This window comes from Dehalococcoidia bacterium, from assembly GCA_030018455.1.
In the GTDB taxonomy this organism is placed as follows: domain Bacteria; phylum Chloroflexota; class Dehalococcoidia; order DSTF01; family JALHUB01; genus JASEFU01.
In genome coordinates, this window is sequence record JASEFU010000006.1 from 1 (window position 1) to 57,671 (window position 57,671).

Below are 57,671 nucleotides of genomic sequence, written 5' to 3' on the forward strand. Positions count from 1 at the left end.
GCTCAAGAAACAAGCGGAAAGGGGGTGAGTGTACGGAATGTACCGGACGAGTACAACCGCTTTGCCCCAACCGCCGCCGTCGATAGAATAGCCCCGTATCATCCGCCCTTAGCAGGAGAGACGATAAGATGAGACGAACGCGGGTCTGCGACCTCCTCGAGATCGAGTACCCCATCATTCAGGGGGCGATGAACTGGGTCGCGAACGGCGAGCTGGCCGCCGCCGTCTCGGAGGCGGGAGGCCTGGGCATCATAACGCCCGGCGCAGGCTGGGACCGCAAGGGGGAGCGCGCCGACAACCTCAGGCTGCAGATCCGTCGCGCCAAAGAGCGCACGGGCAGGCCCTTCGGCGTGAACCTGACGGTGCTCGACCCCGAGTCGCGTAACTTCGCGGAGATCGTGGCGTCGGAGGGCGTGCCCATCGTGACCACGTCCGCCGGCAACCCGGCCACGCTCACTCCGTTCCTCAAGGAGCGCGGTATCAAGGTCCTGCACGTCGTCGCTTCGTGCCGCCACGCGCGGGGCGCCGAGAGGGCAGGCGTCGACGCCGTTATCGCCGAGGGCTACGAGGCCGGCGGCCACAACGGAATGGACGAAATCCCCACCTTCGTCCTCGTTCCGCAGGTTGTGGACGCGGTCAGCGTGCCGGTGGTGGCCGCGGGCGGCATCGCCGACGGCCGCGGCCTCGTCGCGGCGCTCGCGCTCGGCGCCGAGGGCGTGCAGATGGGCACCCGTTTTATCGCCACCACCGAATGCTGCGCTCACCCCCGCTTCAAGCAAGCGGTGCTGAACGCCGACGACGTCGCGACGGTGATCACCGGACGGAAGATCGGGCCGACCCGCGGCATTCGCAACCCGTTCACCGACAAAATGCTGGAAATGGAAGCGGCGGGCGCCAGCGCCGAGGAGCTGCAACAGTTCATCGGCTGGGGGCGTTCCCCCGCCGGCCAGCTCGACGGCGACACGGAGGAGGGCGAGATGTATTGCGGCGCGGTCGCCGGGCTGGTGAAGACAATTGTCAGCGCCGGTGACGTGGTGCGCGAGGTGGTGCGCGAGGCCGAAGAGCTTCTCGACCGACTCGCCGATATGCGGTAGGGGTGCACGGTTTTGCGGAAGGAAGGGGCCACATGGATATCGAAGGCAAGATCGCTGTTGTGACGGGAGCGGGCAGCGGCATCGGCAAGGCTACGGCTGTCGCGCTGGCGAAGGCGGGGGCCGACCTGGTGCTCGCCGACGTCGACGAGGCCCGGCTCAAAGAGACGGAGGTTGATATACGGGACGCCGGCCGCAAAGCGCTCCCCGTCCGCACCGACGTTTCGAAACTGGACGACGTCCGCAACCTGTACGAGCAGTCGGTCCGCAACATGGGGCGCGTCGACATACTTATGAACAACGCCGGAGTGCACATGAGCGGCCCCGTCGAGCGCGTATCGATCGAGGACTGGGAGTGGATTGTCGGCATCAACTTCTGGGGCGTCGTCTACGGCATCCACGTCTTTCTGCCCCACATGCTCGAGCGCGGCAGCGGCCACATCATCAACACCGCCTCCATCGCCGGTCTCGGCGGCTGGGACGGCTCCATCCCTTACACGGCCACCAAGTTCGCCGTCCTGGGACTCTCCGAGAGTCTGGCGATCTACCTCAAAGGGAAGGGGATCGGCGTCACCGCTGTCTGCCCCGGGCTGGTGGCGACGAACATAAGCGGGGCGTCGCGCTTCATCCCCTCCGGCGACGAGGTACTCGACGGCATCCGGCGCGGCTTCATGGAAGCATTCCAGAAGAAAGAGTTGGGCGAAATCGCGCAGCAGGCGGAAATCCTCGAGCCGGAAGTGGTCGCGGAACAGATAGTGCAGGCGGTAAGGGGGGAGACATTTCTGGTGACGCCGCACGCCAACACACGTGAGATGATGGTGCAGCGGGCCCAGGACCCCGAAGGGACGATCAACCAGATTGCCTTCTTCCGCGCGTTACGGCAGCAGGAGATGAGGGCCCGGGCGGAGGCGCAAGAGAAGCCTTAGTCTCTCTTGGGCCCGCTCCCCGAATGTCAAAGCCGCCCCGTCTGCTGTAAGATGAAAAGAGACGGAACGTGCTCTTTCGTCGCAGGAAGGAAAGGAGGTCCTGATGCTCAGCGAAAGCATGCAGGAGAAGCTGAACGCTCAGCTCAACGCCGAGCTCTACTCCGCCTATCTCTACCTCTCGATGTCGGCCTACTTCGAGGCGTGCAGCATGGGAGGCTTCGCTAACTGGATGCGCGTGCAGGCCCAGGAAGAGCTCTCCCACGCAATGAAGTTCTTCGACTATCTGGCCGAACGCGGGGGCCGCGTGACGCTGACCGCCATCGACGCGCCGCGCACCGAATGGGCTTCCGCTGTCGACGCCTTCGATGAGGTGTACCGGCACGAGCAGAAGGTCACCGCCCTCATCAACAACCTGGTCAACGCCGCCGAACAGGAGTCCGACCACGCCACCAGATCGATGCTGCAGTGGTTTGTGACCGAGCAGGTGGAAGAAGAGGCGTCGGCGGAGCGCATCCTCGACAACCTCAAGATGGTGGGCGACGACGGCACGGGCCTGCTGATGCTTGACCGCGAGCTGGCGCAGCGCGTGTACACGCCTCCCGCCGCGGAAGGCGAAGGCGCCGGCGGCTAGCCCCCGCCGCGGGAGCCGGCGAACGTCCGGACCGCCGCCCGCGCGTCTTCCATCGCGGACGCCAGGTCATCGATAGGCTGCTCGCGCGCGGCCGTCGGCTGGACAAACACGAAGCGACAGGCGACGACCTTCCTCCCCAGCGCCCGCTCGACGGCGAGCGCGTAGGCCGCCCCCTGCAACCGGTACCGCGCCATCGCCCGCGCCATCTCTTCCTCGTCGGGGACGGCGTCCGTCTTGTAGTCGACGACGACGAGCCCGCCGTCCGTCTCGTACAGGAGGTCGATGAAGCCCTCGAGGACGATGCCGTCTACCGGCACGGCCACGTACACCTCGCGACGGTAGCGGCCGCGCACCGCCTCTCTCACCGACGGCGCGTCGAGCGCGGCGCGCACCCTGCGCGCGATCTCATCGGCGCGGTCCGGAATCCCTTCAGCGGCGGCCTGCGCCTGCGCCGCGCCCTCGAGCCCTTCGCCCGTCGCCAGATCGACGCTCTGGAGGACGGCGTGCACGGCGCGGCCAAGCGACGTACCGGCCCTGCCCTTTCGCCACGGCGGTACCTCCTCTGCCGGCGCGTCCTTTTCCAGATTCGGATCGGCGGACGGAGCTGCTTCGGCGGCAAGGCCGGTGGCGGAGACGACAAGCGCCCGCGAGCGCTCGACGAGGAGGCGCCGTCTCTTCTCCAACCACTGCGCCCGCTCCTCCGGCGAGTCTTCAAACCTTCGCGACGCCCTCTCTTCCGCGGGCGGCCCGCTTGCTTTCGCAAACTCCAGCGTCCGCCAGAGGCGCGGCATCTCCCGGCAGCGCTCGTGCAAGCGGGCGGCGTGGCACTCAACGCCTTTCTTGTGGTGCAGGCTCACTATCAGGTGGTCGCGCGCGCGGGTGGCCGCCACGTAAAGCAGGCGCACTTTCTCGAAAGCGTCCATCTCCTCTTCTGCCGCCGCCAGACGCTCGAAGCCCTCCGTTTCGAACCGTGCGTTCTGCGGGCCGATACGCACATGCGGCGTGCCGTCCCTGTCCCATAGCACGATGGCGTTCTGGGGCCGCGGCCGGTCTTCGACGTTCAGACCCACAAGGGCCGCAATGGGAAACTCCAGCCCTTTCGAAGCGTGGATGGTCATGATCCGCACCGCGTCGTCGTCCGCCTCGGGCACGACCGTCTCCACCACCCGCGTCCCTTCCTCGGCTTGCTGCTCCGCCCAGTCGACAAACTGGCGGAGCGTGCTTCCGCCCGCCTCGACGAAAGCGCGCGCCTGGTCGAGGACGAAACGCAGCCGCTGCCACCGCTCGCGCGGGCGCCGGTGCGCGAAGGCGATCTCGAATAGCCGCCGCTCTCGTATCACGGCCTCGACGACCCCGCTGATGCCCATCCAGGTGCGCTTCTCGTGAAAACCCCGCAGCGACGCCATCGCGGCTATGACGGGGTGATCGGGCGCAAGCGTGGAGGGAGGGTCCCGACGGCAGTCCCAGCGTCCGTTCGCCTGGCGGAAACCGAGCAGGTCGACATCGCTGCAGCCGAACGCAGGCGAGCGCAGCGCCGCCACCAGCGCCACCTCGTCCGTCGGGTCGTCTATCGCCCTCAGTATGGTCAGGAGGTCGCGCACCTCCTGCGAGCTGTACACGAGCGAGCGGCTCTCGACGCGGTAGGGGATGGCCGCCTCTTCCAGCGCCTGTTCGAGGGGCGGCAGGCCGGTGCGGGTAGGCATGAGGACAGCGATATCGGCGTAGCGCGCGGGCCGGAGCGAGAGGGCCCCGTCGCCGCCCTTCTCGGCGACGGGCCAGCCTTCCGCCTTTATGCGCCGGATGGCTGCGACCATCTCTTCCGCTTCCTTCGCGCGAATCGCGTCGATGTTCCCCTCCGACGGCCCCCCCAGCAGATGGACGGTCGTCGCGCCGTCGGGTGGTTCCCGGCGGGCGAACAGCTTCTCGTAGGCGGCCTGCCCGTCCCTCGCCTCGGCACCCATGAGTTCGGGGAACACGCCGTTCACCCAGTCGATGACGAAACGCAGGGAGCGGAAGTTTTGCGTGAGACGCACCGTGCTTGCCTCGAAGCGGCGCTGCACCGCCTGGTAGAGGGCGATGTCGGCCCGGCGAAAGCGGTAGATCGACTGCTTGGGGTCGCCGACGAAGAAGAGCCGCCCCTCTTCCACCTTCGCCGCCTGCCACGAGAACGGCCCGTCGCCGGCATCGTCGTCAGAGGCGAGGAGGACGGCGATCTCGATCTGGAGCGGGTCGGTGTCCTGGAACTCATCGATGAGGAGGTGCGAGAAGCGGCGCCGCAGCGAGCGCCGCACTTCGCGGTTGCGGCGCAGGAGGTCGCGCGCTTGCACGAGCAGGTCGTGGAACTCGAGCGTGCCCTGGCGCCGCCGCTCGTCGGCATAATCGAGGACGAAGCGGCGCAGGGCGGCGAGAAGCGGCGCGAGGGCCGCCCGGCGGGCCGCCGTCAGCATCTCGCCCCGCAGCAGCTCTGCTTCGGTCAACATGTCGCGCAGGTCCCCGGGGGTTACACCGCTCCAGTTTGACTTGTTGCCGTACCCGAACCCGATCCTCGTCTTCTCGGCCAGGACCCGCAGCACGTCCAGTTCGTCGGTTGCCCCCTCAAGGCGGTCGCAGTAGCGTTTCAGCGTCTCGAGGTGGCAGTAGAGCCGGTCTTCGGCGTTCACACAGCAGCGGGCATAGCCGCACGCCTCCGACAGGGCGGCGAGCAGCGGCGCGAGGTCCGGCGGCTCCCATTCGCTGCTGTCGGGGGCGGCGTCTTCCAGGCGGTCCCAGTTGCGGTGGAACGCCAGCGCCACCGCCCGCAGTTTCTCGGGCCTCAGCCCGAGCACGTACGCCCGCAGCAGAGTGAGCTCCATCGCCGGATCGTCAAGCAGGCGGTCGATGAACTCCTCCCACTTCTCACCGAAGGCGATGGACGCGCGGGTTTCGTCCTGCATGGCAATTACGGGCGGCAGGCGCGCTTCGAGGGGGTACGACGATAGTATGCGTCCCGCGAAGGCGTGCAGCGTTTCGACGGCGGCGGCATCGACCTCGCCCGCGGCGATGCGGCACCGCTCCCGCTCCTCCGCCGGCAGCGACTCGTCGCGCGCGGCCCGCTCCAGTGCTTCCCTTATGCGGTCGCGCAGCTCCGCCGCCGCCGCCTCCGTAAAGGTGATGGCGGCGATCGAGCGCATCTGCGCGCGCCCGGCGCAAACGAGGCGCACCACGCGCTCCACCAGTTCGTGCGTCTTGCCCGTGCCCGCGCCCGCTTCGACAAACAGCGTGCTGTCGAGGTCGTCGCGGATACGGCCGCGCGCATCCGCGTCCGATAAAGGCAACGAATCAAGGCCGCTCATCGGGCTCCGTCATTTCCAGGTAGCGCCGCAGTTCCGGCGACTGCCGCTTCCTCTCCCAGACCCGCCTCCGATTAACAGGACAGACGCGGTCGTAGGGGCAGATGCGGCAGTTGGCGTGGCCGCCGTCGCCGGCAGGCTTTCCGGGGTTGGCCGCGAAGACGCCGGAATCGATGCCGTCGATTATGACGGCGGCCACCTCCTGGAACCGCTCCAGCGCTTTGTCATCGAGAAGGTAGCCGATGCGCTGGTAGCCCGCCTCCTCTCCCACAAACCAGTAGTAAGCCGCCGCCTCGCCGAATCCCAGGCACTGCCCGGCCGCAAGTGCGTAGATAGGGAGCTGCAGGACTCTGCCTCGGTTCACCGGGTCCTTTTTCAGACCGGAATAGTAGTTCGCGGAGCCGCTCTTGTAGTCGAATACGGCCGCTCTCGCGCCGTCCGGCGTGGAATCGACGCGGTCGATCTTTCCGCGAACCGCCACCTCGCGCCCGCCGGGCATCGGAACTACGAGCGCCGGGTGGGCGGAGGCCGGCATCCCGAAGCCCATCTCCACCTCGCGCGGAACGACGCCCATCTCTCGCCGCATTTCCTCGTCGGCGTCGAGGAAGCCCGCCAGGTCGCGCAGGATGCGCTCCCGCTCCATGCGCCACAGGAGGGGCTTGCCGGTGATCCCCTGCTCTTCCGCCTCGTCGCACAGCCGCCGCCCGATTTCGAGAAGCAGCGCCCTTTCGTCGTCGCTCCACGGCTCGTCCGGAACCTTACGCGGCGCGGCGCTGCGAACAAACTGCTCCAGGGCGGCGTGGATGAGGCTGCCGCGGTCGCGAGCGCTGAGGGTGAGCACGTCTTCCGGCTTCTCGGTCTCGGCCACGCGGAGGACGTTGCCGAGGAAGTAGCGGAAGGGGCAGGCGGCCCACGTCTCGAGCGCCGTCGCCGAAGCGGGACGCTCGCGCGAGGGCCCGGGCGCCTCGATGCCCTCGATGAGGCCGTCCCACACCGTCAGCCGCGCCGTGCGGCGGGCGATTTCGGCGGCGAGACCGGAGCGCAGCGCTGCTTCCCCCAGAGCGAGATAGTGTCCCAGCACAGCCCTCCCCGATTCCGACCAGCGCAGGAGACTGCGCATGTCGTATTCTTGCGGGGACGCCGGCTCCGCGCCGTCGCGAAGGGCGCCGTGAAAGGAAGGGATGACCGTGATCCAGTCGCGCGACGGCGGGGGGTCCATATCGCTGGCGAAGAGCGTTTTGCCCTCCAGCTTCGACGCCTCGTCGAGCAGCCATTCCGACGGCAGCTTGCCCCGCTGTCCGCGCAAATCGGCGCGAGAGTAGACGAAGTAGCGCTCCGAGGCGGAGGCGAGGGCGGCGAGATAGGCGAAGCGCTCCTCCACCCGGCGCCGCGAGCGGAGAGGCACCTCCTCGCCGGCAGCGGCGCGCTCGTCGTCGGGGAGGAGCGGGTCGTCGCGGTCGCGGGGCGGCATCAGCCCCTCCGTCATGCCCAGCACGAAGACGACGTCGAAATCGACCCCGACGGCATCGCTGATGCGGCCGAGGAAAATGCCGTTTCCGAACTTGCCCTCGCGACCTGCCGTGGCCTCCAGCTCGCGGTCTACGGCCCGCAGGAATACCGACTCGTCGACCGTTGCTCGGATGGTGCGCAGGCCAACGAGCGATTCGAGCACGTTGAGGATGCGCCGGTACGACTCGATCTCGCGCTCCGGCCATTCGCCGAGGCGTCCTTCTCCGCCGAGGTAGCGATCCAGCAGGCGGCGCGCCCAGGCGGCGAAATCGGGCCAGCCCTGCGCTGCAGGCGCCTCGAGGAGACGGCCGAGCTCGCGCAGGAACGAGCGCAGCCGCTCCACGTGCTCGAGGTCGAGACGCAGCCCCTCGATGCGGCCCTCGCTCGCCTCTTCGAGGAGTTCGAGATCGGCGAGCTCCTTCTCCAGCGACCGCTTGTGCGCCTGCAGCCGCGACTCCCACTGCGATAGGCCCCGGACGACGCCCGCCGCCCGCGACAGGGCGTCCCAGCGCTGCGCCGGCGCCGCCTGTCCGCCTTCCTCCTCGAGGATGGGCGCGCTGCTCAGCCAGTCCATCACCACGTCGCGGCGGAACCCGCTTTCGCGCACGCGGAACAGTCCAAGCAGGGCGCGGCCGGCGACGGTCTGGGCAAGCGTCTGCGTGCCGGGGCCGTTGAACTCGACCCCGGCGGCCCTGAACTGCTCCTGCGCAACCAGCGCGTAGGGCTGGGCGGCCCGGTAGAGGACGGCCATGCGGTGCAGGGGCGCGCCTTCCTCCAGCCTGCGCATCGCCAGGCGCAGCACGGAGCGCACCTCTTCTTCCGCGTCGGCGGCGACAAGCACGTGCGCGCGGGCCGATTGGGGCGAAGCGGGCTCGACGGCGGCCGCCCCCAGGAAGGGCTCCAGGCGCGAGGCGATGGCGCGGGACAGGCCATCGGCCTCTTCTTCGCCGGTGAGACCGATGATGACCGTGAGAAGTCCGGCGTCGGCGAGGGCGCGAAGCATCTCCTGCTCGGCGGGCGAGAGGCGACGCGGAAGAAACACGATGACGTGGCCGATGTCGCGCAGGGCGGCGGAGCCGTCGCGGACGGCGGCGGCGGCGGAAAGGGCAAGGTCTTCTTCGTCGTAGTAGCCTTCGGTGCGGCGCCGGTATTCGCGGAACAGCCGCACGACGTGGGCCGCCCTCTCGCTCTGCCGTTCGAGGGCGGCAAGCGCTTCTTCCGGCGAGCGGCGCAGCTCGGCAAAGGTCAATTCGAGGCTGCGCTCGGTACCGGCGTGCTCGCGCACCTCCGCGAAAATGCCGGGGGCGGCGGCCAGTGTAGCGCGCACCACTTCTGCGCGGACGGCGCCGGAGAGCGGGAGCCTGCCGGCGGCGGCGAGCGCGGGCGAGCCGAGCAGTTCGGCGACGCGGGGGAGCACATCGAAACGCACGCCGATCACGCCCCCCTCCAAAGCTCCCAGGGTGCGGCTTAGCGAAAGCTTGGCATAGTTCGAGGGAACGGCAACAGTGACCGGCCGGAGGAGGTCGCCCTGCTTGGCGGCGGCTATCGCCTCCTGAAGCCGGTCGAGCGCCGGCTGCCCGAAGGGAACGAGGTGCAGCGAGGCCATCCGCTGTCCGACGTATGGGGTTTCGCGCCGGGACGCCTGAAGTCCCCACGTTCCGGCAGGGGCATTGTAGCAGATCGGGCTACGCAGGCGAGACGGGCCCGGAGAAATGAATGCGCGTCAGGGCGGATCTACACGCCTGCCTACTGCGCGACGAGGCCGCCGTCGATGACCATCGCGTGCCCGAGGACGAAGGACGCGGCGTCGGAGCAGAGCCAGATCACTGCCTCGGCGACCTCCTCCGGCACGCCCAGCCGGCCGATGGGCTCGGCTTCCATCAGTTGCGCCTCCCCCTGGGGCGAGCCGCCGGCGAAACGTTCGACCATCGGCGTGCGGATGACGCCGGGACAGACGACGTTGATGCGTATGCCCGTCGTGGCGTACTCGAGCGCCGCCGTCTTCGTCAGCCCAATCACGCCGTGCTTGCTTGCCACGTAAGCAGGGATGTTGCGGTAACCGATAAGGCCCGCTACGGAAGACATGTTAACGATGGCGCCCTTGCCCTGCTTCAGCATTTGAGGGATCTCGTTCTTCATGCAGAGCCACGCGCCCTTCAAGTTCACGCTGAGCACGCGGTCCCAGTTTGCTTCCGAGGAGTCGGCGGTGGCCGCCTGCTCCCCCTCGATGCCGGCGTTGTTGAACGCGAAGTCGAGCCGGCCATACTTGCGCACGGTCTCGCTGATCAGGTTCTCTACCTGGTCGGGCTGCGACACGTCGGCGCGGACGAAGTAGGCGTCGCCGCCAGCGTCCGTTATCATGTGGACGGTGTCTTCGCCGCCGCTCGCGTCGACGTCGGAGACTACTACCTTCGCCCCTTCGCGAGCGAAAGCGATCGCCGCCGCCCTGCCGATCCCCGAGCTGGCGCCGGTGACAAGGGCGACCTTGCCCTCGAACATTCCCGCCATTCCGTCACCTCCTGTCTTCGCTAGAAGCGGACCGAGAGAAACGCCCTCTGCACCACCTCAGGCAGCGCAGGGTGCACGTAGATCGACTGCGTGATCGCGGTCGTAGGGAGGCGGGCGCGCATGGCGATCGCCGCCTCCTGTATCAGGACGGACGCCTCTGTGCCGATGATGTGACACCCCAGAATGTCGCGCGTATCCCGGGCCGCGACCACTTTCACGAACCCCTCGTGGTCTTCGATCGACGACCCGTAAGCGGTGTCGTGGTAGTCATAGACGCCGACCGCGTAGTCGAGCCGCTGGCGCTGCGCCTGCCTCTCCGTGAGGCCCACGCCGGCGACCTGCGGCGAAGCGAAGACGGCGTGCGGCATGCCGCGGTAGCTGATGCGCGCGCGCTTTTCGGGGTTGAAAATGTTGTGGGCCACGTGCACCGCTTCCAGGTTAGCGTTGTGCTTCAGCATGTACCGGCCGACGATATCGCCGAGCGCCCAGATGCCGGGGATGTTCGTCTCCAGGTACTCATTGGTCTTGACGAAGCCCTTGTCATCGACCTCGACGCCCGTCTTCTCCACGTCGAGGAGGTCGCTGTTGGGCGCGCGGCCGACCGCAACCATGAGCACGTCCGTTGAAAGCGTGCGCTCGCTCCCATCGGAGCTTACACGCAGCAGCAGCTCGTGGCCGTCTCGACGCACCTGCGTGACGGTACTTCCGACGTGGAGATCGAATCGCCGTTCGTAGACCTCCGTGAAGCGCTCGCTTATGTCGTCGTCCTCGCCGGGGAGCAGCAGCGGCTCCTGCTCGATAATCGACACCCTGGTGCCCAGGGCGCCGAAGAAATGGGCAAACTCCGCTGATATGTAGCCGCCGCCCAGCATCGCCATGCGGCGGGGCTTCTCGTCCAGGCGCATCACGTCGTCCGAAGTGACGAACGGGACGTCCTCCAGCCCGTCGATCGGCGGTATGCGGGGACGGCTTCCGGCGGCAATAACGATAGTCTCCGCGGTGATCTGCTCGCCGCCCACATCAAGCACCTTCCGATCAACGAAGCGCCCGTGGCCCTTGAAGACGGAGATGCGCGGATGCCTCCTGTTCGCCTCTTCGATGGAACGCGCTTCCGCGTCGACGGACTCGAAGACGCGTCGCCTGATACGACGCCAGTCGGCCTCGGGCGGCGCGGTCTTCACCCCGAAGAGCGGGGCGCGGCGTATGGTCTCCATGACGTCGGCGGTGTAGATGAGCATCTTCGAGGGAATGCAGCCGCGGTTGAGGCAGGTGCCGCCGAAGGGGCCGTTCTCAACGACAGCGACGGAAAGACCCCTGCGGGCCGCCTGCGCCGACACCTCGAGGCCGGACCCCGAGCCGATCACTATCAAGTCAAACGACTGCACTTGTTCCTCGCGCCCGCTGCTTGGCTTTAGGCAGCGGAGGTCTCCCTCTCCATCTCAGGAGAATAGCGCCCGTGGCGGGCCGCGCTGTTGCACCGCGCGCGGTGATAGAAGAGGCGCTGCGCCTCCGGAACGCCAGCCGGATTGCCCGCCCATGCGCGCATCGGCGGCTCCTGGAGCGCCCTCGCAAACGAGAACGAGACCTCCCAGGGATGCGGCCCCATGCGGTTCATCGCGTTCAGGTTGGCGGTCGCCTGCTCCGGGCTCTGTCCGCCCGAGAGGAAGACGATGCCCGGGACGGCGGCGGGGACGCTCTGCCGCAAGGCGCGCAAGGTGGCTACGGCGACCTCGGCCGGCGTCAGCTTCTGTCCCGACTTCCGGCCGGGCAGGACCATGTTCGGCTTGAGGAGCAGGCCGTCCAGCGATACCCTGTGCTCCTGCAGCTCGAAGAAGAGGAGTCGCAGCGTGGCGATTGTCACTTCTTCGCAGCGCTCGATGCCGTGATCGCCCTCCATCAGCACCTCCGGCTCGACGATGGGCGTCAGGCCTGCTTCCTGCGAAAGGGCCGCGCAGTGGGCAAGAACACGGGCGTTCGCCTGGAGGGCGTAGCGGGTGGGAATCCCCTCGCCGATGCCGATGACGGCACGCCACTTGGTGAAGCGGGCACCCAGGTCGCGGTACTCGCTGAGGCGTCCGCGCAACCCGTCCAGCCCCTCAGTTATGCGCTCGCCCGGGTAGTTGGCCAATGGCACGGCGCCTTTGTCCACCTTTATCCCCGGCAGGATGCCTTTCTGGAGCAGAAGCGCCGGAAAGGGCGGCCCCTGATGCGAGGTCTGCCGTATCGTCTCGTCGAACAGGATGACGCCGCTCAGGAACTCCTCGACGCCCTTCGTGCTGAACAGGAGGTCGCGGTAGTCGCGACGCGATTCGGGGGTCGAGGGGACGTTGATGGCGGCGAAACGCTTTTCGATGGTGCCGAAGCTCTCGTCGGCGGCGAGTATCCCTTTGCCCGGCGCGACCAGTTCGCGCGCTACCGCTCGTATCTGTTCATGCGTCATGTCCGCTCACCCGGTTTTCACGCTGCCTGCGGCAGGAGATCGCTAACGTCCTCCCGCATCATGTCCGCGCGCGTCTCGCCTCCCTTCGACACGCACAGTATTGTCGGAGCGGTGTTCGCTGCCGCCTCTTACGCATTTCAGGATATGCGGTCGAAGTGAAGAAGTGGTGAAGATTGGGACGGACGGCGTGCAGCAAGGGTGAAAGTCGCGGCATTGACGGGTTGATCTTTGCCCTGTAACATCCTCTGCATCCGACGCTGCGCGCGAGGGAGGCACGGAAATGAAACTCCAGCGTCCGATTTCGCTCATCACGCTGGTTCTTGTCGCCGCCGCCCTGTCGACGGCGTGCGGCGAAGAAGAGGCGACGCCACAGCCAACCGGCCAGCCCACAAAAGCGACGCCAGAAGCGACCGGGGAGCCTGCGGAAGCGCAGACGCCGGTGCCGGGCGTAAGCGACGACCGTATACTGCTCGGCACGCACCTGCCCCTTAGCGGAAGCGCGGCCGCCGCATACGCGCCCGTGGGCGACGGCATGCGCGCATACTTCGATTACATCAACGATACGGAGGGCGGTGTCCACGGACGCAAGATCGAGCTCCTCATCGGCGACGACCACTACAATCCGCCGGACACGATGGAGGTAGTCCGCAAGCTGGTGGAGCAGGACAAGGTGTTCGCAATCGTCGCCGGACTGGGCGATGAGACGCACAACGCCGTCTGGAAGTACCTCGAGGAGCGCGGCGTGCCGGACATGTTCATCGCGTCAGGGCTGCGGAAGTGGACGGAGCCGGTGGTAAAGACTCGCTTCCTCGGCATACCCGACTACCAGATTGAAGGACAGATGCTGGGAGAATACGTGGCGAAGCATCACGACGGCAAGAAGTTGGGCGTGCTTCTGGAGAACAACGAGTACGGTGACGATGGGATGAAGGGCCTCCTCGCGGGGCTGGAAGGCAGCGCGGTGGAGATCGTTACCGAGGAGAGGTGCGAAGCGACCGTCGCCGACGTCAGCGCCCAGACGCAGCGGCTGAAGAACTCGGGCGCCGAAGTCATCGTCTCGCTGGCGGGGCCATTGATGTCGGCGAGCCTGGTGCAGACGGCGCGGCAGCTTCTGTCGTGGGACGTACCCATCCTCGTAAGCGGGGTCGATTGCAGCGACATCTTCATCGTGCTGGCAGGGGCGGAGAACGCGGAGGGGGTGGTCAGCGTTGTGTTCGGTCACCAGATCTACGAGACAGACCACCCGGGCATTAAGCAACATATTGAAATCATGGAGAAGTACGGCCACGGCGTCCCCTCGAGCAACTTCAGCCTTTTCGGAGCGACCATAGCCGAACTGACCGTCGAGGCGCTCAAGCGGGCGGGGCCCAACCTCACAAGGGAAAGTTTCGTCGAAGCCGCCGAAGGAATCCGCGATTTCACCTGTTCCGTATGCCTGACGCCCGTGAACATGAGCCCTACGGACCACAGGCCGATAGAGATAGAAGTGTACAACCGCGTCGAAAACGGGAAGTGGGTGGCGTTCGGGGAGCCGGTGGACTTTGAGACGACGCGCTAGCTGCTGCTAGGCGACGGCTTGCCGTTGCCCTTCGAGCAGGGCGATGAACGGCTCCACGAGGGCGGGGTCGAACTGGGTGCCGGCGTTGTCCCTGAGCTCCGCGATGGCTTCTTCATGCGTCAGGGCCGCCCGATACGGCCGGTCGAGGATCATCGCCGAATAGGCGTCGACGAGGGCCATTATGCGGCCCGAAAGCGGTATCTCCTCTCCTTTCAGGCCGCGCGGGTAGCCGGCGCCGTCCCAGCGTTCGTGGTGGCTGTAGACGGCATCGGACACGTCCTGAAGGTTGGGCACGCCGTGGACGATAAGGTTCCCGAGGACGACGTGCTCGCGCATGATGGTCCGCTCCTCGTCGGTCAGGGGGCCGGGCTTTCTCAGCACGTCATCGGGGATGCCGATCTTGCCCACGTCATGGAGGAGGCCGGCGATGCGCAGGGCGTTGACCGCTCCCTCCGATAGCCCGACGGACTTGCCGAGCGCCACCGCGAATTCTGCGTTCTGCTGCGAGTGACGCCGCGTGTAGCGGTCTTTCCTGTCGACGGCGCGGACGAGGGCGTCGAGCACGCCGAAGGGTGTTCTCCGTTTCGATAGCGAGTCGTCTGTCGGGTGGTGGGCGACGACGAGGTTCCCATCCGTGATCTGCTTGGCCTCCATGAGCGAGGCGTCGGCGTAGGCGATGAGCTCTTCTCTGTGCGTGCTGTCATCGGGGCACACCGCCAGGCCGATACTGATCGCCAGAGGAATGCTCTTCCCGCGTCGCGGCTTGAACCGCTCGCGCGAGACCGAAGCGATAAGGCCATCGGCCGTGGCGATGGCGGCGTCGCGGGCGGCGCCGGGCAAGATTGCCAAGAACTCGTCGCCTCCGTAACGTCCGATGACACCGTGGTCGCCGAACTGCTGCTGCAACACCTGCGCGACGCGCTTAAGCACGCGGTCTCCCTCCTGATGCCCGTAGGTGTCGTTGAACAGCTTGAAACCGTCGATATCCATCATCATAACCGCGAGGGGATGTCCTTCACGAAGACTCCTGTCGACTTCGCGGCGGAGCTTTTCTTGCAGCGAGCGATGATTGTACAGACCGGTCAGGCTATCTGTCTCCGCCAGGTGTTTGAGTTTCTCTTCCGTCTGCCGTCGCGCCTCGACCATCTGGTTAAAGGCGCCCGCCAGCGCCCTCACCTCTTCCGGCCCGATCACGTCAGCCTTAACGGTGAGGTCGCCGCCGGCGACGGCCTTGGCTTTGGCCTCCATGGCGGCGAGTGGGCGGACGACTGAGAACGAGAGCGAGCCCACAGTGCCCGCGGCGACCACGAAGGCCAGCGCGCTCACGCCGACGAGAAGGCCGAAGCTATCGTCGGCCGTCCGGTTGGCCGCCACGTACTCGGCGGCGAACTCTTCCTGTTGCGCCCGGCCGAGCTCCTGAAGCCCGCTTATCATGCTTTCAAACGCCGGCCAGATTTCGGGAACGAAATCGACGGCCATCGCGATCCTGGCCTCCTGGGCCGCGCTCACATTGGGGATAATTAGCGCCATGACGTCTTCTTCCAGCCCTGTGAGCTGCTGGTCGACCCGGTCGAGCGCGGCCAGATCATCGGTCTCACCCAGCTCCTCGAGGCCGGCGCGGGCTTTCTCGATGTCGTCGGCGACGGCTTTCTGCACAGTCGCAAACGGTCCCTGAAGACCTGCGGGGTCGTCGGCGAAGACCGCCGCCGTCACATAGGTCGAAGCGAGCAAGATGTTGGCGCGGGCGTCATCGAGGGCAGCGACCACGCCCGCCCGTTTCTGAAGGGCGTCGAGGGTGGCGCGCTCGTTCCGGAGCTGCCAGGCGCCGACAGTGGCAATGCCGCCGATGATGACGAGCAAAACAACGCTCGCCAGCAGCGCCCGCCAGCGAGCGGATCCCGGCGCCAGGCCCCAAAGACGTCGCATGAGCGGCCCTTCCGCCACCTTGAGATGGCAAAGACAACACAACTTCGCTACATCTATGTTCGGAAGCCACGCTCTCGCCAACAGGCCCACCATCGACGAATGATGATCTCCGGCTCCCGATTGACGCGGGGCCGGCGTCGCGACTGTGGAACGCCACCGTCCTTTCACTTATGCTGGTGCGCGACCAACCAGTCTTTCCCCAAAGCAGGAGACGAGGAGATGGCGACGATAACAGTCATGACGGGAGACGCCCCTTACGGCAGGCAGCGGATCTATACGGCGTTGCGTTTCTTACTCGTGGCCCTGCACGAAGGCCACGGGGCCAACCTGTTCTTGCTCGAAGACGCCGTGTTCGCGGCGAAAAAGGGACAGCGGCCCCCGGAGATGCCGGTGGGCGACGCGGGAATGCCCAACTGCGAAGAGCTGCTGCGGGCCGCCATGCTGGAAGGGTTGAAGGTGAAGGCGTGCCGCGTCTGCTGTTCAGAGCGAGCGCTTCGGCCGGAGGAGATGGTCGAGGGCGTGGAGATTGGCTCCATGCTCGACCTGCTGAACTGGGTCACGGATAGCGAAAAGAGCGTTTTCTTCTAAATTCGACGGCATTGGCCTATCTTTGTCGCCTTTGCCGTCGTATACTAACGCCCGATGTGAGGCCCGCGGCCTCGCGGCTCGTCCGGAGATGTGCGGACGGCTTGCGGCGGTGGTGGCAGCCGCGACAGGCAACGTGAGGCTCGTGTCAGCAGCGGCACTGTACAGAGCGAGCCGTCAAGAAGGGCGGCATCGGATCTCGAGTGCCCGTTGAGGGCGCCCCCGGTCGAGGGGAGCGAGGTCGAGAGCGAAAGGAGGCGGCTTGACTTCGGATATTCGCCGTATTGCCGATGATTTGAGTGGAGGAGCCTCTCCCAATGGAGAGAGGCCTCCTCCGCCAGAAACAGAGCAAGACGCGCTTTCTTTCGACTGGGGGGTGGTGGCTGATGCAGAAGAATAGAACGCTCCCGCGCATTGCCGTCGGCGTCCTTGTTTTCTTCCTTCCCCTTTTCGCGATTGCCGGTGTGGGCTGCACCCCCCAGCAGGTAATGGAGGCGCAGCTCGGTGGGGGCCTCAACCAGTTGCGGACGGAGGTAGGGCTGCCTCAGATCCCCGTCGACCCGGCGCTGGCGAAAGTCGCCCGCCTGCGCGCGCAAGACATGGCCCAGAAGGACTACTTCAGCCATCAGGCGCCCGACGGCTGCGATTTCCGCTGCCTTATGAACATGAACGGCGTCGCGACCGCCTGGGCCGGCGAAGTCATCGCCTGGAATGACGCGCCGCTCCAGGAGTCGGCAGCGATGACCATAAACCTGTGGCGGAATAGTCCCACGCACTACGGGATTATCACAGGCTGCCAGTTCACCCGCATGGGGACCGGCGCCGCCATCGCCCGTGACGGCAGGGTCTACCACGTCGCCGTCTTCGAGGGCAACGGCGCACCCTGCCAGTAAGGACCGCTGGCAGCCGAAACGCGGCCTTTTCGGGGTTGACATGCGGCCCCGCGGGTCTGTCGACTCATCTCCCGGCCTGTCCTCTTGCGCGCGTCCCTCCAATTACCGCCGCTAAGCGCCAGCCATGTCCGCCGCGACACCGCTCGGCGCGTCCACCCGCGCTCCGTCATGGCTGTAAACCGCGCCTCTGAAGTAGACTACTGCAGAAGCGGGAAAGCCTGCGCCCGCCACGGCGCGGGGGCAGCAACGAACGGAGGGCGCGCATGAGCAGCGAGCACACCATGAAGGACAGCCGGGGCGGTGAGGTGTCCCTCCCCGAAGAGCAGCGACAGCAGGTCATAAGCTATCTCAAGCACCAGGGCTCCAAGCCGGCGAGCGACCTCTTGGTGCTTATTCAGCGCGGGGCGAAGATGCTCGACGACGCGCTGGCCGGCGTAACGGAGGAGCAGGCGCGGATTTCGCCTGCAGAGGGCGAGTGGTCGATAAGCGAGGTGCTGCGGCACGTGGAGGCTTCGGCGCTCGGCTGCGCCCAGCTCGTCCGGGCCCTGGCGCGGGGAGAGAAGGGCGCGGGTGGCTTCGACGGTCCGTCGATGTCAGAGGGCGGCTCGCTCCGCGAGCTCCGCGGTCGCGTGGCGGCCGCCTACGAGGAGATCGAGAGGGCGGTCGCCGCCCTGGACGCCGCCGACCTTGAGACCACCGCCAATCATCCCTTCTTCGGGGAGATCAACTGCAAGGAGTGGGCGGCGTTCATGTACGTCCATACCCGCGACCACGTCACACAGATCGAGGCGACGAAGCAGCAGGCTCAGACACTCCGCAGTCAGTAGGGGGCGGTATCGGCGGGAAAGAGGAGAGGGCCGGTCAGCGCCGGCCCTCCTTGCTTGAAATTCCGTCGTTGCTCAGGGCATGGCGCCTACGAAGTACGGCCGCATCATCTCGTTGTCCTCGTGCTCTAGGATGTGGCAGTGCCAGACGTAGAGCCCCGCGATGTCGAACCGGGCGGTGATCCGCGTCACCCAGCCCGGCAGGGCGATGACGGTGTCCTTCCAGCCGGTCTCCCACGCTTCGGGGGGCGTCGCCGCGCCGGTCGCGAAATCGAGCGGATCGGGCGGGTCGCCCGCCTTTCCGCCGGCGATGTAGGCCTCCTGGGCGGCAGCGTAGGCCTCGGCGTCGATGGGTATGCGGTCGAGGACGCGGAACATGACCTGGTGCAGGTGGATGGGGTGCGCGTCCTCGGTCAGGTTGATGAGCCGCCAGACTTCCGTGCTGTTGAGCGCGGGGTTCTCAGTGATCTCGTCCATCCAGGCGAGGGCGCCGTCGCGGCCGGTGCCGAGCTTGGCGGCGATGGGCCCGTCGGCGAACATCGACATCTCTTCGTTGAGCGTCAGGTCACGCGTCTCGTCCGGCGGTCCGAGCGCGGAGATTGGCGGCAGCGTGACCGGGATCTGCCCCGGGTTGCCCTGGTCGGTGAGCTCGACCACCCTGAACTTCATCACCTGGCCGGTGGTGTTCGGATCGGCGAGCTCTTCCGGGTCGATGGGCAGGCCCCGGAACGGGGCATCGGGGCCGACGTTCTGCAGTATGATCTCGTCTCCCGGCTGGAAGGCCGAGAAGTCGACAATGACGTCGGCGCGCTCGGCGGGCGCCATCAGTAGCTCGTTCAGCACGACGGGCGCGCCGGGGAGGAGTCCGCCCTCGCTGCCGATCTGATGGAACTGCAGGGGCTCGCTGAACTTGAGAATCAGAAAGCGCGAGCTGGCGCCGTTGAGAAAGCGAAAACGGTAGAGTCTGGGTTCGACGTCCAGGTAGGGCCAGGTCTTCCCGTTGACGACGATCGTGTTGCCGAAGAACTCCGGGTTCCAGACGGGTGGAATGTCGCCATCGGGAATGTAGGGGCCCGTGATGCCGTCGAAGAACTCGCGGCTGTCGGGGTAGAAGAGCGAGCCGTCGGCCTTAAACGAGCGGTCCTGAACGACTATCGGTATCTCATAGTACCTCGTGCCCGGCGGGTCGCCCAGCCTAGGAGCGGGACCCGGCAGGTCGAGCGCATCTTCAACGTCGTCGCGGATGATCCAAAACCCGGCGAGGCCGGCGTATACGTTGAGCCGCGTAATCCCGAGGGCGTGGTCGTGGTACCAGAGGGTGGCGGCCCGCTGGTCGTTACGATATTCGAACCAGGCCGAGCCGGGAGGCGCGTTCTTCACTGAGCCGTAGTGCGAGCCTTCCGTGTAGTAGCCGGCGGGAATGTTCTTCGCATTGGGCAGGTACCAGGCTTCAGGGTAGCCGTCGCTGACAGGGTCGACGTGGGCGCCGTGAACGTGTGTAACGATGGGCACCGGCCCCGTGTACAGCTCAGGGTTCTCGGTGCTCGAATCCGGCGGCCCGGGCGGGTTTGCCCAGTGCAGCGTCTGATCGACGGGCAGAAGGTGGGGGAGGAAGTTCTGCCTCTGGTCCACGAGATCGTTAATCCATTGCACGAGGATGGGATGGTTTGTCCGCGTCTCGACTGTGAACGCGGGGAAGTTGAAGGTGGAATGAGGCAGGCCCGGCCCCGGACGGGTGGCGGCGCCGTAGCCCCAAACCGTCGTGCTGGGGAATCCGGCGGGCAGGATCTGCTGCTCGAACTGCTTGATGGCGATGCGGTACATGTCGAAGACGGGAGTAGAGGCGGCGGGCGGCATCACGGGCGGGATCGTCAGCGGCTCCTGGTACTTGGGAATGTCGTGCGGGTCGAGCGTCGGCATCGCCTGGGCCACGGCCCTTGCGGGGGGCGAGGCGACGGACGTTCCGGCAAACAGAACGACGGCGGCAAGGGCAAGGGCCAGAACGACGAAGCGAGTTAAGCGGCTTGTAGCGATCACCTATTTATTCCTCCTTATTCTCCTACTAACAAAAGTAATGCGGCCGAGGGTGGAAAAGTGTAAAGAAAAGCGCGTGATCCGCGAGAAAAGTGTTGCAGCTGCGTTCAATCTTTCGCCCAACGCTTGCCGCGCCTCGCCCGATCGGCGAAAAGTTCAGCTTAGGTTGATCGCCTCAAGCGCAGCGTGTAGCATCGGAGCGACAGAAAGGAGGGGGACCCGTGGGCAAGATACTGGGTGCAGATGTCCTGCTGAAGTGCCTGATCCAGGAGGACGTGCGGTTCATCTTCGGGATTCCCGGCGCGCAGCCGACAACGCTGACCGACGCCGTCGCCCGTTTCGGGCGCAAGGAGGGGATCGACTTCATCGCGACGCGCCACGAGCAGGCGGCCGCGCACATGGCCGACACTTATGCCCGCCTCACCAATAAGGTGGGCGTCTGTCTGGGCACCGTCGGGCCGGGCGCCGTCAACCTCGTGCCCGGCATCTACGAGGCATACGCGAACAGCATCCCCGTGCTCGCGCTCACCGCTCAGAACCAGACGTGGAAGTCGTACCCCGATCACGGCTCGACCCAGGGCTGCGACCACCTGGGGCTTTTCAAGCCCATCACCAAGTGGAACGGCTACGTGTCGCACTGGAGGCGCATTCCGGAGATGGTGCGGGAAGCGTTCCGCCAGGCGACGACGGGGCGTCCCGGGCCGGTGCACCTCGACTTGCCGGTGGACGTCCTGTTCGAGGAGGGCGACGAAGCGGAGGTCGAAATCCTGCCGCCGGCGGCCTACCGCCCCGTGGTGCCGCCCGCCGGCGACCCCGAGCTCATACGGCAGGCGGCGGAGATGCTGGCGAAGGCGCGGAAGCCGGTCATCCAGACAGGCGGCGGCACGCTGCGCTCGGGCGCGACGAAAGAAGTGATCGCGCTGGCGGAGTTCCTCGGCTGCCCGCTCATGACGGGGATAACCTCGCGCGGCGCCATCCCCGAAGACCACCCTCTCTACCTGATCCAACCCGGGTTCGGCGCCCTGGCGGCCCGCCAGCAGGCGGACGTCGTCCTCGTCCTCGGCTCGCGTCTGGGCGGCTTCGATTTCTTCGGCAAGGCGCCGATCTGGGGCGTGCCGGGCGAGCAGAAGACCATCCAGGTCGACACGGCGCCGGAGAGTCTGGGGGAGAACCGGCCGACCGACATTGCGATCCTGGGGGACGTGAAGAGCGTCGTCAGCGCGATTCTCGGCGTGCTGGAGCAGATCGCGGAGCCGCGCGGCGAGCACCCCGACCTGCCGCAGTACCGGGCGGCGCAGGCGGCCTGGCTGCAGAACTTCGAGAACATGGCCGCGTCCGACGCCTCGCCCATACACCCCCTGCGCGTGGTGCGCGATGCCCGCGCCTTCTTCCCGCGCAACTCGCTGTTCGTGACCGATGGCGGCAACACGACGATCTGGACCCACTACCTGACGAGGATTTACGAGCCGGGCTCCTGCCTGTGGTCGGGCGACTCCGGCATGGGCGGCGGCGGCCTGCCGAAGGCGATAGCGGCCAAGCTCGTCCACCCGGAGCGGCCGGTGTACGCCATCTGCGGCGACGGCTTCTTTATGATGAACGTGCAGGAGCTGGAGACGGCGACCCGCCTGGGCACGAACATCGTCGTCATTGTCAACAACGACTGTTGCTTCGGGATGATCAAGGCGGCGCAGGACGGCAGCTTCGCCAAGCGCTACATCGGCGTCGACTTCGCGGACGTGCGGTACGACAAGATGGCGGAGGCCGCGGGCTGGTACGGGGAGCGCGTCGAGGACCCGAACGAGATCACGCCTGCCCTGAAGCGCGCGGTCGATAGCGGCAAGCCGGCGCTGCTGGATGTCATTATCGACGGCCGGGCGAACCTGTCGCCGCCCGACTGCGCGACGGCGGTGGGGATCTGGATGGAAGGCGTCAAGTTCCCCGAGTACTAACGCGACGAGGAGGCGCAACGACGCAGCCTAAAGATAGCTCATTGCGACCTCCGGGCCCCGCGGCCGCTCCCCGGCAGGGTCGGGCGCCCGCCTGCCCGACCCGCTATCGATGCACCCACGGCATTTGTCCGCCATCAAGGAGCGAGAACAGCACCGCGGCCTGAAGGCCGCGGCATGTGAATCCAAATCGGCTCCATCGACGGTAACTGCTATCCCTTCGGACTATGCCGCGTCCTTCGAGGCGCGCTACGGCAACACGAAAAGTCTGCTCCCCACGCGCGGGCCGAAACCCGATGCTACGAGCCCCCCCTGTAGTCGAAGACTACCTTTATTGCATGCGTCCGCCTCTGGTCCATCGCGGTCGTGAACGCCTCTTTGTACTGCGATAGCGGGAAGCGGTGCGTTATGAATCCCTCGAAGTCGAGCTTCCCCTCCCTCAGCAGCCGGATTACCAGCTCGAAGGTCGGTACCCTCTCGCCCTGCCAATCTTCGGCGCCGTGCGCGTACGTCCCCAACAGATCAACCTCCCAGTACCACACCGGAGTCAGGTCGAGGCGCATCGGCACGAGATTGACGCCGAGGAGCACGACCGTCCCTCCTGAGCGGGTCCAGCGCAGGGCATCGGAGAGGGTCTTTGCCTGGCCAACGCAGTCGTAGACGGCGTCGAAGCCGCCCATGATGACCTTGTTGCCGAACGAGCCGCTACAGACGGCGCCGCCGGTGATGCGCGCGACTTCGCTGTAGGTATCGCTCCCTAGCATGATAACGTTTGTTGCCCCCAGTCTGCGCGCCATCGAGGCCTGGTAGTCAAACTGTGCGAGGGCGGTGATCTCGCAATCGGGCTGGACGGCGCGCAAGGCCTGCAGCGTCATCAGCCCCATCGTCCCGCAGCCTATGACGAGCGCCTTGTCCCCGGGCGCGAGAGGGCGCCGTAACGCGGCTCGCAACCCGCAGGCCGCCGGCTCGAGGAGGACGGCCTGCTCGTCCGTGACGTCGTCGGGGAGCGGAAGGAGGCGGCACTCGTGCACCACCTGCTCCTCGGAAAGGCCACCGCCGATGCCCAGCGGGTCCTGTAGCATAGCGCCGCAGCACCTCGAGTAGTTTCCGGCGGCGCAATGCTGGCACAGCTCATCTTTGCCCTCTCCAAGGCAGCTTCCGGGCCAGCAGGTCAGGGTCACGCGGGCGCCTGGCTTCAGCCCCCGCACACCGTCGCCCACCTCGGTTACCTCTCCCGCCACCTCATGGCCGAGGTACATACGCCGGGCGCCGGGCACGGCGGCGATCGCGATCCGGGGGTCGCCGTCGGCCCGGACGAAGTGGATGTCGGAGCCGCATATCCCCGCCAACCGGTTGCGCACCCGCACGTAGCGCGGCCCGGGAAGAGGCGGCGGTGGCCTCTCTTCGAATTGAAGCGGCGCCTGAGGACCGAAGAGCGCCTTCCGCGAAAGGCGCGAAGCGACCTTCGTGGCGAGGATGCGCGAGTTGCTGAGGTTGACGTACAGCGCCTTCATGGGATTATGCCTGCCTTTCGCTTGATCGCGGATGAGCCGTATCGGTGAGGAAAAGCTAACCGGCGCAGGCCCGGCGGTCAAGAAGCGGGCGAGCGAAGGGGCCGCTCGACGTCACTGCGCGGGAGCGAGCTCTCCGCTGAGCCACGTTAGGTATTCCTCGCTGCCTTCCACGACCGGCGCCGCCAGTATCTCCGGTGTTTCGTAAGCGTGCGCCCCGCGTATCGCCGCCTCAAGCCGCCGGTACAGGCGCCGCTCCGATTTCGCCAGGCAATACCACTCCTCCGCCCGCTCAATCTTTCCTTCCCACCAGTAGAGGCTTGTCACCGGGCCGGAGACCTGCACACAAGCGGCCAGCCGCTTCTCGAGCAACAGTCTCGCTATCGATTCGGCGTCCTCGCGCCGCGCGGTCGTCGTCAGCACTTGAAGGTACTCTGCCACTGCGCCCTCCCTCCGTCGAAGTTCGAGTTGTCGAAAAGCATACCGGCGGGCCCGGGGAGTTCGCGCCCGCCGGCAAAACCTGAACCGTGTGAGCAGGACTCTACACGAGCCTGTTGATGCGATCGCGCGTCTCCTGCGCCTCCTCGACGATGCGGTCGATCAGCTCCTTGACGGTGGGCACATCGTGGACGAGGCCCACACTCTGACCGAGGCTGACCAATCCTTCTTCTATATTGCCGGTATCGACCACGGCGGGGCCCTGCCGGCTGATAATCGGCAGCAGCTCTTCCAGCGTCGCGCCTTTCTTCTCCAGCGCCATCACCTTTTCGGCGAGCGAGTTCTTGGCGAGGCGCGAGGGGTTGTTGATCGATTTCATCAGGTACATGGTGTCGGTCTCAGCCGCCCGCACCAGGTACTCTTTGAAGGCGGGGTGTCCGCGGCACTCTTGCGTGGCCATGAAGCGGGTACCCATGAGCACCGCCTCGGCGCCGAGGGCGAGGGCGGCGACGAGGCCGCGCCCGTCTGCGAAGCCGCCGCCGGCGACGATGGGGACCTTCACGGCATCGACGGCCGCCGGCACCATGACCAGCGTCGTCACCTCGTCCATGCCGGGGTGGCCGCCGCACTCGTGGCCGACGACGCAGACGGCGTCGCAGCCGAGACGCTCGGCCGTGCGGGCAAAGCGCACGCCCGGCACCTTGTGCATGATCTTGACTCCGCCCTTGTGTAGCGGCTCGACGATGGGCTCGGGGCTGCGGCCGGACGTTTCGACCACCGGTATCTTCTCTTCGATGGCGACGCGCACCCACTCCTCGATAGGCTGCGGGCGGGCGGAGGCGAAGAGATTGATGTTGAGTCCGATCGGCTTGTCGGTGAGATCGCGGGCCTTGCGGATGTCGGCGCGAAGCTCCTCGATGGTGGGGTAGGTAGCGGCGGTCAGGAAGCCCAGGCCGCCCGCGTTGGCGACAGCGGCGATGAGCTCGGCCCTTGCCACCCAGAACATCCCGCCGCACAGTATAGGGTACTTGATGCCGAACATCTCGGTGATTCTCGTCTGCAGCATTTAAGAGGCTCTCCTTTCCCTCCCTCAGAGGAGTCTGACCGGTAGATTCCCCGTTCGCGGGCGCCCTAAGAATACAGCGCTCTGTTGGCTAGTAGTCAATACGGGCGGGGCCATCGAGCCCGTGTCCGGGAAATGGTATGCTGTAAACATCCAGCATGACGCTGCTTGTGCGGGTTTCTATTTTGCACCTTCCCTGCTTCTCGAAACGGCGATGACTCGGAAACAGGCGCATGATGCGGAGTACGGGATGGAACCCTCCCCTTCCAGGCAAGAGGCGAACGCCGTGATTGACCCGTCGTCAATCCGTCGGCACGTGTGGTGGTCGTTGTCGGTCGGGGAGACGCTGAGCGCGCTGCGAGTCGGCGATGAAGGGCTGGCGTCCGAGGAGGCCGAGGCGCGGCGGGCAATCTTCGGTCTCAATCAGCTTGAGGAAGAAGAGGAGACCAGCGCACTCACGGTCTGGATACGCCAGTTCAAGAGCCCGCTCATTTACATCCTTCTTCTCGCCGCAGTCGTTACCCTGGCCGTGGGCGAGTTCGTGGACACGCTCGTCATTGCGGCTGTCCTCATTCTGAACGCCGTGATCGGCTTTGTGCAGGAGCGGCGTGCAGAGCGTTCCGCGAGAGCGCTGCGTGAACTCGTGGTGACCCGCGCGCGTGTCATGCGCGACTCACGAGAACGACAGATCGATGCGCGTGAGCTCGTGCCGGGCGACATGGTAGTCGTTGAGGCGGGGTCAAAAGTCCCGGCCGACTGCCGTGTCGTCGATGCCAGCGCGCTTGAGGCGGACGAATCGCTGCTGACCGGCGAATCGACGACCGTGGGCAAGCGCGACGCGGTGCTCGACCCCGACACCCAGATCGCCGACCGGGACAACATGCTCTTCATGGGCTCCGTCATCACGAGAGGGCGCGGGCGGGCCGTGGTTGTTGCAACCGGCCCGAGCACTCAACTGGGCGAGATTGCGGGCAGCATAAAAGAGATAGGACTGGTGGAGACGCCCATTCAGCAAAGAATGGCGCGCTTCGCCCGTATTATCGGCTTGGCCGTTCTCGCTGCCTCGGCAATCGGCTTCGGAATCGGCTTTGCCCTGGGCGAGGACCCGCAGCATCTCTTTCTCACCTTTGTTGCCCTCGCAGTGGCCGCAATTCCCGAAGGGCTGCCCATCGTCCTTACGGTCACGCTTTCCATTGGAGTCAATCGCATGGCCCGGCGACACGTCATCATCCGCCGACTGCCGGCTGTGGAGACCCTCGGGAGTTGCAGCGTGATCGGCTCCGACAAGACGGGCACACTCACCCAGAACCGAATGACCGTCCAGCGCATTTACGCGGAGGGCCGGGACTTCACGGTCACGGGGTCGGGGTACGGCGAGGACGGCGAGATCATCCACGATGGGAACGGCGTTGTCCTTGAGGAATGGCCTCAACTCCGGATGACGCTTATCGCGGGAACTCTTTCCAATGATGCAACGATCTCCAAAGTAGACGGCGGCCTCGAGGCGCACGGCGATCCGACAGAGATAGCGCTGCTCATATCGGCGTACAAGGCCGGCCTCACGAAAGAAGAACTCGAAAAGGGGTTCCCGCGCGGCAAGGATGTCCCGTTCGATCCTGAACTCCGCTATTCGGCCAGTTTCCACGCCAGCGGCGAGGGCGCCATCGCCTTCGTGAAGGGAGCACCGGAACGGATGGTCGATATGTGCGCCTGGAGCGATCCCGCTGAAAGAGAACGCGTGCTCGATGTCGCGCACCGGATGGCGGAGGACGGCCTCCGGGTGCTGGCAATGGCCAGCAAGGAGTACGCCGGTCCTCCTGAGGCGCTCGGCGCGCCCGCCGAAGAGCTGTCCGGCCTAACGTTTCTCGGTCTGCAAGCCATGATCGATCCTCCCCGGGAAGAGGCAATCGCAGCAGTTCGCGGCTGCCAGGAGGCGGGCATACGCGTGGTCATGATCACCGGCGACCATGCGGTAACGGGACTCGCCATCGCCAGGAAGCTGGGCATCGCGCGCGAGCCCGACAAGGTCCTGACAGGGGCGGACCTGGACCGGATTACCGACGATGAGCTGGAGGAAGCGGCGCAGCGCGTTCCGGTCTACGCCCGGGTTTCTCCGCAGCACAAACTCCGCGTCGTGAACGCATTGCAGCGCACCGGCTCGGTGGTGGCGGTAACGGGGGACGGCGTGAACGATGCTCCGGCCCTTAGGGCTGCCGATATCGGCGTGGCGATGGGCAAATCGGGGACGGACGTCGCCAAAGAAGCGGCAGACATGGTGATTACGGATGACAACTTCGCGAGCATCTTCGCCGCCGTGGAGGAAGGGCGGATAGTCTTCGACAACGTTCGGAAGGTCACATTCTTCCTCATCGCCACCGGCCTCGGCACTGTCCTCGCCGTCCTCGCGAGCATCATGTTCAGATTTGAGCTGCCCTTCTTGCCGGCCCAGTTGCTCTGGCTGAACCTGGTCACAAACGGCATTCAAGACGTGGCGCTTGCCTTCGAGCCCGGCGAAGAGGGCGTCCTCAAGAGACCGCCGAGGTCCCGCCGCGAAGGCGTCATCTCCGGCCTCCTCTGGGTCAGGACGGCGATTGCCGGGACGGTGCTGGCCTGCGGAACGTTGCTGCTCTTTCTCCTGGAGATACACGCCGACAGCAGCATCGAACACGCGCGCACGGTCGCTCTCACGACGGCGGTCTTCTTCCAGGTATTCCACCTTCAAAACGCTCGCTCCGAGCACCGGTCCGCGTTCGCTGTCAGCCCCCTCACCAATCGGTTTCTGTTCGTCGGGACGGCGATAGCGGTGGCGATCCACATCGCCGCGATCTATTTGCCGCCCACGCAATTCATCCTCCGGCTGGAGCCCATCAACGCCATAACGTGGGTGAAGATGATCGCCGTCGCTTCAACCGTCATCCTCGCCGTCGAAGCGCACAAGCTCCTGACGCGGCGGTCCGTGCGCGCCGACCCGATACGGTAAACGACGCGGCTTCAATGCTTTAACGACACATTATCTTGCCCTTAGAGGAGCCTTCGTGAGCGATCTGGAGGTCTTGACAATCCGCCGCCGACCCTTTAAAATCCGAGCAAATCTGGTGGCATAAGCTTCCCCGCCCCGGCAAAGCGTTGCTTTGCGCCTTGTTGGCCCCCGGACGAAGGAACGTCGACTCCGAGACTGAGTCATTGGGGCAGGCATGAATAAAGGCGTCAAAAGGGCTAACCGGCTTTCGCTTCTCGCCGTGGCGGCGGCACTGTGCTGCGTTGCCGCGGGGCTCAGCGTCGTGTACTTTGCCCGCGCTGCTCCCCTCCTCACGACCGACAAAGAAGACTACTACTCCACCGAAGTCGTCACCGTCTCCGGCAGCGGCTTCTCCGCAAACACGCTCTACGACATCCCTGTTATCCGGCCCGACGGCAGCATCGTCAAAGGCGATGGCTCGTTCGTTCCCGGCTGGGACACGGTCGAGAGCGACAACAACGGCGCCTTCACCTACTACTATCAGCTCGACGGGATAACCGGCACCTACGAGGTGAGGGTCTACGATTCACCGTGGTCGGGAGACCTCGACGAGACCCCGATCGCGACTACGACTTTCACGGACTGCGACATCCAGTTCACACAATGCCTCAACGACTCCGATAACAACGAGGCGGCCGATAGCTGCTATTGGAGCACGGGGGCGATAAACGCCAACAACTCCGTCTACACGGAAGGCGATTCGGTGCCGCAGCGGCTGTTCCACAGAATAGAGTCGACGGGGACGCACACCATCCGCCTCGAATACGATTTCAGCAAGTCGAACGTTTACGCATACGACTTCCTGAGCAGCGTCGACTACACGATGCCGCCGGGACCGGCCTACCTCAACGAGTGCGCCGATCGCCCCCCATTCGTTAGCTCCAGCACGTGCGCGAGCTTGTTCACACAGGGCCAGAGCCCCGTACCCTCCGATCCGTTTGACGCGGTCGCGCTGCGTGAGTACCCGGGCGTTCGCAACATCCGTCTGGGCTGTTCCCCGGCTTGCTCCGGAAGCGTCACCGTCTCTTTCCCCAGCCTTGACGGCGGTGACGATCCCGGCGAGTCGCATCTGCCAGACAGCGATCCGGACTGCGAAGGCAACTGCGGCACCAGCAGCGTGAAGGTCGACATTACGTTCACAACTACTTCCCGCAACACGGTCGTCGGCCTCTGGTTTGGGGGCCACCTGGCAAGCGCAGGTGATCCCGATCCTTATGAATCGCCGCCGGATGGCTGGGGCTACGGACTGGGCGCCTCATCTGTATCGGGCGCCGTTATTCACATGCGGTACATCTCGCTGGACGGCGGGTCGGTCGGGACGCGTGACAACCAGATCCAGATCGGTGGAGTGCTGTGTCCCACCCCGACTCCGACTCCCACGCCCACGCGCACGCCGACGCACACTCCGACTAACACGTTCACGCCCACCGCGACGCCCACGAACACGCCGACCCGCACCTCTACACCAACACCCACCGATACGCCGGTCCCGCTTACGCCCACGTTCACGTCGACGCCCACCAAGACCTTTACGCCCACACCGACAAAGACCGCCATTCCAACAGCGACTCACACGTTCACGCCCACGCCTACCGATACGCCCGTGCCGCCCACGGCCACGTTCACGCCCACCGATACGCCTGTGCCGCCCACGGCCACGTTCACGCCTACCGATACGCCTGTGCCGCCCACGGCCACGTTCACGCCTACCGATACGCCCGTGCCGCCCACGGCCACGTTCACACCGACACCGACAAAGACGTTCACACCTACGCCGACTCACACGTTCACACCGACACCGACGAAGACCTTCACTCCGACGCCGACTCACACATCCACGCCGACGCCTACAAAGACGTTCACGGCGACACCGACCAACACGCCCGTCCCGCCGACTGCCACGTTCACCCCCACGCCCACTGATACATTCACGCCGACGCCTACAAAGACGTTCACGGCGACACCGACCAACACGCCCGTACCGCCGACTGCCACGCCTACGCCCACAGCGACTCACACGCTCACGCCTACCCCTACGGGAACGTACACACCGTTGCCAACGCCTACTCCAACATCCACGCCCGTCCCGCCCACGCCCACGCTTACGCGCACGCCGTCGCCCACCCCGACACGCACGCCGACGCCCGGCACAGTCACGCCTACACCGCCCGGCGTGAGGATGGAGAAGGACGCTAACGTGCTGGAGCCCGGGATCCAGACGGAGAACAACCTCTGGATCACAAAGAGCGGTTGCCTCTCCGCCGAGGAGGGCAAGGGCTGCCTCGTCATCGAGAAGTGGGTGTTCAACGCCTGGGACACTGATTCGCCGAACGACTCAGACTCGGAGCCGGAAGGGGTCGGCGCCTGGGAGGAGCAGATCAAGTTCGAGCACAAGATCCTGGCCGTGACGCCTGTGCCCAGCAACGAGTGGCTTGAAAGCGGGGGCCGGGTGGCCAACTGCACCGCCACCGTCCTTACCGAGAACTGGATACTCACGGGTTGCGTCACCAAGGACGACCCGAGCGAGCCCGGCATCCAGCCCGGCCCCAACGGCGACGGGCTCATCGAGCGCATAATCATCGTGCCGCTCACCAACGACCTTATCTACCGTGACGGCTTCCGCCCGACGAAGGACAACGGTGTCATCACCGACATCATCGATGAGAACTGCGAGGTGACCGACGTTCTGGCGGAGCCGATCCCCGGCACGTTGCCCGGCGGCCTGACGCAGACCTGCGGCGACGCCCACATAACCGTCCGCATGCTCCAGGGCGACCTCGACCTCGACTGCGACGTGGACGTGGTGGACGACCAGGCGATAGCCTTCCGTTACGGCAGCTTCTTCGGCCTCGGCCTCTACGACCAGTGGTACGACCTGGAGCCGAAGTTCGTCGACTTCGATATCGACATCAAGGACATCCAGTTCGTCTTCGGGCGCAACGGCAGCACCTGCCAGGCGCCGATCCCCGACGACCAGGCCTCGCCGTAGCGGCCGCTGGCCCCCGGCCCCACGGGGTCGCCGCCGCCGCTGTCCAACACGGAAACGTTGCGGATGTGTGACGGCCCTCATTTATTCCTTCGCGCGCCCTGCCGATAATAAAAGCGAGATGAACGGTATCGGCGTGGGACTGAGCGTGGCCCTCGGGACCGGCATCGGCGCCGCCCTGGGCAACCCCGATATCGGCTTCGGGACGCAGCTCCTCTTCGGCATGCTGTTCTGGGGCTCCATGGCCGGCTTCATCTTCCACCTCTACCAGATGGCCCTCAAGGGCGTCCGCTTCCCCTTCCGCCGCCGCTAGCCGAGAATTCATTCGCTCAGTGGTATAATTGGTCGCGGCCGGCTCCCCCGCCGCCCTGACGACGTGTCCCTAGAACAGTCCCGCCGCGGGGCTATCGACGCCGGGAGCCGCTTGAGGCCGAAGGCATGATGCGCAAGCCGCCCGTCCGCGTCGCCGCCGCGCTGCTCCTCGCGGGAGCGCTGCTCTCCCAGGCGCCCGCCCACGCGCAGCCGCCCGCAGCCGTCGCCGTCGTCCAGGTGATCGCCGGTGATTACCCGCGGGTGACCGCCGCCGTCTCCGTTCTCGACGCCTTCGGGACGCCCATCGGCGGGCTCGACGCCGCGTCCTTCAGCGCGACGGAGGACGGCGCACCCGCCGTCGTCGAGGACGTGCAGGCAGCCGTCGACGCCGACGTGGGACTGGCGGTGGTGATGGTGATCGACACCAGCGGCAGCATGGCCGGCGCCCCCCTGGCGGCGGCGCGAGAGGCCGCGCTCCGACTCATCGACAGCCTGTTGCCCAACGACCGCGCGTCGATCATCGCCTTCGCCGACGGCCTGGGCGCGCCCGGCCCTTTCACCAGCGACAGACAGGCTCTCGCCGCCACCCTCGGCGGCCTCCAGGCGGGCGGCGCCACCGCCCTGTACGACGCCGTCATCGCCGGGGTGCGCACGGCGCGCGACGCCCCTCTCCCACGCAAGGTCGTCGTGCTGCTCACGGACGGCCACGAGTGGGAGGCGACTAGCGCAGCGACGATGGAGCAATCGCTAGCGGAGGCGTCGGCGGCGGGCGTCCCCGTCTTCACCATAGGCGTTGGCACGGAGGTCAACGTCCCCTATCTGGAGGAGGTCGCGCGCAGGAGCGGCGGACGCTTCATCGCGGCGCCCGCGCCCGGCGACATCCCCGGCGTGTACGAGGGCATCGGCAAGATGCTGCGGGCGGCGTACATCCTCCGCCTGCGCCTCCCCGGCCAAACGGGCGGCGGCGAATCGAGGCTGAGGGTGACGGTGAACGCCGCCGGCATGACGGTGAGCGGCGAGACGACCTTCCCGCGTCCCGGCGCCGCGGCAACGCCCACGAGCGCCCCGACGCCGACACCCACGCCCGCACCCGCGGCCGTCGCCGGCGAAGAGGGCGGCGGTATGGGCGCCGTCGTCTGGATTGTCGCCGTCGGGCTGCCGCTGCTGCTGCTATCGGGCGGAGGCGCGCTGACGTTGCGCATCGTGCGCCGGCGCCGCGAGGCGATTCCCGCCGGCCCGACGCCCGCCGTCGAATCGTACCGTCCGCCGCCTGTCACGAGATGGGGCGGCCCGCAGGCCCCGAAGGCGCGCCTCATCGTTATCGATGGGCCGCAGCTGGGGACGGCGCTGGAGCTGGGCGACCACGCGGTGACGATAGGGACGGACGCCGACTGCTCGCTGCGTCTGTCCGACGCGTCGGGGCAGGTGGGCCGACGCCACGTCCGCGTTTGGCTGCGGGAGGGACGCTACATGCTGCACCATCTCGACCGCGGGCGCGCGACGCGCATCGGGGAGCGGCGCGTGGAGTGGGCGGTGCTGGAGCCCGGCGACGAGATCGTGATCGGCCCGCACCGCCTCCGCTTCGAGGAAGCGCCCTCGTAGGGGGTACGCTTCTGCGGGTTGAAACCCCCGGCAGGGGGCGGCGCTGCCGCCCGCGCTCGACGCCGCCCGCCGCCCTCGACGCGCCCTCGCCGTATTCGGGCGCGTCGCGTTCGGGCCGTCGCGTCCATCGGGCCCTGTTCGCCTCCGAGGTTCCAGGGGAATACGAGTCCGAAGAGGATTATGTTGTCTTCGATGAATTCCCTCTTGACAGGCGGCTTTCAGAACGTGTAAAGTTCAAAACGATATCGTGCCTTTGGTGGCGGGCACGCGCAAGGGGAGGGAAACCCCGTCGACCTCTCTTTCGCGGCCGGACCGAAGCGAAAAGCGCGTTTCTGCGTTATACGTTTTGACGGGCAGTCTCAGCGCCGTCCTTGTTATCTGCAAAACAAAAAAAGCCCCGCGCAGTGTCTGACGAGCCGGCGGGGCTAGGGCAACAGGAGCGGAGAGGCCCCCGGTTGCGAACCTATTATCGCATCCGCGCCTGCCTTCGACAATCGGGGGAGACCCCCACGCGGCGAAGGCGCGCGCGGACCCGCCTCCGGAACGCATCGGCAAGCCCTATCAGCCATCCGTCTCTCCTGTTCGCCCTCGAAGGGGGGTGAGGCGCCGCGACAAAGGAAGGACCCCGCAATCCGGCCCGACGTCGGGCCTGCCCGCCCTGCCTGCCGGCACGCAGGCGGTAGGCGGGCTTGCTCGCCGGTAGGCGAGCCTCAGAGGCGAGCTTAATTTAGTTCCGAAAGGGGAGACAAAGGAATGCTCAACAGCCTAAGTGTCTACTGGATGGTCCTGAAGGCGAAGCTCGGCGGAGAGCGCGGCCAGGACCTGCTGGAATACGCCCTTATCGGGGGCGTTGTGGCTGTCGCCATCATCGCGGTCGGCGCTGCCCTGAGCGGCTACGTGGGCACGATGTTTGACAAGATCGGCAGCTGTATCACGTGGCAGGACGACTGCGATATTTCTCTGCCTCTAGGTGGCGGCTAAGGCACTCGCGTGCGGGCGGGGCGGCTCACTCCGCCCTGCCCGCTATGGACAGACGACCTAATGAGCCAGCATCACCCCCGCGGATTGTCAGACAAGGGGCAGAACTTGATCGAGTTCGCCCTCATAATGCCTGTGCTATTCATCATAGTTTTCATTATCGTTGACGCGGCGATCGCCCTCGACCGTTGGGTAGTGATGACCAACGCTGCGAGAGAAGCGGCCCGAACCGGGATAGTCGGAGCGGATGCCGCGGCGATTACAGATAGGGCGATCGGCACTTCCCACGGCTTGCTGGCCGATCCAGACGCTACGGTTGACGTCTGGTGGACCGACCCGAACACAAATGGCCACGGAGATCCCGGGGAGTCCGTAGTGGTCAACGTCGAATACTGCTACGACCTGCTTACCCCGATTTCACGTCTTCTGCCCGACAGAGACGGGTGCCCCGCGGGTTCCTTACGCATGAGCGCATGCGCAGATATGCGATTGGAACAGGGGGTTAGCGGCATCACGACGGGAGGAGGTTGCCCGTGAGTTTCGCAAGGCTTGTGTGGCGGCTCGTCCGTGGGCAGCGTGGCCAAAACCTGATCATGCTGGCGGTCCTTATTCCCGCCTTTTTCGCGCTCATCGCGGGCATCGTAGACGTGGGCCTGCTGCTGGGCGAGCGAACAGCGGCGCAGAAGGACGTCGATGCGGCCGCGCTGGCAGGGGCACAGCAATTGCCTGAGGATCCCGGGGGCGCGGTGGCCGACGCGATCGAGTGGGCTGATCGCAACGGCGTGCAACAGGACGAGATGCCTCACGCCCCGTTCACGGACTCGACATGCTATTCAGACATGCCGGGGGACGATCCCGCGCTGATCGACAGCATTACAGTAGACGCCGAGGCCGCGGCCGGGATGTGGATGGGTCGGTTTTTCGATGTCTTTAGCGTCAACGTAGGGGCTCACGCCAAAGCGTGTGTGGGTTCGCCGCAGTCTATCAGCGAGGGGCTGCGTCCCTTCGAGGTGGTCATTAAGGACAGCCCGTGCTTCGAAGACACGGACGGAGACGGCGAGCGCGACTCACCGCTCTTCGGCTCCATCTGTCCCCTCGATTACGGGGCAGGCGACTCAACACACGGCCAATTTGGGCTGGTCAACCTCGGCGACGAGGCGGACGACCCTTGCAGCTGGCAGGGCGCCGTGGGCAAGGACATTTCGGAGAAAATCATCTATGGCACGCCCGCCTTGTGTAGAAAAGACGATCCAGTCTACACCGCGCCCGGCAACAAGGTCGGCCCGGACACGTTCAAGGGAATTCGGGACCTGCTGGCGCTAGAGCCCGTGTGCGATGGCGCCGATGAAAACAAAATCGACGACTTTGAGGAGATATTCGGCCAACCTCCCTCCGACCAGCCACTGGACATCATTTGTCAGGGAAGCCCACGCTTTATCTACGTGATAGTGGTAGAGGAGATGCAGGAGAGCCATCCCAACCCGGAACCCTTGGAATACTTCGGGGGCTTCTACATCCTGGGCTGCACGATTGACGGCGCACCGCCGGACAGTCATGACGAAAGGATGTGCGATCCAGGGGGCCCGTGGGGTCAGAGAACTTTTTGGGGCATGTTCGTCCGAACCAAAGCGCCGCCCAACAGCAGCGGTGGGCCCCTCGATCCGGGCGGTCTACGGGTAATTAGTCTTGTGGAGTAGGAGAGGGGGCGCCATGGCAAGGACTATTCTCAGAAAGGGTGACAGACCGGGAGCCGCTTTCCTGCTCCTTGCCGTCCTCTTCGCCGTCATAGCCGCCGTCCTCGTCTTCGCCGCCCTCAACCAGGGCGACGACGACAAAGAGGCGTCGGCCGCCGCAGACACGCGCACCGTCGTCGTCGCCGCCCACGATATTGCGCCCCGCACCCAGCTTGACGCCGAGATGCTCAGGCTGGCGGAGGTGCCGGAGGACATGGTGCTGAGCGGCGCCTTCGACGAAATCGGGCCCCTCGAGGGACAGTACGCCCGCTACCCCATTCTCGAGGGCGAGCAGGTGGTGGCGTCGAAGGTGGGCGTGCAAGACGTGAAGGAGGAGGGGGCGGGAGTGTCGTTCCTGCTGCCGCCCGGGCTGCGCGCGTTCTCCATCAGCGTCTCTGAGGAGAGCAGCGTCGGCGGGCTGGTGTTACCGGGCGATCTGGTGGATGTCATCGGCATCCTCGAAGAAAGCGACGTGGGCGTCGACAAGGCCGTCACGCTTATCCAGAACGTGGAGGTGCTGGCGGTAGCGCAGGAAGCGCAGGAGCCGATTCCCGCGGCCGCGCGCACGGGGACGGCGACGCCGTCGGCGCCTCCCGATATGCTGGGGGACCGGCCGAAAGACGTGGAGCCGAACCCGGGCGCGCGCACGGTGACGCTGGCGGTGACTCAGGAACAGGCGCAGCTCCTCGCGCTCGTCCAGGCGCGCGGCGAGCTTGCTCTTACGCTCCGCTCCTTCGGCGACCGAAATATATCCAATATCCCGGAGACGAACCTTATCCCGTACGGCACGCCCACGGGAACGCGTTAGGAGCGGAACACCATGGCAAAGATCCCCGCTATTCTGGTCGTCGACCAGGACGCGAAAGCCCGTTACGAGGTCAAGCGCCTGGTCAAGCAGTCGCACTTCGACATCGCCGGCGAGGCGGGCTTCGGAACGGAAGCGGTCTCCACGGCGGTGGAGCTGGAGCCCGACGTCGTCCTCGTCGGCGTCAGCGAGCCCGTCATGCGCTCGCTCCAGACGGTGGAATCGCTCCTCAACGCCCTCCCGCAAACGCCGGTCATCGTCTACTCGTTCGAGCCCGAGATCGACCTCGCCCGCAAGGCGATGGTGGCGGGCGCGCGCGACTTCGTGGTCATGCCGGCGAACGCGGAAGAGATGGGGAAGTCCATCGTCACCGTGCTGGAGTCGGAGGAGCGGCGGCAGATGCGGGAGCGCGGGCAGACGCTGACGTGGGGCCCGCAGGGGACGATCATCACCATCTTCGGGCCCAAGGGCGGCATCGGCAAGACGACGATCGCCGTGAACCTGTCCGTCGCGCTCGTGGGCGCGACGGGGCAGTCGGTGGCGCTGGTGGACGCCGACTACGGCTTCGGCGACGTGGCGGGCATGCTCGACCTGCCGCCGGAGCGCTCGATTGTCGACCTGGCGCGCGACTCGGCGAGCGTCACGCGCGAGATGCTGCCCAACTACCTGTCGCGTCACGCCAGCGGGCTGGACGTGGTGCCGGGGCCGGCGCAGACGATGGCCTGGCGGGGCGTCAAGCCGGAGGACTTCCGCAGAGCGGTTGAGCTCCTGTCGAAGAGCCACGACATCGTCGTCATCGACACGGCGGGGACGCTGAACGACATCACGCTGGCGGCGCTGGAAGCGGCGTCGCTGGTGCTGTGGATTGTGACGACGGACTTCGCGAGCGTGCGCGACTCCCTGCGGGCGCTCGAAGCGCTGCGTTCGGAGTCGTACCCGCTGGAGCGCGTGCGCGTGCTGGTGAACGACCTGGCGATGAGCGATGGTGTCCGCCCGAGCACAATCGAAGAGGCGCTGGGGCGCGAGATCTTCTGGCGCGTCCCGTTCGACCAGCGGGTGCGTCAGGGGGCGCAGACGGGGGAGCCGGCGGTTATCGGCCGCCCGTCGGCGCCGGGGGCGCGCAACCTCGCCGATCTGGCGCGCACCGTGGTGGGGATCAAGCCGCCGCGGGAGTCGCTGCTCGGCCGCGTATTCGGGCGCAACAAGGGGCCGCGGGTGAGCCGCGAGACCACGGCAAAGGAGACGGAGGGGTAATGAACCATCTGACCGGCGAAAACAACAACAGGGTGGACGACGAGCTCCTGGAAGCGATAAGCCTCACAGAGCAGGAGTTTGAGCTCGTCTTTGCGGTCCACCAGAACCTTCTCCGGGAGATGGACCTCCAGGCGGTGGAGAAGCTGGAGCCGGCGCAGGCGCGCCAGGCGGTGGACCAGGCGGCGCGGGCGGTGATGAGCAACATCGCGCCGTCGGTGTACGGCGAAGAGAAGGAGAAGATCGTGCGCCGCGTCGTCGACGAGGCGATAGCCTACGGGCCGATCGAGCCGCTGCTCGCAGACCCGTCGATATCGGAGGTGATGGTGAACGCGCCCGACGAGGTGTACTACGAGCGCGACGGCATCATCTACCTGTCGAACGTGCGCTTCCGCGACCGCGTGCACATCATGCGCATAATCGACCGCATCATTTCGCCGCTGGGCCGGCGCGTGGACGAGACGTCGCCCTTCGTCGACGCGCGACTTCCGGACGGCTCGCGCGTCAACGTCATCATCCCACCGCTCGTGCCCAGGAGCCCGATACTCACCGTGCGCAAGTTCCGCCCCGACAAGTACATGATGGCGGACCTCATCGAGAACAACACTGTGACGCAGCAGCTCGCCGATTTCCTGCAGGCGTGCGTGCGCCTGCGCCTCAACATGGTGATCTCCGGCGGCGCGGGTACCGGCAAGACGACATTGCTCAACGCCGTTTCAGCGTACATCCCCAGCAGCGAGCGCATCATCACCATCGAAGACCCCATCGAGCTGAAGCTGCAGCAAAGCCACGTCATATCGATGGAGGCGCGGCCGCCCAACATCGAGGGGAAGAACGAGGTGACGCAGCGCGACCTCTTCCGCAACGCCCTGCGCATGCGCCCCGACCGAATCATCGTCGGCGAGGTGCGCGGCCCCGAAGCGTTCGACATGATGCAGGCCATGAACACGGGCCACGAGGGGTCGCTGACCACCGTCCACGCCAACTCGACGCGCGACGCCCTCGCCCGCATCGAGAACATGATCCTGATGGCCGGCCTCGACCTCCCTGTACGGGCGATACGCGAGCAGATGGCATCGGCGCTGCACCTCATGGTGCACCTGAGCCGCTTTGCCGACGGCCGCCGCCGCGTGACGCTCGTCAGCGAGATCACGGGCATGGAGTCGCAGGTCGTGACCATGCAGGACCTCTTCCGCTGGGAGCAGACGGGTATAGATGCGGAGGGGCGTCTGCTGGGGGAGATGCTGCCGACGGGTATCATGCCCACCTTCACCGACCGCATGGTGAAGAGCGGTATGGCCGTTGATTTCGGCGTACCTTCGGTGCTGAGGACGTAGCGGGAGATGATTGCTGTCTTCGCCGCCCTGTTTGTCTTCCTCGCGCTGCTGTGCGGCGTGGCCGGCTTCTATCTGCTGAACAGCGATAGAACTGCGGACGCGCGGCTGCAGGCGCTGGCGCGTGAGGGGCAGGGGTCGGAGGCCGGGACGCGCCCGCTCCTACGCCCCGGGCCCTCGGCGATACCGTTCCTGAGGCGCGTCCTCACGGCGAGCGCGTGGGCGGAGCGCGCCGCTAGCGACCTCGACCGGGCGCACCTGAGCCTGCGCGTGGGCGAGTGGCTGCTCATGCGGGTGATGCTCGGGCTTCTCTTCTTCGCTCTCCCGCTTCTCCTCGCGCGGGGGCAGGCGGCAGGGATACTGCTCGGAATCGTTTTCGGCTTCATCGGCTACATGCTGCCCGCCGTCTATCTCACGCTGAGGATCAGGCGCCGCGTGCGCGCGATCGACCGTCAGCTCGTCGAGGGGTTGACGCACGTGGCGAACTCGATCCGCGCCGGCTTCGCGATGCTCCAGGCGATCGACGCCGCCGCCCAGCGGATCGACCCGCCGCTGTCGGAGGAGTTCGGTCGGCTGGTCGCCGACGTGCGGCTGGGGGCGTCGCTGGAGGACGCGCTCCTCGCGATGGGGGAACGCGTGGGCAGCTACGACCTCGACCTTGTGATTACGGCCACGCTCATCCAGCGGGCGACGGGCGGCAACCTGTCGGAGATCCTCGACAACGTGGCGGAGACGATACGGGAGCGCGACCGCATCCGCGGCGAGATACGGACTCTCACGGCCCAGCAGCGTTTCGCGGCCTGGGTACTGTCGCTGTGGCCGGCGGTGCTCGCGTTCGTCTTTTTCCTGCTCAATCCTGACCTCATGTCGAACCTCTGGACGGAGACAGCGGGGATCATCCTTCTGATCATCGCCGGCTCTTTGCAGTTGCTGGGCTTCATGACCATCAGGCGCATAGTGGGGATCGAGATATAGGGGAGGAAATGGTCTTACCGGTACTGAGTTCGGTTTTCGTCTTTCTCTCCATCGTCTCGTTCGGGACGTGGCAGGTGCAGCGCTCGCGCGGCGGGACGGCGGAAGCGCGCGTGCGCAATCTGGCGTCGGAGCGGCAGGCGTACCAGCGGCTGCAGGACGTTCCCTTCGAGGACCGTGTGGTGTTGCCCGTCGTTGAAGGTCTCGCACGGTTCGTCATCGAGTTGCTGCCGCCGGCGTTTATTGCCAGAACGCGCCGCAACCTCATAGCAGCGGGCCAGCCGATGACCCTGCCGGCGTTCTTCCTCTTTGTCATCTTCATGGGAGCGCTGATGCCGCTTACCGGCTTTCTTCTCGCCTGGGCGGCGACAGACGGCGACCTTGCTCCGGGAATGCTGGTATTCGTGCCCATCCTCGCCCTCTTTGGCGTGCTCATGCCCTTCATCTGGCTCCGGCGTCGCGTCCGCGGGCGGCAACTCGCGATCTGGCGGAGCCTGCCGGACGCCTTTGACCTGATGACGACGTGCGTGGAGGCCGGCCTGGGACTGGACTCTGCCTTCAACCGCGTCGCCGAGAAGCTGAAAGGCCCCGTCTCGGAGGAGTTCGCGGAGATGCTGCGCGAGGTGTCGATGGGAAAGGCGCGACGCGACGCGCTGCGCGACATGGGGGAAAGGACGGGCGTCGCCGACCTCAAGACGTTCGCCAACATGATCGTGCAGGCGGAAGAGCTGGGCACGAGCCTGGGAGCTGCCCTCCGCGTCCAGGCCGGTGATATAAGGCGGCACCGCAGACAGCGTGCTGAAGAAGAGGCAAGGCGGGCGCCGGCGAAGATGGTGTTCCCTCTCGTCTTCTTCATCATGCCGTCGCTCTTCATAGTCATCCTCGGCCCCGTCATGATTGAGCTTGTGAAGGTGTTGGGTGACTAGGGAAGGGGTTGGGACCGGCCGTGAGAAGAACGAAAGGCAGCCGTAGTGGAGCGTCTTCTCCGGCGGAGCTTGACCACTATCAGCTCTTGCAGCTAGACCCCGATGCCCCTCAAGACGTCATCATCGAAGCCTACTGGTACGTTGCCGAGAAGCTGCGCGCGCAGGCAGCGATCCGCCACGTCGAAGAAGAGCTGGAGGCGCTGAACTCCGCCTATGCCGAGTTGATCGTGCCGGAGCGCCGCCGCCACTACGATGCCGCGGTGTCCCGCGTCGCCCAACTGCGCCGGGAACGGGCCCGACAGCAGCCACCCGAGCGCACGCGGCCGCCCTTCTTCCCAACGAAGAAGCGCCCCAACAGAAATAACGACTACTACGGGATGCTTGCGGTCGACCCGCGGGCGGAGCCGGAGCTGATAAGACGCGCCTATACGGTACTGAGGACGCTGCAACGGGACGGCGGCGAAGCGAAATGGCGTTACCGGCCTGCCGAGCTGGACGAAGCCTTCGCCATACTGATGGATGAGCGGCGGAGGGCCGAGTACGACCAGCGGCTCCGCGACAAGCCGGAGGCCCGCAGCCAGGACGGCCGTTCCCAGTCCGGCAAGCGTCCGGCGCGAAGAGCGCGCGTGAAGAAAGGAGCGCTGCGGCCGGAAGACGCGCCTGGAGCCAGCGTGACGACTTCGCCGGCGCTGCAGCTTCCTTCGTTGCGTCCGCTGGGCAGGGCGCTACTGGCGAGCGGACGCGGGCTGCTCCTCTCCCTGGCCTTTGTCGGCTCCGCGCTCCGACACCTGGCCATGGTGACAGGCAGGGGGGCGATCAGAGTCTCCACCGCTTTGGTCGAAAACGCGGGCGAGGCCGTCTCGCACTGGAGAGCGAGCGAGGCGCCGGGACGGGCTGTCCCCGACCTTCCGGACCGGCGCGTGCTTGCGGACCTTCCGGTCTCCCATCAGACAAGGAAGCCGGTCGCGACGTTTCCCGCTCTCGCCCGGCTGCTCATCGAGGACAGCCGCGGCAGCACGAAGACGATCACGATGGGAGACGCCCCTCTCGTAATCGGGGCCGACCCCGGCTGCGACGTCACGCTCCCCGTCGAAGACGGCGCGGTGGCCTCGCAGCACGCGCAGATAAGCCTGGCGGCGGGCCGCTTTATAGTCCGCTCCCTCAGTCCCGCTCATCACACGCTGATTGACGGCAACAACGTCAATTGGGCGATGCTGGAAGACGGGGACGAGATAAAGATCGGGCGCTGCAGGCTCCGGTTCACCGTCCTGTCGCCCGACGGGTCCCCTGCCGATCATCAAGCGGGACCCGAAGACTGCAACGCGCCCTCTTAGGAGGAGACTGGAAAGGTCCGACTGTTGCGATACTCTCTCGAGACGCCAGAACACCCGAAGACCGACGAACACCCTCTGGCGGAGCCCACGTATCTCGCTGATACCGGGCTCGACCTCGGCTTTCTCGTCGAGCTGGCGCTTAAGGCTCTCTACTACAGCGCCCGGCCCTCCGCCGGCGACATCGCCGCCACGCTTGCCCTCTCGATGCCGGTGATGCAGGAGGTGCTCGGTTTCCTGACCAGGGACGGTCTGACGGAGATAATCCCCGGCGAAGGCCAGGGGCCGGCCACCTACCGTTACCGGCTGACTGGTCGCGGCCTGGAGAGGGCCAACACGGCCTTCGAGCGTAACGCGTATGTCGGGCCGACCCCCGTGCCGTTGACTGATTACGTGGCGCAGGTAAAGCGGCAGTCGGTGAGCGGCCGCAGCTTCACTCCGAAGGTGGTCTCCGCGGCTCTCAGTGAGCTCGTCCTCAGCGAGGAGACGGTCTCACGCATCGGCAGGGCCATCTTCTCCGGGCATCCCATTCTCATCTACGGCGCGCCCGGCAACGGCAAGACGACGATCGCGCATCTGCTGGGACAGGCAATCTCCGGTCACACGTACATCCCCTACGCGCTGGAAGTGTACGGCCACATCGTCCGCCTCTTCGACCCGTCCAAGCACCGGACGGTCCAGCCGAAGGAACGGGGCACGGACGAGCGCCGCGACCGTCGCTGGGCGGCGATACGGCGTCCGGCGGTGATGGCGGGCGGCGAGCTTACGCGGCACAGCCTGGAGCTGGTGTTCGACGACCGCTCAAAGGTCTACGAGGCGCCGCTGCAGATGAAGGCGAACGGCGGGCTGCTCATCATCGACGATTTCGGGCGGCAGCAGATCCCGCCCGTCGAGCTGCTTAACCGCTGGATCGTCGCCCTCGAGGGCGGGGTTGACCACCTTTCGCTGCACACGGGCCAGACGGTAGAGGTGCCGTTCGACGTCATACCCATCTTCTCGACGAACCTGCCGCCCGAGCACCTGGCGGACGAGGCCTTCCTGCGCCGCATCCGCTACAAGGTGGAAATCCCCGACCCGACGCGCGAGGAGTTCCGCGGCATCTTCGAGAGGGTCTGCCGTGAGCAAAAGATCGAGGTCGACGGGTCGATGGTCGACTATCTGCTCGAGCGCTGGTACGCTAAACAGGAGCGCCGGCTCCGCGGCTGCCACCCACGCGACATCGTTGAGGCGATAGCCGACGCCGCCCGCTACAACGGCGAGAAGCCCTCGCTGGGGCGGGAGGCGCTGGACGAGGCCTGTCACACCTACTTCCTCGGCTCCGCTGGCGGCGCAGGAGGCTGATCGTCTGCCGGGCGTGTCGTCTCCCGGTCTGCCCGGTTCTCAACGGCGGAAGGGATTCCCATACTGGAGGCCTGCATGATGATGCCTTCCTCTAACCCCTATGACGTCGCCGTATCGCAGCTCGACAGGGCCGCCGACCGCCTCAAGCTATCGGACGGGATGCGGCAGATCCTCGCTAATTGCCGGCGAGAGCTTGCCGTGAGCTTCCCTGTCCGCATGGCGGACGGCTCCACGCGGGTATTCAAAGGGTACCGGATTCAGCACAACGTGGCGCGAGGGCCGGCGAAAGGCGGCATCCGCTATCATCCCGCCGTTACGTTGGACGAGATGAAAGCGCTGGCCATGCTGATGACGTGGAAGTGCGCCATCACAAACATCCCCTTCGGCGGCGCGAAGGGAGGCGTCGTCGTCGACCCCAAGAAGCTGACGGAGGGGGAACTGGAGAACCTGACGCGCCGCTATGCTACGGAAATCAGCATCCTCATCGGGCGGGAAGAGGACATGCCGGCCCCCGACATGGGGACGGACGCGCGGGTGATGGCGTGGATCATGGACACGATAAGCATGCATAAGGGCTACTCGGTGACCGGCGTGGTGACGGGCAAGCCGGTGAGCATCGGTGGGACGGCGGGCCGCCGGGAAGCGACGGGACGCGGCATCAACTACGTCACGCTGGAAGCCGCCGCCTACCGCGGCCTGCGCCGGGACGGCCTCACGGTCGCCGTCCAGGGGTTCGGGAACGTGGGCGCGAACGCGGCGCAGTGCCTGCGCGAATCAGGCTGCAAGATCGTCGCCGCGTCCGACACCTCGGGCGGCGTGCACAACGGCGACGGCCTCGACCCCGCGGAGCTGACAAGATACAAGGCGCAGGGCGGAAGGCTCATCGAGGCGCCGTTCGGCGACCACCTGACGAACGAGGAGCTACTCGAGCTGCCGGTCGACGTCGTCATACCGGCAGCGATGGAAGGGCAGGTGGACGAAGGCGTCGCCGAGCGCATGAGGGCGAAGATCGTCGTCGAGGGGGCGAACGGGCCGGTCACCCCCCAGGCCGACGCCGTCCTCGATGGCAAGGGAATCCTCGTCGTGCCGGACATCGTCGCCAATTCGGGCGGTGTTATCGTCTCTTATTTCGAGTGGGTGCAGGACCTGCAGTTCTTCTTCTGGGAGGAGGACGAGGTGAACGAAAGGCTGCGCCGCGTCATAATTCGCGCCTTTCACGAGGTTTCGGCGCTGGCGGAAGAGCAGACGGTGCCCTTGCGGCTAGCGGCGGTCATGCTGGGGGCGCGGCGCGTCGTCGACGCGACGGAGATAAGGGGCATCTACCCCTGACATCTCTTGCGCGGCCCTGCCGGACCTTCCGCACGTCCCCAATTTCCTCAACATGACGGCCTGGCAGAAATTCCCTGTTTTCCGGAGCATTTTGGGCAACGGCTTCTCGGTTTTGTGCCGATTGTGTTAAGGACGGCGTGATCACGTCGCGCCCGTCCTACCGTACTGCAACTAGTGTCGGGAGGCGCTCCATGCTTGGAAATGGCCGCTTCGGACGGCAGAACGGTCACCCCTCGGAGGAAGTTGACGAAGAGGAAAGCCAGACCGGCTGGCCGGAGAATCTTCGGCGCTACCTCCTCGTCGCCATCGGGTTCGTCGGCGCGGGCCTTCTTGTCGGAATGCTGGATGAGTGGCAGGAAATGCCGCACCTGGCGTTCTTCAACGCCCTGCTGATGGTGGCGGCAGTAGGCATCTGCGCGGTGGCTCTAAGAACGGCAAGGACAGCGCCCGAGGGTCTTCCCCGGACGGCAGCGCCGGTCTCGCGCGACACCGTAACGGGGCTGCCCGACGAGCAGTACTTCTGGCTGCGCCTTCGGGAAGACTACCGGCGGGCGCGGCGTCAAGGCATCCCTCTCTCCCTGACGCTCGTCGACGTGAACAACCTGAGCGCCATCAACGAATCGTACGGGAGAGAATGCGGCGACACCGTGCTGAGGCACATCGGGCGCGTTGTGGAGTCGAGCAAGCGGGCGTCCGACGTCGCGGCCAGGCTGAGCGACGACGAGATCGCGGTCATCCTCCTCGAGTGCAATCGCGATGGGGCGAGGGCGTTCGTGCGGCGGCTGGAGCATCTGGTGACCCGGCAGCCGCCGAGCATCACTGTCAGGGGCGAAGCCATCGTCCTGTGGGTCGGCGTATGCATAGGAGTGGCTTCGGCGCTGGAGGGAGAGGCGAGCGCGGAGGAGTTGATGGCGCGGGCCCGTCACGACCTGGACGTGGCGCGCGAAGAGCGCGATCGGCGTCGTGTGCGCTGGGCCCGGATCTAGGCTGCAGATGGTTCCGTTTGTCGCGCGTGACGGTGGGTGTAGGATACAGAGGCGGAGCCACCGTTATGCCGTCTACGTCCAGCAATGAGCCCACCGTACTGACCATCGGCCATTCGACACGCCCCCTCGACGAATTCCTGGCGCTGCTCAAGGAGCACGGCGTGACCCTGCTTGTCGACGTGCGCACCGTCCCCGGCTCGCGCAGGAACCCCCAGTTCAATCGCGACGACCTGGCGCGGGCGTTGGAGAAAGCGGGGGTCCGCTACGCGCACGCCGCCGGCCTGGGTGGTCTCCGCCGCGCCCGCGCCGATTCGCCCAATGCGGGATGGCGCAACCCGGCGTTTCGCGGTTTCGCCGACTACATGCAGACGGACGCCTTTCAGGAAGGTATCGCCTCGCTGATAGACGCGGCGCGAAAGGAATGCGTCGCCATCATGTGCGCGGAGGCGCTGCCCTGGCGCTGCCACCGCTCGCTGATAAGCGACGCCCTGACGGTCAGGGGTGTGCGGGTCGAGCACATCATGGGGCGGAGGAAGACGCAGCCCCATCGGGTCACGCCCTGGGCGCGCGTGGAAGGCGGGCGGATCACATACCCGCCACCGCTCGATGCGGACTAGAGGGACGGCGCTGCGGCCTCACCCCTAACGGCTTCCTGTGATACGATCGCGAACGTGCGGTCGCCTGCGTATCTCGTGCTCGCCCTCGGCGTCATCGCCGTCTCGTCCGCCGCCGTCCTTATCCGCGAGGCGGAGGCCCCCGCGCTCGTTATCGCCGCCTACCGGCTGGGGCTGGCGGCGATGCCCGCGGGCGCGGCGGCCGTCGTCCTGGCGCCGAGGTACCCGTTCCAGGCGCGAAGCCTCCGCTGGCCGCTGCTGGCGGGCGCGTTTCTCGCCCTCCACTTCGGGTTCTGGATTGCGTCGCTTCAGCAGACTTCCGTAATCACTTCCGTTGTGCTGGTCACTACCAACCCGCTCTTCGTCGGGCTGGCTTCGCCCTTCCTGCTGAAGGAGAGAGTGGCGAAGGCGACGTGGGCGGGGATCGCGGTGTCGATAGCGGGGGCAGGCGTGATGGCGGTGGAAGACGTCGGCGAAGGCTGGGGCACGCTGACGGGCGACCTCTATGCGCTGCTGGGTGCGGTCTTCAGCGCCGCCTATCTGATGACGGGCCGGAGGGCGCGCCGAGAGATGGCGTGGACAGGCTACATCGGCGCGGCCTACACGGCGGCGGCTTTGCTGCTGGTCGCCTCGGTCATCGTTGCGGGCGAGTCCTTCACCGGTTACAGCGCGAAGACGTTCCTGATGTTCGGGCTGCTTGCCCTCGTGCCGCAACTCATCGGGCACTCGGCGATCAACTGGTCGCTGGCTTACGTCCCCGCCGCCCTGGTCGCGGTCGCCATCCTGGGGGAGCCGGTGGGCGCGACAGCTCTCGCCGCGTTCGTTCTCGGCGAGACGCCGACGGCGCTGGAGCTGTTGGGGTCGGCTTTTGTGCTCGCGGGCGTCTACGTCGCCCTCCGGCCGGCGAGGCGCCCTTCGGAAGCGGTGCCGTTGGAACAAGCGGCGACGTAAGGTCTTCAGGTTGACCTCTTCCCGAGGAGGAAGAGCAAGGGACACGTCGCTTCGTGCAGCAGCCGCAGTACCACGGCGGCGCGGCCGGGCGACAGGTTGCCGCTCCAGGCGGCGACGACGAGGTCGCAGTCGCTCTCAGCGGCGAACTGGATGATCTCGCTTTGCGGGTCGCCGAAGCGCAGCGCTATCTCGACCTCCAGCCCTTGCGGGGCGGGCGTAAGGGCGAAGTTGCTGCGGAAGAACTCATCGCCCCATGCTTCCATCTCGTAAGGCGAGTGGTCGGAGAAGGAGGGCGTCGCGGGGGCCTTTCCCCGCTCCGGGTTGCTCTCGATTACGTGGAGCATCAGGAGGCGGGCGTTTGCCTGCTTGGCGAGGCCGGACGCTTCTTTCAGCGCGAAGGCCGCTTCCGCCGTGCCGTCGAGGGGGACGAGTATGCGGCGCATTCGCCGCAGTCTACCGGTCTGCGACAGGAGGTCGAGGGCCATGCGCACGACGAAGACGGGGCAGGGAGGGTCCTGCAAGACGGGGATAGTCAGGTGCTGCAGCGTCTCCGGCTCTCCCGTTCCGCCGCGCGTGAGCATGATGATGCTATCGGCGCCGATTTCGCCGGCCACGCGTAAGATCTCCTGCGCCGGCTCGCCGACGGCGTTCAGCGGCTCCACCTTCTCCGCCCAATCGCCGCTGATGCCCAGTACGCGGAGCACCTTTTGTCGGGGGAGCGGCTCGGGAGAGACGTACAGGACGCTGATATTCACCTGGCGCAAGTCGGCTATAGCAGCGGCGACGTGCAGGGGCCCTTCCGGGGCTACCGATCCTTCGAGAGGCAGCAGCAGGCTCTTCTTTGTTTCCATTACGTACCGCCTTCCTCGCGCGTGGCTCCCCAGTACGTAAGCTGCGGATCGAAGTCGAAGGTCTCCGCCTCTCCCGTGCCCACTGTCCGCCGCGCCCGGTTGACGCGCACTTCGCACGGTTCTCCCTCCACCTGCAGCGCGAGCGTGCGCGGCCCTACCCTCGCCTGCACCCGCCGTCTCTGCCAGATGAATGAGAAGTCAATGCTTTCGACCGAGGAAGGGAGGAACGGATCGAACTCCAGGAGGTCGTGCGAGAACTTGAGGCCGCCGAGTCCGAAGACGATGGCCTGCCACAGCCCGCCCAGCGAGCCGACGTGAATGCCGGTGGCGGCGCCGCGAAAGTCGTTCCCCAGGTCGATCTCCATCGACCGCTCAAGATAGAACCGGCAGAGCTCGTCATCTCTCATCCACGCGGCGAGCAGGGCGTGGATCGGCGCGCTCAGGGAACTGGTGTGGGCGGTGATGTTTTCGTAGTACTCGAAGTTGCGCCGGGCGGAAGCTTCTGTCCACAGGTCGGGCAACAGGAACAGCGCCATGAGGACGTCCGGCTGCTTCACCGCCCGCATGCGCTGCACGGCGTCGTGTCCGACGGCGATATCCAGGGGGATGCCGGCGCGGCGGTATGATTCGACATCGATCTCGTCCAGGTCGAAGAAGCCGTCGAACTGGGGGACAACTTCATCCTCGTAGAAGGTACTGCGCACCAGCTTTTCGGCGACCTCCCGCCAGCCCATCGGCTCATCATCCCCGACACCGAGCCGGCGAACGAGCTCCCTCGCGCCTCCGGCGTCAACCTTATGGAACCGCTCCAGACAGTTCACGGCCTCGAGCAGCGTCCAGCGGGCCATGGCGTTGGTGTAGGCGTTGTTACTCACGCCGTTATGGTATTCATCGGGGCCGATAACATTGTGAATTGAGTACGCGCCGCCCTCCGGCGAGACCCTGCTCCTCCAGAAGCGAGCGCACTCCACGAGTATCTCCGCCCCGTACCGCCGCATGAACTCGTCGTCGCCAGTTGCCTTCCAGTACTGGACGAGGGCGTAAGGGATGTCGGCGGAGATGTGGTTCTCCTGTTCGCCGTTCAGGATGCGGAGGACGTTGCCGTTAGGGAGGACCGCAAACGGAGGCGTGACATCGTCGCCGGTGTCGGTGGACTCCCAGGCGTACATGGCTCCCTCGTAGCCGAAGCTTTTCGCGCGGTGACGGGCCGCCCCGAGTGTGCGGTATCGGTAGAGCAGGCAGGAGCGGGACGCCTCCTGCCAGGCGAAGGAAAGGAGCGGAAGGACGAAGATCTCGGTATCCCAGAAGACGTGCCCGTGATAAGCGCGCCCGGAGAGATCACGAGGGCCGACCGAAAAGCGGCCATCGACAGCCGCGACCGATGAGAGCAAGTGATAAACGGCGAAGCGGGCGGCCTGCTGCAGTCGAAGGTCGCCACCGATCATGACGTCGGCCAGTTCCCAGCGTTCTTTCCAGACGCGCTGATGATCGGCCAGCACCTCGTCAAAGGCACACTCATGTTCCAGCCCTCCGCCCGTAACCGTCACGATGCGGTTGGCGGCGTTTATAACGAGCGGCTCTTCCTTTCTCGCGTTCGCCGCAATGGAGCCGTCGACGGCCCAGGTACGCGCTGCCTTCACCGTCGATTTTCCTCTCAACAGGTGGGGAGCGGTGAGGTCCTGCGCGCCCAGCACTTCCGTTTCCTCGTCGGCGCTCTCATGGGTGAGTATCACGCCGGTGGGAAAAGAGACGACGACCCGCGCCGGCTCACCCTCCTCGATGCTGAGCTTCAGCGAGTAGAGGTAGCAGTCCGGGACGGAGGCAGCGGCGACACGAAAGGACTCCCAGCGCCAGCGCCGCCCTTCGCCGTCGACGAAGACCCAAGTCCGCTTCGACAGAGCTCGTCGCATATCGAGTTCGCGCGCATGGAGCAGCGTTTCCACTTCCGACATCTCCAGCCGCTGCCCACCGAGAGTAATGTTCAATTGCGCTGGATCGGCCAGCGTAAGCAGCGTCTGACGAGTGGGCTGGCCAGCAGGAACGTAGATTCCAGCAACGATGAGAAGCGGGTAGGAAGCGGGGTTTCCCTCCTCCAGCGCGGCGCGCACGCCGAAGTAGCCGTTGGCGACGGAAAAGACGGCCTCGACGCCGCGTTCAGTTAAGGGGTCAAACCCCTCCGCGACGATACGCCATCCGGCCTCTTCCGCCGTCAATTCAACGGTCTCAGCCGTTACTCTTCTTCTCACCTCAAGACCTCGAGAAGCCCGGCAACACCATCTCGAAAAGCGGCTCGTCCGGCGTCGCCGGCCCGTCTGCTCATAGCATACCACGAACGACACGCCTTCGCCGCGGGCGGGCAGAACCGCTGCGCGCTGTTCCCCGGGCGACGTCTGCCCGGCGGTTGCCCGCCCACGTTCGGACGGCGCCCGAAGGCTTGACGGCGCCACATCGGCCGCAAGATGGGGGCTGAGCTTCGATGGGAGATCGACCGAAGATACCTGGGAAGGCCATGAGCAAGACGACGCCCACGCGCAAGAAGACGCTCCGCCTGGTGGAGAAGAGCGACGAACGCCCTCAAGAGACGCGCCGGGCGCGCGCCGACAGGCGGCAGCTCGAGGACGTCGTCGCCGCCGTTTTTGCCCGCTGGCGGGGCCACGAGCCCGAAGTCGCGATTCTGTCGGCGACGACATTCATTCTCGCAATCGCCGCCATCTTCGCGGGAGCCGACATCCTGTTCACGCTCCTGGTCGTTGCCGTCGCCGCCGTGGCGGTCTGGTCTCCCTGGCGCCGGCCTCGGTAGCGCGCCGCGGACCTCCTTTCTCTCGACGTCTCCAGGAAAACGCCTGTTCCCGACTGTCATGCTTCCTTCACGGAGGCGGCCGCGCCCTTCACGTTCCGTGCACCCTCCGCCAATATTATGTTTAGTGACAATGTGAAAGGAGCATGACATTGCTCGACAAGGCGCGAGACTTCCGCGCGACGACTTTCGCACGTTGGCGCGGCCATGAGCCGGAGATAGCGATTCTGGCAGTTACGACGCTCATCTTGACTGTCGTGGCCATTGCTGCGGGCGCTGATCTCCTCTTCACCCTGTTGGCCGCGGCCACCGCCGCCGTCATCATCTGGTCTCCCTGGCGCGGCGCTGCTATAGAAAGCAGCCGAAGGTACGAATCTTCGACGCCGCTCGCCAGAGAGCATGATGAGGCGATGTCCGAGCGCCATGGGACCCCGTACGCAGAGGAGGTGGAGGCAATGCAACAAAGAAAACCGGCCGTGGGCACGCAAAGGCTCGACGGCCTGCGCGTCGCTATTCTGGTCACAAACGGCTTCGAGAGGGTGGAGCTGACGGAGCCGAGGAAGGCGCTGGAAGAGGCGGGAGCGACGACGCTGGTCATCGCCCCTCACAGCGGCGAAGTGCAATCGATGGACCACGACGTCAAGGCGGACAAGTACAAGGTCGACATGACCCTCGACGAAGCGGACCCCAATAACTTCGACGCGGTCCTCCTACCGGGCGGCGCCTTGAACGCCGATATCCTCCGCATGAACGAGCGGGCCCGCGATTTCGTCCGCCGGATCAGCGAGTCGGGCAAGCCCATAGCGGCCATATGCCATGCGCCCTGGCTTCTGGTGTCGGCCGGCCTCGTCAAAGGACGGACGATAACCAGCTTCTTCTCGTTGCAGGACGACATTCGCAATGCCGGCGGCCGCTGGGTAGACAGGGAAGTTGTCCGCGACCGGAACCTGGTTAGCAGCCGCGGCCCGCGGGATATTCCCGCCTTCAACAAAGAGATGATATCCCTGTTTGCGGAGAGCGCGAGGGCGAGACGCAGGGCAGCGTAGACCCTCCTCGGGGGGAACGTCAGGTCCGAGCGGTGAGCTCGGCCTAGCTTTGTTCTCGGCGGAAGGCGCGAGGCGTACCGTCAGGCCGCCCGGCGGCGGGCCTCGGGTTCGATCCACCGTTCGCCCGGGATCACGCCTATCTTGTGCCGGTAGGCCAGCTCGCCGCCGAGCCAACCTGTGACGAGCAGGATGGCGACGATGGCGGACGAGAGGCCGACCCCAACCGGGGCAACGGCATCGGCGCGGTCGTCGAGGCGGATCAACCAGTTCGCCAGCGCCAGCCCCAGGACGGTACCATTGCCCAGGAAATGCACCCAGCCGCTGAGAATTCGCGCACGGGGGATCGTCAGGAAATCGGTCAGTCCGAAGACGGCGGCAATCGCTCCCGTCACAAGCCCGGCGCCCACGAGCCACTGCGAGGCCCTCGCCCAGAACCCATCGTCGGTTACCATGAAGGCGGCGTCCGAAGCCAGGGCGCTGACCAGGAACGCCACGGGAAAGAGAACGAAGAATGGGTGAAGGGGGTGACCGGACAGGGCCGCCGTGCTCCTCACACCCCTGATCTCGCCCTCCCTCCTGCCGCCGGGTCCTTCGCCGAATTCAGATGCCATCATTCTGCGCATACGGCTCCCTCCTCCCCTCGCTAGCCACCATTTAATTTTAGTCCCGCCGGTTTTCAGACCGCCTTTCACCACACGGGCAATCTCTATCAAAACCGTTTAAGGACTTAGCGCCGGCTACGCTTTCTCTTCTTTCGCCTCCTGTCCAACGAGCGCCGTCATTTGCCGCCAGGCCTCGCGCGCCTCTTCCACCGATCCCTCGTCCTCGATAGTCGAGATGTCGCCCGGCTCGCGGCCGAGGACGACGGCTTTGAGGACGCGGCGCATGATCTTGCCGCTGCGCGTCTTCGGCAGCATGTCGACGAAGTTCATCTCGCCGATCACGGCCACGGGGCCCAGCTCCTTTCGCACCGTTTGCAGCAGCTCCCTTCGCAGTTCTTCCGACGGCTGATGGCCCTGCTTCAGCACCACAAAAGCCGATATCGCCTCGCCGCGTAACTCGTCCGGCCGTCCGGTGACGCCGACCTCGGCCACGGCGGGGTGTTGCAGGAACGCCGTCTCCACCTCGATAGTGCCGATGCGGTGGGCCGCCACTTTGATCACTTCGTCGGCGCGGCCGCTGAACCAGATGTAGCCGTCCTCGTCTTTCGAAGCAGCGTCGCCGGTCGAGTAGACGTTGAGGCCGGGGATGCGCCCCCAGTAATCGGGGCCGTAGCGCTCCGGCTCGCCCCATAGCTGTGAGGTCAGACCGGGAAACGGCCGGCGGATGACGAACAGTCCTTTTTCGCCGGGGGCGCAGGGCACTCCCTCGGGCGTGACGACATCGGCCTCGATCCCCGGCAGGGGAATGCCGCCGGAGCCGGGCTTGATCGGGAGCATGCAGACGCCGTAAGGGTTGCCGATGATGGGCCCGCTGGTCTCGGTGGCCCACATGTGGTCGATCACCGGGATGCGGTCGTCGAAGACCTCCTTCTGGAACCATTCCCACGCCGGCGCGTTCAGCACCTCGCCGGCGGAGAAGACCCGCTGCAACCGGCTCATGTCGAACCGGCGCGCCACCTCGGAGCCGTAGCGCATCATCAGCCGCACAAGCGTAGGCGACGTGAACATCCCTGTGATCCCGTTGTCCTGAATGACGCGATAGAACGCTTCCGGCCCGGGATGATCGGGGGCGCCCTCATAGGCGACGGTGGTCGCCCCGGCGAGGAGCGGCCCGTGAACGATGTAGGCGTGCCCGACGACCCACCCGATGTCGGACGTCGCCCACCAGACGTCGCTCTCGTTGAGGCCGAAGACCCAGCGCGACATGCTCGAGACGTGCGCCTGGTAGCCCCCGTGCGTGTGCACTGCGAGCTTTGGCCTCGCGGTCGTGCCGGAGGTAGGGAGGATGTAGGCGGGCTCGTTCGCTTCCATTATCTCGTAGCCGTCGTCGCGCCCTTCGCCGAGGGCCAGGAAGTCGTCCCACCACAGGTCGCGCTCCGGGTCGAACGAGACGTCGAGGCCGGTGTGTTTCAGCACGACTACCCGTTCGACGCCGGCACCCTCGTTCACGGCGTCGTCGACGATCTTCTTGAGCGGGACGTCGTTTCCCTTGCGCCACGTGCCGTCGGCGGTGAATAGCAGGCGGCAGCCCGTCCTGCCCACGCGGTCGACGAGCGCGCTGGCGCCGAAGCCGGCGAACACGACGACGTGGATGGCGCCGATGCGCGCGGCCGCGAGCATTATCGTTATCGCTTCCGGGCAGGTGGGCATGTAGACGGCGATGCGGTCGCCCTTCCCGATGCCGAGGCCGCGGAGGGCGGCCGCCGCCCTCTTCACGTCGTTAAGCAGGTGGGTGTACGTGTAGACCTTTCGCTCGCCGCGCTCGTCGATGGCGATGAGCGCCGCGTGGCCGCCGCGCCCCTGTTCGACGTGGCGGTCCAGGCAGCTATAGCAGAGGTTCGTCTGCCCTCCGATGAACCAGCGGAACGTGGGCGGCGTCCATTCGAACACCGTGTCCCACTTGCGGAACCAGGGGATGTGAGAGGCGGCCTCTGCCCAGAACGCCTCCGGGTCCTCCCTGGCGCGCCGCACGAGCGACTTCACCATGGGGTTTATGACTTCCATTTCGCTGCACCTCCGATGCCTTCTGCGCGGACCTTCTCCTGGACATCTGGATCATCGCACCAGAGCTGAGATGGACGCAATGACGCACACCGGAAGGCGGGTCGCGGGAAGGGGGCCGGAGCGCGAAATGAAGAGAGGGGGCGCGCAGTGCGCCCCCCTCTTCGCGTGATTGTCTTGGCGTCAGTCAGGAAGTTGGAAAGGTGGCCGGGTGGGCAGGTCCTTGAAGTCGGGGTGGTCGGTGGGCAGCCCCAGCGCGCGCCTGCCGGCGGCCTTGAAGCGCTCCCAGTCGGCCATCTGGTAGAGGACCATCTTCTGGGTGGCCAGCGAGCCCTCCGCGTGGATGGCAAGCACGCCGTAGAAGGCGGAGCCCTGGTTTATTACGGCGTGGATGGCGCGGATGCGCTCTTCGGTCGGGAACGACGCGTCGCCCTGCAGGTACTTCTCCAGGTAGGGACGCGTCTCCGGGTTTTCCCAGTCCTTCATGGATGGGATCGTCGCCGCGATGCCGCCGGTGATGTCCTGGAGGTACTTCATTGCTTCGTGCCACTGCGAGGCGAACCAGTACTTAGCGCAGTTAGTGTAAACAGGGTTGGGCATCGCGAAACCCGTCTCAGGGTCGATCACCGGGTCGAGGGCGGCGGCCTTGCCGAGGGCTTCCGTCACGTCGGCGTACATCGCGAGCCAGGCGAGCATGTCCTGGATGCGGGTGGCGTGCGTCAGTCCGTTGTACTCGGCCATCAGCCTGGCGAGTCCGGCAACGATCTGAAGGTGGACGTGCTTGTAAGTGGCAGCCGTCAGCCGATGGTAGCGCGCGAAGGAAGTGGCCATCATACGGGAAAACTGCCACTCGCCCGCCATGAACACCCTCTCCCAGGGAACGAAGACGTTGTCGAAGATTATCATCGGGTGCCCGCCGCCGGCGGCCCCGCCCGTGGCGATAAAGGTCACGCCCTTGGCATTGCAGGGGACGGCGCAGGCCACGCAGTAGTCCTTGCCCGTCTCGTTGTGGTTGCGCGAGGGAAGGACCATCAACTCGTTGGAGAGAATGGACTCGCTGATGTGGAGTTTGCAGCCGGTTATGTAGATCCCCTCGTTGTTGCGGTCGACGATGCGGACGTAGAAGTCCTTGTGGGCCTGGCGGGGGTCTTCGGCGTGTAGCCGCCTGTTTCCCTTGGGATCGCTTACCGCGGCACAGATGCTCGGGTCATTCTTCTTGCACCAGGCGCGATAGTCGCGCATGTGCCCTGAATACTTGGTGCCCATCGCAGCGTCGAGCTTCTCTGCGGCATAAGCGACGCCGTTCAGCCCATCGATACCGGTGAGGCGTGACCCGCCGATACCGTTCCGGTTCAGCGTCTGAATGATCGTCCTTCGGCGTTGCAGGTCCTCGCCCGTCTCCGGGACTTTAAAGGAGAAGGAGACTTCCTCCCCGTCCTCCATCATGTTGAACAGAGAGCGGTACTGAGGCTGCACGGCGATCCAGAATTCGGACGCTGTCCGCTCCACCATGCCCTTGTATCGCGTTACGACATCGGTGACCCTTTCTCCGTCCTGGTAGACCACCCTGCCGTCCCTGAGGCTTTCCACGTACTGCTCAGGAGTCCTGATCATGGCTTAGCTCCTTTGCTCCCACCGGGGGCGCTTTGAATTCTCGCACGGCTTTGCTCTTGTCGAGCCGTAATCATCATCAGACGACTGCTGTCTTTTCACCTACCTCCTCTCGCAGTTTCTCCTGTTCTTCGAGCCATCGGTAATAGCCAGAATACTTGTAGAGTGCGCGGCAGGCCCTGTCGATCGTCTTGAAGACGGGCACGCCCGCCTTGATGAAGTTCTTCATGGCATACAGGCGGTCTCGTTCCGTCTCCAGGTTCTCCTGGGGGATGCGCATCGCTACGACGAACGGCTTGCGGCGCCGTTTGACGAACTTCAGCAGCACACGGAACATCTGCCTCGGGCCCCCGCGCCAGCCCATCCGACGGGGAAACACCTGAACAACCATGAGGATAAAGTCGACAAGGCGGTCTTTCTCGACGATTTCGAGGACGCGGACAAAGTCCTCGGGGCCGCGGAGCTGCATACCGACGTCCATGGGGTTGCGCACGCTCGTGCCCGCCACGCCGATGAACTCCCTCAGCTCCGCCTGCACCGCTTCCTCGATCGTCGGCACTTCGAGCCCCTCGCGCGCGCAGACGTCGGCGGCGTGGACGCCGGTGCCGCCCGCCCCCCCGATGAGGAGGACGCCGCGCCCTGTCGACGGCGGCAGGCGGACGAGCGCCTGAAGGACATCGACCATCTCCTCCATCGAGTCGACGGGGATTGCGCCCGACTGCTTGAAAAAGGCGTCCCAGACAACGTTCTCGCCCGCGAGGGAGCCGGTATGGGAGGCGGCCGCTTTCGCGCCGGCGGAGGTCAGCCCGCCCTTCAGCACGACGACCGGCTTCTTCGGCGATATGCGCCGCACCTGCTCCAGCAGCTTCCGGCCATCGCGCACGCCTTCGAGGTACATGGCGATGTACTGCGTTTCGGGGTCTTTCTCGAAGTACTCGAGGAAATCGGTGCAGTCCATCACGTAGCCGTTGCCGTAGGAGATGACCTTGCTCATGAGGAGGCCGTAGTCCGGGCACAGGCG

Annotated in this window: 44 protein-coding genes (1 of these 44 running past the window's edge); 28 read left to right on the forward strand and 16 right to left on the reverse strand. The window is 65.9% G+C overall.

What is annotated here, in order from left to right; translation table 11 throughout:
- Window positions 1-128 precede the first annotated feature (128 nt).
- From QME71_08235 to QME71_08245, 3 genes are all read left to right on the forward strand, one after another.
- A complete protein-coding gene (locus tag QME71_08235) occupies window positions 129-1,094 on the forward strand; it encodes a nitronate monooxygenase (GenBank protein MDI6858284.1) in 966 nt (321 codons plus the stop codon).
- A 32-nt stretch (window positions 1,095-1,126) separates the two neighbouring features.
- Entirely contained in the window at window positions 1,127-2,017 is an 891-nt protein-coding gene (locus QME71_08240) for an SDR family oxidoreductase (GenBank protein MDI6858285.1), read from the forward strand.
- A gap of 103 nt (window positions 2,018-2,120) precedes the next feature.
- Complete coding sequence (locus QME71_08245; protein MDI6858286.1) at window positions 2,121-2,648, forward strand: ferritin; 528 nt, start codon at window positions 2,121-2,123, stop codon at window positions 2,646-2,648.
- Here the strand turns inward: QME71_08245 and QME71_08250 are convergent.
- The 5 genes from QME71_08250 to QME71_08270 all read right to left on the reverse strand — a co-directional run bounded on the left by QME71_08250 (window position 2,645) and on the right by QME71_08270 (window position 12,434).
- Window positions 2,645-5,980, reverse strand: a complete 3,336-nt coding sequence (locus QME71_08250; GenBank protein MDI6858287.1) for a UvrD-helicase domain-containing protein — start codon at window positions 5,978-5,980, stop codon at window positions 2,645-2,647. The two genes, QME71_08245 and QME71_08250, sit on opposite strands and share 4 nt — an antisense overlap.
- Complete coding sequence (locus tag QME71_08255; protein ID MDI6858288.1) at window positions 5,967-9,092, reverse strand: PD-(D/E)XK nuclease family protein; 3,126 nt, start codon at window positions 9,090-9,092, stop codon at window positions 5,967-5,969. The genes QME71_08250 and QME71_08255 overlap by 14 nt, the downstream gene beginning before the upstream one ends.
- Window positions 9,093-9,232: 140 nt before the next feature.
- Window positions 9,233-9,994 carry an SDR family oxidoreductase gene (locus QME71_08260; GenBank protein ID MDI6858289.1) on the reverse strand — a complete coding sequence of 254 codons (762 nt, stop codon included), beginning with the start codon at window positions 9,992-9,994 and terminating at the stop codon, window positions 9,233-9,235.
- A 20-nt stretch (window positions 9,995-10,014) separates the two neighbouring features.
- Window positions 10,015-11,379: a dihydrolipoyl dehydrogenase gene (locus QME71_08265; GenBank protein MDI6858290.1), complete on the reverse strand. Its 1,365-nt coding sequence runs from the start codon at window positions 11,377-11,379 to the stop codon at window positions 10,015-10,017.
- 26 nt (window positions 11,380-11,405) lie between these two features.
- Window positions 11,406-12,434, reverse strand: coding sequence for a fructose-bisphosphate aldolase class I (locus tag QME71_08270; protein ID MDI6858291.1), 1,029 nt, complete (start codon window positions 12,432-12,434; stop codon window positions 11,406-11,408).
- Between the two features lie 280 nt (window positions 12,435-12,714).
- On the opposite strand from QME71_08270, the gene QME71_08275 reads away from it, so the two are divergent.
- Window positions 12,715-13,992 carry an ABC transporter substrate-binding protein gene (locus tag QME71_08275; GenBank protein MDI6858292.1) on the forward strand — a complete coding sequence of 426 codons (1,278 nt, stop codon included), beginning with the start codon at window positions 12,715-12,717 and terminating at the stop codon, window positions 13,990-13,992.
- Window positions 13,993-13,998: 6 nt separating this feature from the next.
- On the opposite strand, the gene QME71_08280 is transcribed toward QME71_08275, so the two are convergent.
- The gene (locus QME71_08280) at window positions 13,999-15,918 is read right to left on the reverse strand and encodes a diguanylate cyclase (protein ID MDI6858293.1); all 1,920 of its coding nucleotides are present in this window, start codon (window positions 15,916-15,918) and stop codon (window positions 13,999-14,001) included.
- A 219-nt stretch (window positions 15,919-16,137) separates the two neighbouring features.
- On the opposite strand from QME71_08280, the gene QME71_08285 reads away from it, so the two are divergent.
- From QME71_08285 to QME71_08295, 3 genes are all read left to right on the forward strand, one after another.
- Window positions 16,138-16,506: a DsrE family protein gene (locus QME71_08285; GenBank protein MDI6858294.1), complete on the forward strand. Its 369-nt coding sequence runs from the start codon at window positions 16,138-16,140 to the stop codon at window positions 16,504-16,506.
- Between the two features lie 383 nt (window positions 16,507-16,889).
- A complete protein-coding gene (locus tag QME71_08290; protein MDI6858295.1) occupies window positions 16,890-17,396 on the forward strand; it encodes a CAP domain-containing protein in 507 nt (168 codons plus the stop codon).
- A 263-nt stretch (window positions 17,397-17,659) separates the two neighbouring features.
- Window positions 17,660-18,223: a DinB family protein gene (locus QME71_08295; GenBank protein ID MDI6858296.1), complete on the forward strand. Its 564-nt coding sequence runs from the start codon at window positions 17,660-17,662 to the stop codon at window positions 18,221-18,223.
- Window positions 18,224-18,295: 72 nt separating this feature from the next.
- On the opposite strand, the gene QME71_08300 is transcribed toward QME71_08295, so the two are convergent.
- The gene (locus QME71_08300) at window positions 18,296-20,257 is read right to left on the reverse strand and encodes a multicopper oxidase (protein MDI6858297.1); all 1,962 of its coding nucleotides are present in this window, start codon (window positions 20,255-20,257) and stop codon (window positions 18,296-18,298) included.
- A gap of 218 nt (window positions 20,258-20,475) precedes the next feature.
- Between QME71_08300 and QME71_08305 the strand changes: the two genes are divergently transcribed.
- Window positions 20,476-22,203: a thiamine pyrophosphate-binding protein gene (locus tag QME71_08305; protein ID MDI6858298.1), complete on the forward strand. Its 1,728-nt coding sequence runs from the start codon at window positions 20,476-20,478 to the stop codon at window positions 22,201-22,203.
- A gap of 296 nt (window positions 22,204-22,499) precedes the next feature.
- Here QME71_08305 and QME71_08310 read toward each other — a convergent pair whose 3' ends face one another.
- The 3 genes from QME71_08310 to QME71_08320 all read right to left on the reverse strand — a co-directional run bounded on the left by QME71_08310 (window position 22,500) and on the right by QME71_08320 (window position 25,215).
- Entirely contained in the window at window positions 22,500-23,714 is a 1,215-nt protein-coding gene (locus QME71_08310) for an alcohol dehydrogenase catalytic domain-containing protein (GenBank protein ID MDI6858299.1), read from the reverse strand.
- A 111-nt stretch (window positions 23,715-23,825) separates the two neighbouring features.
- Window positions 23,826-24,152, reverse strand: coding sequence for a divalent-cation tolerance protein CutA (cutA, locus tag QME71_08315; protein MDI6858300.1), 327 nt, complete (start codon window positions 24,150-24,152; stop codon window positions 23,826-23,828).
- A gap of 100 nt (window positions 24,153-24,252) precedes the next feature.
- Window positions 24,253-25,215, reverse strand: coding sequence for a nitronate monooxygenase (locus QME71_08320; protein ID MDI6858301.1), 963 nt, complete (start codon window positions 25,213-25,215; stop codon window positions 24,253-24,255).
- Between the two features lie 247 nt (window positions 25,216-25,462).
- Between QME71_08320 and QME71_08325 the strand changes: the two genes are divergently transcribed.
- The 18 genes from QME71_08325 to QME71_08410 all read left to right on the forward strand — a co-directional run bounded on the left by QME71_08325 (window position 25,463) and on the right by QME71_08410 (window position 47,682).
- Complete coding sequence (locus QME71_08325; GenBank protein ID MDI6858302.1) at window positions 25,463-28,192, forward strand: HAD-IC family P-type ATPase; 2,730 nt, start codon at window positions 25,463-25,465, stop codon at window positions 28,190-28,192.
- A gap of 214 nt (window positions 28,193-28,406) precedes the next feature.
- A complete protein-coding gene (locus tag QME71_08330; protein MDI6858303.1) occupies window positions 28,407-31,220 on the forward strand; it encodes a hypothetical protein in 2,814 nt (937 codons plus the stop codon).
- Window positions 31,221-31,338: 118 nt separating this feature from the next.
- Entirely contained in the window at window positions 31,339-31,530 is a 192-nt protein-coding gene (locus QME71_08335; GenBank protein ID MDI6858304.1) for a hypothetical protein, read from the forward strand.
- A gap of 125 nt (window positions 31,531-31,655) precedes the next feature.
- Window positions 31,656-33,131 carry a VWA domain-containing protein gene (locus QME71_08340; GenBank protein ID MDI6858305.1) on the forward strand — a complete coding sequence of 492 codons (1,476 nt, stop codon included), beginning with the start codon at window positions 31,656-31,658 and terminating at the stop codon, window positions 33,129-33,131.
- A gap of 753 nt (window positions 33,132-33,884) precedes the next feature.
- Window positions 33,885-34,112 (forward strand): Flp family type IVb pilin, encoded by a 228-nt coding sequence (locus tag QME71_08345; protein MDI6858306.1) that lies wholly within the window; start codon window positions 33,885-33,887, stop codon window positions 34,110-34,112.
- Between the two features lie 105 nt (window positions 34,113-34,217).
- Entirely contained in the window at window positions 34,218-34,646 is a 429-nt protein-coding gene (locus QME71_08350) for a pilus assembly protein (protein MDI6858307.1), read from the forward strand.
- Window positions 34,643-35,806, forward strand: a complete 1,164-nt coding sequence (locus QME71_08355; GenBank protein ID MDI6858308.1) for a pilus assembly protein TadG-related protein — start codon at window positions 34,643-34,645, stop codon at window positions 35,804-35,806. The genes QME71_08350 and QME71_08355 overlap by 4 nt, the downstream gene beginning before the upstream one ends.
- A gap of 13 nt (window positions 35,807-35,819) precedes the next feature.
- The gene (gene cpaB / locus QME71_08360; protein MDI6858309.1) at window positions 35,820-36,650 is read left to right on the forward strand and encodes a Flp pilus assembly protein CpaB; all 831 of its coding nucleotides are present in this window, start codon (window positions 35,820-35,822) and stop codon (window positions 36,648-36,650) included.
- A gap of 12 nt (window positions 36,651-36,662) precedes the next feature.
- Window positions 36,663-37,901 carry a response regulator gene (locus QME71_08365; protein MDI6858310.1) on the forward strand — a complete coding sequence of 413 codons (1,239 nt, stop codon included), beginning with the start codon at window positions 36,663-36,665 and terminating at the stop codon, window positions 37,899-37,901.
- Window positions 37,901-39,235: a CpaF family protein gene (locus QME71_08370; protein ID MDI6858311.1), complete on the forward strand. Its 1,335-nt coding sequence runs from the start codon at window positions 37,901-37,903 to the stop codon at window positions 39,233-39,235. Before QME71_08365 ends, QME71_08370 begins: the two co-directional genes overlap by 1 nt.
- A gap of 6 nt (window positions 39,236-39,241) precedes the next feature.
- Window positions 39,242-40,207 (forward strand): type II secretion system F family protein, encoded by a 966-nt coding sequence (locus QME71_08375; GenBank protein MDI6858312.1) that lies wholly within the window; start codon window positions 39,242-39,244, stop codon window positions 40,205-40,207.
- Between the two features lie 8 nt (window positions 40,208-40,215).
- On the forward strand, window positions 40,216-41,130 hold the full coding sequence (locus QME71_08380; protein ID MDI6858313.1) for a type II secretion system F family protein: 915 nt from the start codon (window positions 40,216-40,218) through the stop codon (window positions 41,128-41,130).
- Between the two features lie 20 nt (window positions 41,131-41,150).
- Window positions 41,151-42,464, forward strand: a complete 1,314-nt coding sequence (locus QME71_08385) for an FHA domain-containing protein (protein ID MDI6858314.1) — start codon at window positions 41,151-41,153, stop codon at window positions 42,462-42,464.
- A gap of 24 nt (window positions 42,465-42,488) precedes the next feature.
- A complete protein-coding gene (locus tag QME71_08390; protein MDI6858315.1) occupies window positions 42,489-43,802 on the forward strand; it encodes an ATP-binding protein in 1,314 nt (437 codons plus the stop codon).
- A 75-nt stretch (window positions 43,803-43,877) separates the two neighbouring features.
- On the forward strand, window positions 43,878-45,131 hold the full coding sequence (locus QME71_08395; GenBank protein MDI6858316.1) for a Glu/Leu/Phe/Val dehydrogenase: 1,254 nt from the start codon (window positions 43,878-43,880) through the stop codon (window positions 45,129-45,131).
- Between the two features lie 191 nt (window positions 45,132-45,322).
- Complete coding sequence (locus QME71_08400) at window positions 45,323-46,117, forward strand: diguanylate cyclase (protein ID MDI6858317.1); 795 nt, start codon at window positions 45,323-45,325, stop codon at window positions 46,115-46,117.
- A gap of 65 nt (window positions 46,118-46,182) precedes the next feature.
- Entirely contained in the window at window positions 46,183-46,734 is a 552-nt protein-coding gene (locus QME71_08405; protein MDI6858318.1) for a DUF488 domain-containing protein, read from the forward strand.
- Window positions 46,735-46,788: 54 nt separating this feature from the next.
- Window positions 46,789-47,682, forward strand: a complete 894-nt coding sequence (locus tag QME71_08410) for a DMT family transporter (protein MDI6858319.1) — start codon at window positions 46,789-46,791, stop codon at window positions 47,680-47,682.
- Between the two features lie 5 nt (window positions 47,683-47,687).
- On the opposite strand, the gene QME71_08415 is transcribed toward QME71_08410, so the two are convergent.
- Window positions 47,688-48,533: a universal stress protein gene (locus QME71_08415; protein ID MDI6858320.1), complete on the reverse strand. Its 846-nt coding sequence runs from the start codon at window positions 48,531-48,533 to the stop codon at window positions 47,688-47,690.
- Window positions 48,533-50,779 (reverse strand): glycosyl hydrolase family 65 protein, encoded by a 2,247-nt coding sequence (locus QME71_08420; protein ID MDI6858321.1) that lies wholly within the window; start codon window positions 50,777-50,779, stop codon window positions 48,533-48,535. The genes QME71_08415 and QME71_08420 overlap by 1 nt, the downstream gene beginning before the upstream one ends.
- A 263-nt stretch (window positions 50,780-51,042) precedes the next feature.
- Between QME71_08420 and QME71_08425 the strand changes: the two genes are divergently transcribed.
- Both QME71_08425 and QME71_08430 read left to right on the forward strand, forming a co-directional pair.
- A complete protein-coding gene (locus QME71_08425) occupies window positions 51,043-51,333 on the forward strand; it encodes a hypothetical protein (protein ID MDI6858322.1) in 291 nt (96 codons plus the stop codon).
- Between the two features lie 452 nt (window positions 51,334-51,785).
- A complete protein-coding gene (locus tag QME71_08430; GenBank protein MDI6858323.1) occupies window positions 51,786-52,376 on the forward strand; it encodes a type 1 glutamine amidotransferase domain-containing protein in 591 nt (196 codons plus the stop codon).
- An 80-nt stretch (window positions 52,377-52,456) separates the two neighbouring features.
- Here the strand turns inward: QME71_08430 and QME71_08435 are convergent, their stop codons facing one another.
- The 4 genes from QME71_08435 to QME71_08450 form a co-directional block, all read right to left on the reverse strand.
- Window positions 52,457-52,990, reverse strand: coding sequence for a DUF2231 domain-containing protein (locus tag QME71_08435; protein ID MDI6858324.1), 534 nt, complete (start codon window positions 52,988-52,990; stop codon window positions 52,457-52,459).
- A 123-nt stretch (window positions 52,991-53,113) separates the two neighbouring features.
- Complete coding sequence (locus QME71_08440; protein ID MDI6858325.1) at window positions 53,114-55,042, reverse strand: acetate--CoA ligase; 1,929 nt, start codon at window positions 55,040-55,042, stop codon at window positions 53,114-53,116.
- Between the two features lie 180 nt (window positions 55,043-55,222).
- Window positions 55,223-56,653, reverse strand: coding sequence for a 4-hydroxyphenylacetate 3-hydroxylase N-terminal domain-containing protein (locus tag QME71_08445; GenBank protein ID MDI6858326.1), 1,431 nt, complete (start codon window positions 56,651-56,653; stop codon window positions 55,223-55,225).
- Window positions 56,654-56,729: 76 nt separating this feature from the next.
- On the reverse strand, window positions 56,730-57,671 hold the 3' portion of the coding sequence (locus QME71_08450) for a CoA-binding protein (protein ID MDI6858327.1). It continues 519 nt past the right edge of the window; the window shows 942 of its 1,461 coding nt (coding positions 520-1,461); the start codon falls outside the window, past its right edge; the stop codon is at window positions 56,730-56,732.

Coding starts and splice junctions, on each gene's coding strand:
- QME71_08235 (MDI6858284.1), top strand. CDS start 129: ATGAGACGAACGCGGGTCTGCGACCTCCTCGAGATCGAGTACCCCATC.
- QME71_08240 (MDI6858285.1), top strand. CDS start 1,127: ATGGATATCGAAGGCAAGATCGCTGTTGTGACGGGAGCGGGCAGCGGC.
- QME71_08245 (MDI6858286.1), top strand. CDS start 2,121: ATGCTCAGCGAAAGCATGCAGGAGAAGCTGAACGCTCAGCTCAACGCC.
- QME71_08250 (MDI6858287.1), bottom strand. CDS start 5,980: ATGAGCGGCCTTGATTCGTTGCCTTTATCGGACGCGGATGCGCGCGGC.
- QME71_08255 (MDI6858288.1), bottom strand. CDS start 9,092: ATGGCCTCGCTGCACCTCGTTCCCTTCGGGCAGCCGGCGCTCGACCGG.
- QME71_08260 (MDI6858289.1), bottom strand. CDS start 9,994: ATGGCGGGAATGTTCGAGGGCAAGGTCGCCCTTGTCACCGGCGCCAGC.
- QME71_08270 (MDI6858291.1), bottom strand. CDS start 12,434: ATGACGCATGAACAGATACGAGCGGTAGCGCGCGAACTGGTCGCGCCG.
- QME71_08275 (MDI6858292.1), top strand. CDS start 12,715: ATGAAACTCCAGCGTCCGATTTCGCTCATCACGCTGGTTCTTGTCGCC.
- QME71_08280 (MDI6858293.1), bottom strand. CDS start 15,918: ATGCGACGTCTTTGGGGCCTGGCGCCGGGATCCGCTCGCTGGCGGGCG.
- QME71_08285 (MDI6858294.1), top strand. CDS start 16,138: ATGGCGACGATAACAGTCATGACGGGAGACGCCCCTTACGGCAGGCAG.
- QME71_08290 (MDI6858295.1), top strand. CDS start 16,890: ATGCAGAAGAATAGAACGCTCCCGCGCATTGCCGTCGGCGTCCTTGTT.
- QME71_08295 (MDI6858296.1), top strand. CDS start 17,660: ATGAGCAGCGAGCACACCATGAAGGACAGCCGGGGCGGTGAGGTGTCC.
- QME71_08310 (MDI6858299.1), bottom strand. CDS start 23,714: ATGAAGGCGCTGTACGTCAACCTCAGCAACTCGCGCATCCTCGCCACG.
- QME71_08320 (MDI6858301.1), bottom strand. CDS start 25,215: ATGCTGCAGACGAGAATCACCGAGATGTTCGGCATCAAGTACCCTATA.
- QME71_08325 (MDI6858302.1), top strand. CDS start 25,463: ATGGAACCCTCCCCTTCCAGGCAAGAGGCGAACGCCGTGATTGACCCG.
- QME71_08330 (MDI6858303.1), top strand. CDS start 28,407: ATGAATAAAGGCGTCAAAAGGGCTAACCGGCTTTCGCTTCTCGCCGTG.
- QME71_08335 (MDI6858304.1), top strand. CDS start 31,339: ATGAACGGTATCGGCGTGGGACTGAGCGTGGCCCTCGGGACCGGCATC.
- QME71_08340 (MDI6858305.1), top strand. CDS start 31,656: ATGATGCGCAAGCCGCCCGTCCGCGTCGCCGCCGCGCTGCTCCTCGCG.
- QME71_08345 (MDI6858306.1), top strand. CDS start 33,885: ATGCTCAACAGCCTAAGTGTCTACTGGATGGTCCTGAAGGCGAAGCTC.
- cpaB (MDI6858309.1), top strand. CDS start 35,820: ATGGCAAGGACTATTCTCAGAAAGGGTGACAGACCGGGAGCCGCTTTC.
- QME71_08365 (MDI6858310.1), top strand. CDS start 36,663: ATGGCAAAGATCCCCGCTATTCTGGTCGTCGACCAGGACGCGAAAGCC.
- QME71_08370 (MDI6858311.1), top strand. CDS start 37,901: ATGAACCATCTGACCGGCGAAAACAACAACAGGGTGGACGACGAGCTC.
- QME71_08375 (MDI6858312.1), top strand. CDS start 39,242: ATGATTGCTGTCTTCGCCGCCCTGTTTGTCTTCCTCGCGCTGCTGTGC.
- QME71_08380 (MDI6858313.1), top strand. CDS start 40,216: ATGGTCTTACCGGTACTGAGTTCGGTTTTCGTCTTTCTCTCCATCGTC.
- QME71_08395 (MDI6858316.1), top strand. CDS start 43,878: ATGATGATGCCTTCCTCTAACCCCTATGACGTCGCCGTATCGCAGCTC.
- QME71_08400 (MDI6858317.1), top strand. CDS start 45,323: ATGCTTGGAAATGGCCGCTTCGGACGGCAGAACGGTCACCCCTCGGAG.
- QME71_08405 (MDI6858318.1), top strand. CDS start 46,183: ATGCCGTCTACGTCCAGCAATGAGCCCACCGTACTGACCATCGGCCAT.
- QME71_08415 (MDI6858320.1), bottom strand. CDS start 48,533: ATGGAAACAAAGAAGAGCCTGCTGCTGCCTCTCGAAGGATCGGTAGCC.
- QME71_08425 (MDI6858322.1), top strand. CDS start 51,043: ATGAGCAAGACGACGCCCACGCGCAAGAAGACGCTCCGCCTGGTGGAG.
- QME71_08430 (MDI6858323.1), top strand. CDS start 51,786: ATGCAACAAAGAAAACCGGCCGTGGGCACGCAAAGGCTCGACGGCCTG.
- QME71_08435 (MDI6858324.1), bottom strand. CDS start 52,990: ATGATGGCATCTGAATTCGGCGAAGGACCCGGCGGCAGGAGGGAGGGC.
- QME71_08440 (MDI6858325.1), bottom strand. CDS start 55,042: ATGGAAGTCATAAACCCCATGGTGAAGTCGCTCGTGCGGCGCGCCAGG.
- QME71_08445 (MDI6858326.1), bottom strand. CDS start 56,653: ATGATCAGGACTCCTGAGCAGTACGTGGAAAGCCTCAGGGACGGCAGG.